This is a genomic window from Pseudomonas sp. TE36184 (assembly GCF_054060055.1).
The window spans coordinates 855,087-912,757 of the sequence record NZ_JBSSCU010000001.1 but is presented as its reverse complement, the minus strand read 5'-3'; the positions used below and the strand labels follow the sequence as shown (position 1 = coordinate 912,757).

Annotated in this window: 46 protein-coding genes; 23 read left to right on the top strand and 23 right to left on the bottom strand. The window is 62.5% G+C overall.

From position 1 onward, the window contains the following. The first annotated feature begins 409 nt into the window (after positions 1 to 409). Positions 410 to 4,465, top strand: a complete 4,056-nt coding sequence (locus ACVWZP_RS04135) for a molybdopterin-dependent oxidoreductase (RefSeq protein ID WP_457369407.1) — start codon at positions 410 to 412, stop codon at positions 4,463 to 4,465. A 118-nt stretch (positions 4,466 to 4,583) separates the two neighbouring features. On the opposite strand, the gene ACVWZP_RS04130 is transcribed toward ACVWZP_RS04135, so the two are convergent. Then, on the bottom strand, positions 4,584 to 5,492 hold the full coding sequence (locus ACVWZP_RS04130; RefSeq protein WP_457369406.1) for a LysR substrate-binding domain-containing protein: 909 nt from the start codon (positions 5,490 to 5,492) through the stop codon (positions 4,584 to 4,586). Positions 5,493 to 5,669: 177 nt separating this feature from the next. Between ACVWZP_RS04130 and ACVWZP_RS04125 the strand changes: the two genes are divergently transcribed. After that, positions 5,670 to 6,506, top strand: a complete 837-nt coding sequence (locus ACVWZP_RS04125; protein ID WP_046383621.1) for an alpha/beta fold hydrolase — start codon at positions 5,670 to 5,672, stop codon at positions 6,504 to 6,506. 70 nt (positions 6,507 to 6,576) lie between these two features. Further along, on the top strand, positions 6,577 to 7,497 hold the full coding sequence (locus ACVWZP_RS04120; protein ID WP_017846427.1) for a bifunctional helix-turn-helix transcriptional regulator/GNAT family N-acetyltransferase: 921 nt from the start codon (positions 6,577 to 6,579) through the stop codon (positions 7,495 to 7,497). Positions 7,498 to 7,530: 33 nt separating this feature from the next. Here the strand turns inward: ACVWZP_RS04120 and ACVWZP_RS04115 are convergent, their stop codons facing one another. Further along, positions 7,531 to 8,934: an MFS transporter gene (locus tag ACVWZP_RS04115; RefSeq protein WP_017846428.1), complete on the bottom strand. Its 1,404-nt coding sequence runs from the start codon at positions 8,932 to 8,934 to the stop codon at positions 7,531 to 7,533. Positions 8,935 to 9,286: 352 nt separating this feature from the next. On the opposite strand from ACVWZP_RS04115, the gene ACVWZP_RS04110 reads away from it, so the two are divergent. The 6 genes from ACVWZP_RS04110 (at position 9,287) to ACVWZP_RS04085 (ending at position 20,454) form a co-directional block, all read left to right on the top strand. After that, positions 9,287 to 11,995, top strand: coding sequence for a type VI secretion system Vgr family protein (locus ACVWZP_RS04110; protein ID WP_457369405.1), 2,709 nt, complete (start codon positions 9,287 to 9,289; stop codon positions 11,993 to 11,995). After that, positions 11,992 to 13,899, top strand: coding sequence for a phospholipase (locus tag ACVWZP_RS04105; RefSeq protein ID WP_457369404.1), 1,908 nt, complete (start codon positions 11,992 to 11,994; stop codon positions 13,897 to 13,899). Before ACVWZP_RS04110 ends, ACVWZP_RS04105 begins: the two co-directional genes overlap by 4 nt. A gap of 86 nt (positions 13,900 to 13,985) precedes the next feature. Then, positions 13,986 to 15,182, top strand: a complete 1,197-nt coding sequence (locus ACVWZP_RS04100; protein WP_457369403.1) for an SEL1-like repeat protein — start codon at positions 13,986 to 13,988, stop codon at positions 15,180 to 15,182. A 3-nt stretch (positions 15,183 to 15,185) separates the two neighbouring features. After that, entirely contained in the window at positions 15,186 to 16,574 is a 1,389-nt protein-coding gene (locus tag ACVWZP_RS04095) for an SEL1-like repeat protein (RefSeq protein ID WP_457369402.1), read from the top strand. A gap of 99 nt (positions 16,575 to 16,673) precedes the next feature. After that, the gene (locus ACVWZP_RS04090; RefSeq protein WP_457369401.1) at positions 16,674 to 17,768 is read left to right on the top strand and encodes an SEL1-like repeat protein; all 1,095 of its coding nucleotides are present in this window, start codon (positions 16,674 to 16,676) and stop codon (positions 17,766 to 17,768) included. 109 nt (positions 17,769 to 17,877) lie between these two features. Further along, entirely contained in the window at positions 17,878 to 20,454 is a 2,577-nt protein-coding gene (locus ACVWZP_RS04085; RefSeq protein WP_457369400.1) for a bifunctional diguanylate cyclase/phosphodiesterase, read from the top strand. A gap of 19 nt (positions 20,455 to 20,473) precedes the next feature. Here ACVWZP_RS04085 and ACVWZP_RS04080 read toward each other — a convergent pair whose 3' ends face one another. Next, positions 20,474 to 21,313 (bottom strand): AraC family transcriptional regulator, encoded by an 840-nt coding sequence (locus tag ACVWZP_RS04080; RefSeq protein WP_457369399.1) that lies wholly within the window; start codon positions 21,311 to 21,313, stop codon positions 20,474 to 20,476. A gap of 83 nt (positions 21,314 to 21,396) precedes the next feature. On the opposite strand from ACVWZP_RS04080, the gene ACVWZP_RS04075 reads away from it, so the two are divergent. Next, a complete protein-coding gene (locus ACVWZP_RS04075; protein ID WP_017846439.1) occupies positions 21,397 to 22,608 on the top strand; it encodes an MFS transporter in 1,212 nt (403 codons plus the stop codon). A gap of 83 nt (positions 22,609 to 22,691) precedes the next feature. Here ACVWZP_RS04075 and ACVWZP_RS04070 read toward each other — a convergent pair whose 3' ends face one another. After that, positions 22,692 to 23,114: an MAPEG family protein gene (locus ACVWZP_RS04070; RefSeq protein ID WP_232565697.1), complete on the bottom strand. Its 423-nt coding sequence runs from the start codon at positions 23,112 to 23,114 to the stop codon at positions 22,692 to 22,694. Next, positions 23,107 to 23,412: a DUF2834 domain-containing protein gene (locus ACVWZP_RS04065; RefSeq protein ID WP_017846441.1), complete on the bottom strand. Its 306-nt coding sequence runs from the start codon at positions 23,410 to 23,412 to the stop codon at positions 23,107 to 23,109. The genes ACVWZP_RS04070 and ACVWZP_RS04065 overlap by 8 nt, the downstream gene beginning before the upstream one ends. Positions 23,413 to 23,495: 83 nt before the next feature. On the opposite strand from ACVWZP_RS04065, the gene ACVWZP_RS04060 reads away from it, so the two are divergent. Together ACVWZP_RS04060 and ACVWZP_RS04055 are read left to right on the top strand one after the other, a co-directional pair. Beyond that, complete coding sequence (locus ACVWZP_RS04060) at positions 23,496 to 24,284, top strand: MmyB family transcriptional regulator (protein ID WP_457369398.1); 789 nt, start codon at positions 23,496 to 23,498, stop codon at positions 24,282 to 24,284. Positions 24,285 to 24,338: 54 nt separating this feature from the next. Then, on the top strand, positions 24,339 to 26,048 hold the full coding sequence (locus ACVWZP_RS04055) for an amidase (protein ID WP_185833395.1): 1,710 nt from the start codon (positions 24,339 to 24,341) through the stop codon (positions 26,046 to 26,048). Positions 26,049 to 26,099: 51 nt separating this feature from the next. Here ACVWZP_RS04055 and ACVWZP_RS04050 read toward each other — a convergent pair whose 3' ends face one another. From ACVWZP_RS04050 to ACVWZP_RS04040, 3 genes are all read right to left on the bottom strand, one after another. Next, complete coding sequence (locus tag ACVWZP_RS04050) at positions 26,100 to 26,837, bottom strand: CPBP family intramembrane glutamic endopeptidase (RefSeq protein WP_046383634.1); 738 nt, start codon at positions 26,835 to 26,837, stop codon at positions 26,100 to 26,102. Next, positions 26,834 to 27,046 carry a DUF6434 domain-containing protein gene (locus tag ACVWZP_RS04045; RefSeq protein WP_046383635.1) on the bottom strand — a complete coding sequence of 71 codons (213 nt, stop codon included), beginning with the start codon at positions 27,044 to 27,046 and terminating at the stop codon, positions 26,834 to 26,836. The genes ACVWZP_RS04050 and ACVWZP_RS04045 overlap by 4 nt, the downstream gene beginning before the upstream one ends. 76 nt (positions 27,047 to 27,122) lie before the next feature. Then, entirely contained in the window at positions 27,123 to 28,448 is a 1,326-nt protein-coding gene (locus ACVWZP_RS04040; RefSeq protein ID WP_046383636.1) for an aminotransferase-like domain-containing protein, read from the bottom strand. A gap of 91 nt (positions 28,449 to 28,539) precedes the next feature. Between ACVWZP_RS04040 and ACVWZP_RS04035 the strand changes: the two genes are divergently transcribed. From ACVWZP_RS04035 to yghX, 3 genes are all read left to right on the top strand, one after another. Next, the gene (locus tag ACVWZP_RS04035) at positions 28,540 to 29,430 is read left to right on the top strand and encodes a DMT family transporter (protein WP_079443998.1); all 891 of its coding nucleotides are present in this window, start codon (positions 28,540 to 28,542) and stop codon (positions 29,428 to 29,430) included. 83 nt (positions 29,431 to 29,513) lie between these two features. Then, positions 29,514 to 30,008 carry a PaaI family thioesterase gene (locus ACVWZP_RS04030; protein ID WP_046383638.1) on the top strand — a complete coding sequence of 165 codons (495 nt, stop codon included), beginning with the start codon at positions 29,514 to 29,516 and terminating at the stop codon, positions 30,006 to 30,008. A 44-nt stretch (positions 30,009 to 30,052) separates the two neighbouring features. Continuing rightward, complete coding sequence (yghX, locus tag ACVWZP_RS04025; RefSeq protein WP_104903304.1) at positions 30,053 to 30,940, top strand: YghX family hydrolase; 888 nt, start codon at positions 30,053 to 30,055, stop codon at positions 30,938 to 30,940. Between the two features lie 64 nt (positions 30,941 to 31,004). Here yghX and ACVWZP_RS04020 read toward each other — a convergent pair whose 3' ends face one another. Further along, complete coding sequence (locus tag ACVWZP_RS04020; RefSeq protein WP_057004634.1) at positions 31,005 to 31,883, bottom strand: LysR family transcriptional regulator; 879 nt, start codon at positions 31,881 to 31,883, stop codon at positions 31,005 to 31,007. A 128-nt stretch (positions 31,884 to 32,011) separates the two neighbouring features. Here ACVWZP_RS04020 and ampC point away from each other — a divergent pair, with 128 nt between their 5' ends. After that, positions 32,012 to 33,166, top strand: coding sequence for a class C beta-lactamase (gene ampC / locus ACVWZP_RS04015; protein ID WP_057004635.1), 1,155 nt, complete (start codon positions 32,012 to 32,014; stop codon positions 33,164 to 33,166). 34 nt (positions 33,167 to 33,200) lie between these two features. On the opposite strand, the gene dctM is transcribed toward ampC, so the two are convergent. The 8 genes from dctM to ACVWZP_RS03975 form a co-directional block, all read right to left on the bottom strand. Further along, positions 33,201 to 34,481: a C4-dicarboxylate TRAP transporter large permease protein DctM gene (gene dctM, locus ACVWZP_RS04010; protein WP_017846452.1), complete on the bottom strand. Its 1,281-nt coding sequence runs from the start codon at positions 34,479 to 34,481 to the stop codon at positions 33,201 to 33,203. After that, positions 34,481 to 35,113, bottom strand: a complete 633-nt coding sequence (locus ACVWZP_RS04005) for a TRAP transporter small permease (RefSeq protein ID WP_057004636.1) — start codon at positions 35,111 to 35,113, stop codon at positions 34,481 to 34,483. Before ACVWZP_RS04005 ends, dctM begins: the two co-directional genes overlap by 1 nt. 81 nt (positions 35,114 to 35,194) lie before the next feature. Continuing rightward, positions 35,195 to 36,178, bottom strand: coding sequence for a TRAP transporter substrate-binding protein (locus ACVWZP_RS04000; RefSeq protein ID WP_079444003.1), 984 nt, complete (start codon positions 36,176 to 36,178; stop codon positions 35,195 to 35,197). Positions 36,179 to 36,331: 153 nt separating this feature from the next. Continuing rightward, the gene (locus ACVWZP_RS03995; RefSeq protein ID WP_457369397.1) at positions 36,332 to 37,147 is read right to left on the bottom strand and encodes an HpcH/HpaI aldolase/citrate lyase family protein; all 816 of its coding nucleotides are present in this window, start codon (positions 37,145 to 37,147) and stop codon (positions 36,332 to 36,334) included. A gap of 14 nt (positions 37,148 to 37,161) precedes the next feature. Next, on the bottom strand, positions 37,162 to 38,358 hold the full coding sequence (locus ACVWZP_RS03990; protein ID WP_079444005.1) for a CaiB/BaiF CoA transferase family protein: 1,197 nt from the start codon (positions 38,356 to 38,358) through the stop codon (positions 37,162 to 37,164). 9 nt (positions 38,359 to 38,367) lie between these two features. Further along, positions 38,368 to 39,717: an MmgE/PrpD family protein gene (locus tag ACVWZP_RS03985; protein ID WP_457369396.1), complete on the bottom strand. Its 1,350-nt coding sequence runs from the start codon at positions 39,715 to 39,717 to the stop codon at positions 38,368 to 38,370. A 10-nt stretch (positions 39,718 to 39,727) separates the two neighbouring features. Beyond that, a complete protein-coding gene (locus ACVWZP_RS03980; RefSeq protein ID WP_057004641.1) occupies positions 39,728 to 40,891 on the bottom strand; it encodes an acyl-CoA dehydrogenase family protein in 1,164 nt (387 codons plus the stop codon). A 28-nt stretch (positions 40,892 to 40,919) separates the two neighbouring features. Beyond that, entirely contained in the window at positions 40,920 to 41,738 is an 819-nt protein-coding gene (locus ACVWZP_RS03975; protein ID WP_457369395.1) for an FAS1-like dehydratase domain-containing protein, read from the bottom strand. Between the two features lie 229 nt (positions 41,739 to 41,967). On the opposite strand from ACVWZP_RS03975, the gene ACVWZP_RS03970 reads away from it, so the two are divergent. The 4 genes from ACVWZP_RS03970 (at position 41,968) to ACVWZP_RS03955 (ending at position 46,108) form a co-directional block, all read left to right on the top strand. Then, complete coding sequence (locus tag ACVWZP_RS03970; protein ID WP_079444008.1) at positions 41,968 to 42,858, top strand: LysR family transcriptional regulator; 891 nt, start codon at positions 41,968 to 41,970, stop codon at positions 42,856 to 42,858. 33 nt (positions 42,859 to 42,891) lie between these two features. Beyond that, the gene (locus ACVWZP_RS03965) at positions 42,892 to 43,380 is read left to right on the top strand and encodes a GFA family protein (protein ID WP_079444009.1); all 489 of its coding nucleotides are present in this window, start codon (positions 42,892 to 42,894) and stop codon (positions 43,378 to 43,380) included. 94 nt (positions 43,381 to 43,474) lie between these two features. Then, positions 43,475 to 45,298, top strand: coding sequence for a serine hydrolase domain-containing protein (locus ACVWZP_RS03960; protein WP_457369394.1), 1,824 nt, complete (start codon positions 43,475 to 43,477; stop codon positions 45,296 to 45,298). Between the two features lie 18 nt (positions 45,299 to 45,316). After that, positions 45,317 to 46,108 (top strand): MipA/OmpV family protein, encoded by a 792-nt coding sequence (locus ACVWZP_RS03955; protein ID WP_046383644.1) that lies wholly within the window; start codon positions 45,317 to 45,319, stop codon positions 46,106 to 46,108. A 109-nt stretch (positions 46,109 to 46,217) separates the two neighbouring features. Here ACVWZP_RS03955 and ACVWZP_RS03950 read toward each other — a convergent pair whose 3' ends face one another. The 3 genes from ACVWZP_RS03950 to miaE form a co-directional block, all read right to left on the bottom strand. Next, a complete protein-coding gene (locus ACVWZP_RS03950; RefSeq protein WP_457369393.1) occupies positions 46,218 to 47,495 on the bottom strand; it encodes an ATP-binding protein in 1,278 nt (425 codons plus the stop codon). Continuing rightward, positions 47,496 to 48,203, bottom strand: a complete 708-nt coding sequence (locus ACVWZP_RS03945) for a winged helix-turn-helix domain-containing protein (RefSeq protein ID WP_017846464.1) — start codon at positions 48,201 to 48,203, stop codon at positions 47,496 to 47,498. Positions 48,204 to 48,374: 171 nt separating this feature from the next. Then, positions 48,375 to 48,977, bottom strand: coding sequence for a tRNA-(ms[2]io[6]A)-hydroxylase (gene miaE / locus ACVWZP_RS03940; RefSeq protein ID WP_017846465.1), 603 nt, complete (start codon positions 48,975 to 48,977; stop codon positions 48,375 to 48,377). Positions 48,978 to 49,126: 149 nt separating this feature from the next. On the opposite strand from miaE, the gene ACVWZP_RS03935 reads away from it, so the two are divergent. Beyond that, on the top strand, positions 49,127 to 49,990 hold the full coding sequence (locus ACVWZP_RS03935) for a universal stress protein (RefSeq protein ID WP_017846466.1): 864 nt from the start codon (positions 49,127 to 49,129) through the stop codon (positions 49,988 to 49,990). 3 nt (positions 49,991 to 49,993) lie between these two features. Here ACVWZP_RS03935 and ACVWZP_RS03930 read toward each other — a convergent pair whose 3' ends face one another. Next, on the bottom strand, positions 49,994 to 50,464 hold the full coding sequence (locus ACVWZP_RS03930) for a DUF1289 domain-containing protein (RefSeq protein ID WP_017846467.1): 471 nt from the start codon (positions 50,462 to 50,464) through the stop codon (positions 49,994 to 49,996). Positions 50,465 to 50,860: 396 nt separating this feature from the next. Here ACVWZP_RS03930 and acnB point away from each other — a divergent pair, with 396 nt between their 5' ends. Continuing rightward, on the top strand, positions 50,861 to 53,461 hold the full coding sequence (gene acnB / locus ACVWZP_RS03925) for a bifunctional aconitate hydratase 2/2-methylisocitrate dehydratase (RefSeq protein WP_017846468.1): 2,601 nt from the start codon (positions 50,861 to 50,863) through the stop codon (positions 53,459 to 53,461). Between the two features lie 51 nt (positions 53,462 to 53,512). On the opposite strand, the gene ACVWZP_RS03920 is transcribed toward acnB, so the two are convergent. Together ACVWZP_RS03920 and ACVWZP_RS03915 are read right to left on the bottom strand one after the other, a co-directional pair. Next, complete coding sequence (locus tag ACVWZP_RS03920) at positions 53,513 to 55,165, bottom strand: SulP family inorganic anion transporter (protein ID WP_046383647.1); 1,653 nt, start codon at positions 55,163 to 55,165, stop codon at positions 53,513 to 53,515. A 143-nt stretch (positions 55,166 to 55,308) separates the two neighbouring features. Continuing rightward, a complete protein-coding gene (locus ACVWZP_RS03915; RefSeq protein WP_057004649.1) occupies positions 55,309 to 56,586 on the bottom strand; it encodes a serine/threonine transporter in 1,278 nt (425 codons plus the stop codon). A gap of 487 nt (positions 56,587 to 57,073) precedes the next feature. Here ACVWZP_RS03915 and ACVWZP_RS03910 point away from each other — a divergent pair, with 487 nt between their 5' ends. Next, positions 57,074 to 57,598 carry a cysteine hydrolase family protein gene (locus ACVWZP_RS03910; RefSeq protein ID WP_017846471.1) on the top strand — a complete coding sequence of 175 codons (525 nt, stop codon included), beginning with the start codon at positions 57,074 to 57,076 and terminating at the stop codon, positions 57,596 to 57,598. Positions 57,599 to 57,671: the final 73 nt, after the last annotated feature.

Here is a 57,671-nt window from a genome sequence, read left to right as displayed (position 1 = left end):
TCTTCGCCGGTTCTACCGCTGGTGCCCATGACCTGTATGGCCTGTCGATCGTCGTTGACCGAGGTGGGTTGTACAGTGTGCTTGCAGGCTCTGTGCCAACCAGCCGCCATGCCCGTCGCAAAGGCTGCAAACGGTGCTCAACCCTGCCAGACACCGCTGGTTGTGCCTCCAACTGGTGCGCTCCGGCGTCATAAAAGTGCACTTCTGCGCGTGACGGGCCCGCGCTGGGGGCAACCAGGCCCGTCACAGCGGCGTGTGAAAAACCTGGCGCGTGACTTGCTAGGAATACGCATACCAAGCAGTCAACGCAGACTGCCACTCACGACAAAGGCGCCGTGTAATCCCCGTTTCCAACGGAGGGTTGCAGGGCGTTTTTTTATGGGCGGCAGAAATGATCCGAGGGTTACCGATGGCAAACCAAAGTGTACGCAGCGTGTGTCCTTATTGTGGCGTGGGCTGCGGCATCGTCATGCAGGTCGAGCACAACCGCGTGGTCAAGGTGATCGGCGACAAGGCCCACCCCACCAACGCCGGCCGGCTCTGCACCAAAGGCACCACCTGCGGGCAAGCCATCGCCGAGTCCGGCCGCATGGAAAACGCCTACCTGCGCCAGGCGCGGGAGCATGACCCGGTGCGGATCGGCATGGACAAGGCCATCAGCGAAACCGCCGGCCGCTTGCGCGCCATCCTCGACCGCGATGGCCCGGACGCCCTGGCGTTCTACGTGTCCGGGCAGATGTCGCTGGAAGCCCAGTACCTGATCAACAAATTGGCCAAGGGCTTTGTGCGGACCGCGCATATCGAATCCAACTCACGCCTGTGCATGGCCAGCGCCGGCAGCGGCTACAAACTCTCCCTCGGTGCCGACGGGCCGCCCGGCTCGTATGAAGACTTCGACCGCGCCGACCTGTTCTTCGTGATCGGCGCCAACATGGCCGACTGTCACCCGATCCTGTTCCTGCGCATGATGGACCGGGTCAAGGCCGGCGCCAGACTGATCGTGGTCGACCCGCGGCGCAGCGCCACGGCCGACAAGGCCAACCTGTTCCTGCCGATCAAACCGGGCACCGACCTCGCGCTGCTCAACGGTTTGCTGCACCTGCTGGTGAAAAACGGGCACACCGACCCGGCCTTTATCGCCGCGTTCACCGAAGGCTGGGAGGCCATGCCCGGCTTTCTGGAAGACTACCCGCCGCAGCGGGTCGCCGAACTGACCGGCCTGGCCGAAGCCGACATCCGCCAAGCCGCCGACTGGATCGGCCAGGCCGCCGAGTGGATGAGCTGCTGGACCATGGGCCTCAACCAAAGCACCCACGGCACCTGGAACACCAACGCGCTGTGCAACCTGCACCTGGCCACCGGCGCGATCTGCCGCCCCGGCAGCGGGCCGTTCTCCCTGACCGGGCAACCCAACGCCATGGGCGGTCGTGAAATGGGCTACATGGGCCCCGGCCTGCCTGGGCAGCGCTCGGTGCTGGTCGACGCCGACCGCGCATTTATCGAAGCACTGTGGGACCTGCCCGCCGACAGCCTGCCGCGCCAGGCCGGCAGTGGCACCGTGGGCATGTTCGAACAAATGGCGGCCGGGCAGATCAAAGCCTGCTGGATCATCTGCACCAATCCGGTGGCCAGCGCGCCCAATCGCCAGACCGTGATCGAAGCGCTGCAAAGCGCCGAACTGGTGATCACCCAGGATGCGTTCCTCGATACCGAGACCAATCGCTACGCCGACATCCTCTTGCCCGGCGCGCTGTGGGCCGAAGCCGAAGGGGTGATGATCAACTCTGAGCGCAACCTGACCCTGATGCAAAAAGCCGTGGAGCCACCCGGCGAGTCGCTGGCCGACTGGCAGATCATCGCCAGGGTCGCGTGCGAAATGGGCTTCGCCGACGCCTTCACGTATGCGTCCGCCGCCGAGGTGTTCGACGAGATCAAGCGCGCCTGGAACCCCGCCACCGGCTACGACATTCGCGGCGCCAGCCATGCGCGCCTGCGCGAACGACCGCTGCAATGGCCGTGCGCGTCGATTGAGGCCGCAGAGCGCAACCCGATCCGCTACTTGAATAACGGCATCAGCCAGCCCCTCAAGACCGACGCCGATGGCCGCCAGCCGACGATCGTTTTCGCCACCGAACACGGCAAAGCCCGGTTTTTCCCACGCCCGCACCTGTCCCCGGCGGAAATGCCCGATGAAGCGTTCCCGTTCGTGCTCAACACCGGCCGCCTGCAACACCAGTGGCACACCCTGACCAAGACCGGCAAGGTCGCCACGCTGAACAAACTCAACCCCGGCCCTTTCGTGGAAATCCACCCCGACGACGCCGCCAGCCTGGGCATCAAGCACAAAGACCCGGTCGAGGTGCGCTCACGACGCGGCCGCGCCGTGCTGCCCGCGGTGATCAGTGACCGTGTGCGGGCGGGCAACTGTTTTGCGCCGTTTCACTGGAACGATGTGTTCGGCGACAACCTGGCGATCAACGCCGTGACCCATGACGCGGTCGACCCGATTTCGTTGCAGCCCGAGTTCAAGTTCTGTGCGGTCGCCCTGCAACGGGTCGAACTGATCGAGCACCAGTTCCTCGATGTATCGGCACCGGCCGCCCACCCCGTTTCCCCCTTAACAGAGGAACTCGCCATGTCGCGCCTCGACGCCTTCGCCGACCTGGTCGGCATCCGCAACCTGCCGTCGCCGTCATTGAGCGACAATGAGCGCACCTACCTCGCCGGTTTTCTCAGTGGCCTGCAATCCAGTGCTGCGCGCCAGGCCAGCGGTGTTCCGACGCTGCCGGCGAATGCGCCCGTGGCCAGGGACGCGCGGCTGTGGCTGGACGGCCTGTTAGGCGGTTTGTTCAGCCGCACCGAGGCCAGCGCCGTGGCACCGGCGCCCGCTGCCGACATCCCGGCCGTCACCTTGCTGTGGGCCTCGCAAACCGGCAACGCCGAAGCCTTGGCCGAGCGCTTTGCCCAACGCCTGCGCGCCGGCGGCATCGCGGTGGAGCTGAGCGCAATGGCGGACTTCCCCGCGAGCAAACTGGCGCACACGCAGAACCTCGCGCTGATCAGCAGCACCTTCGGCGACGGCGACCCGCCGGACAACGGCGAAGGTTTCTGGCACAGCCTGACCCTGGCCGAAACCCGCCTGGAGTCGCTGCGCTTCGCGGTACTGGCGTTGGGCGATCCCAACTACGACCAGTTCTGCCAGCACGGCAAACAACTCGACCGGCGCCTGCTCGAATTGGGCGCCACGCGCTTGCTGGAGCGCGTCGACTGCGATACCGAGTTCGAAGAGCGCGCCGATGCCTGGTTCACGCAGTTCCTACACACCCTCAACCCGGCAACGCCCGTCGCGCTCGCCACGCCGAGCGGCAAACCCAAGCCTCATGCGTCACGGTTGCTGCTCAACCTGCACCTGAACCAGCAAAGCCCGCACAAGGAAACCCGCCAGTTCTCCCTGGACCTGGCGGACTCCGCGCTGACCTACGAAGCCGGCGACGCCCTGGGAGTGATGCCACGCAACTGCCCGGAACTGGTCAGCGAGTTGCTCGAGCTGACGCGCCTGGGTTCCAGCACCTGCGTAAACATCGACAGACTCGGCGACGTGCCGCTGCACCAGGCCCTGACCGAGCACTTTGAAATTGCCCGGCCCAACAGCGAGACCCTGGCCTTCATTGCCGCACGCAGCGCCAAGCCAGGCCTGAAACACCTGCTCGAACCTGAGCGCAAAGCCGAACTGAAAGATTGGCTGTGGGGCCGGCAACTGGCGGACGTGCTGCACGAATACCCCGTCGACTGCTCGGCGGACGAACTGCTCGGCACGCTCAAGCGCCTGCAACCGCGCTTGTATTCGATCGCGTCCAGCGCCAAGGCGTACCCGCGTGAAGTCCACCTCACCGTGGCGGCCGTGCGCTACGGCAAGCGCAAGGGGGTGTCGTCCACCTTCCTCGCCGACCGTGCCGGCGACGGCGAAGTGCCGGTGTTCGTGCAGCCCTCCAAGCACTTCCGGCTTCCCGCCGACGGTGATGTGCCGATCATCATGATCGGCCCCGGCACCGGCGTGGCGCCCTTCCGCGCGTTTTTGCAGGAACGTCGGGCCCTGGGGCATCAGGGCCGCAACTGGCTGTTTTTCGGTGAGCAACATGCGGCGAGCGATTTTTACTACCAGGATGAACTGCAGGGCATGCAGCGCGACGGTTTGCTCAGCCACCTGAGCCTGGCGTTTTCCCGCGACCAGGCGCAGAAGATCTACGTGCAGGATCGCATCCGCGAACACGGCGCCGAGCTGTGGCGCTGGCTGCAGGAAGGCGCGCAGTTGTATATCTGCGGGGATGCCAGCCACATGGCCAAGGATGTCGACCAGGCCCTGCGCCAGGTTGCCCATCGCCACGGCGGGCTGGGCGTCGAGAGCGCCGTCGATTACTGGCGGCGGATGAGTGAGCAGAAGCGTTACTTGCGCGATGTCTACTGAGCCGTGACAGTACGGTCACGCCGCGTCAGTGTCGGCGTGACCGATGACATCAGCGCTGAAATCCCGCGTGTAGAACGCCAATATTGCCACCTGGGTGGCGGGAGCGGCTTCGCTCCAGTCAGCCCTCATCCTGCAGTTGCGCCTCAAGCCAGGCCAACAGCGCCATCACCTCGGGGCGGTTGCCGCCGCCCCGCTGTCGGTAGACCGAGAGCGCCTGCGGTAAATGCACGCTCTCGACACACGGCCTTACCAGCGCCCCGCTTTCAATCAGCCGGCTCGCGGTGCGCCGCCAGCCCATGGCGATCCCATGCCCTTCGACAGCGGCCTGGAGCATCAGCGGGTAGCTGTCGAACGTGGCGCTGCGCGCGTCGCTGGCCAGCGTCTGACCGAACACCTGCAACCAGCTGTCCCACTCCATCAAATGGGGCGGCTCGGAGCTGTGGTGCAAAAACGTACAGGGCTGCAGCTCGCTGAGGTGCAGCGGTCGTTCCGCACTCAGGTAGGCCGGGCTGCACACCGGGAACACCTCGTCGGCGGCAGAGAACATCAACGCATGCGGCCCGCTGGCGCGCCGCGTGCTTTGCAGGGCCACATCGAAGTGGTCATTGAATTCGGCGAGAGGCCGGGTGGACGTCACCACTTGGATTTCGATGGCCGGGTATTGCTGGTGGAAGGTCGACAGGCGCGGCATCAGCCAATAAAACGCTTCGCACAACTGACAGAGCAGGACCACACGGTTGCGCTGGGGCGTCGCACGCAGAGCAGTGGCCTTCTCGCTGATGCTGAGCAGTGCCTGGCTGACCACCTGCGCCAGTTCACGCCCCTCTTGCGTGAGAAACACCGCGCGATTGCGCCGGCAGAACAGTTTCACCCCGACGTTGTCCTCAAGCCCGCGGATCTGCCGACTGACGGCGGCCTGGGTGATGTGCAGCTCATCGGCGGCCCTGGAGAAACTCTCCAGGCGCGCCGCCGCCTCGAAGGGCAACAAGCTGGCGAGCGGCGGTAAGGTCTTGCCGAACATATTCATAATCTGAAGTTATGCATTCAGGGCCGAGAACTCGTTTGTAGCACAGCATCGGGGTTATGCACCATGCAGGCACGGCCTCATGGATAAGCCTGATGACCGCCGCGCACTCCTCAATATTTGCCGGTGTCGGGCGGCGTGTTCATAACCGTTCGCATCATCCTCACAGGAGACTCATCGATGACCATCGCGCGTGACGCCATTGCATTACCCGACACCTTTGATTTCCACGGCCAGGCCGTGCGCTGGGGGCACATCGGCACGGCGGGACCGGCGCTGGTGATGGTTCACGGCACGCCCTTCTCGTCCCAGGTCTGGCGGCGTATTGCGCCGTTGTTCGCGCAACGGTGTCGCGTGTTCTATTACGACCTGCTCGGCTACGGCCAGTCGGAAAAAGCCTCCGGCCAGGACGTCTCCCTCGGCATGCAAAACACCCTGCTCACGGCGCTGCTCAAGCATTGGCAACTGGACCGCCCGCACGTGCTCGCCCACGACTTCGGCGGTGCCACGGCGCTGCGCGCCCATCTGCTGGATGGCTGCAACTACGCCAGCCTGACCTTGGTCGATCCCGTCGCGATGGCGCCCTGGGGCTCCCCGTTGATCCAGCACGTGCGTCTGCACGAATCGGCGTTCAGCGAAGCACCGGCATATATCCACGAGGCAATTGTGCGCGCCTACATCCAAGGTGCCGCCTTCAAGCCACTGCCGGCCGACGTACTGCAAACCTATGTCGCACCGTGGACCGGCGAAACAGGCCAGATGGCCTTTTATCGACAGATCGCACAGATGGATCAACGCTACACCGACGCGATCGAACAGCGACTCGCCGAGATCCGCTGCCCGGTGACGCTGCTGTGGGGCGAGGAAGATCAGTGGCTCGCCGTGGCGCAAGGCGATGCACTCGCGAGCCGGCTGGCGGAGCCGACCTGCATTCGCGTCCCGCACGCGGGGCATCTGGTGCAGGAAGACGCACCGGAAGCCATCGTTGCCGCGCTGATGAAGGTGCTGTTCGGCTGAATTAAACACATTGACATGATTGCCTAAGGCAACAATATAATTGCCCAAGGCAACTATTAGAGCGCACATCATGTCCACTCCCCTGCTTGTGCAGCGCGCCGGTATCGTGCGCGGCTTCAACCGTTTCTATACGCACCAGATCGGCGTGCTGCAGGAACACCTGCTGCAAAGCGACTTCTCCCTCACCGAAATCCGGGTGATGTACGAACTGTCCTCGCGTGGCGACCTGACCAGCGCCGACTTGTGTCAGATGCTCAGTCTCGACGCGGGTTATTTGAGCCGGTTGATCAGCGGGCTAGAGAAGAAGGGCTTGATCCAGAAAGTCCGCTCGATCACCGATGCGCGCGCGGTGCAACTGCACCTCAGCGACCTCGGCCGGTCAGTCCTGGCTCCGCTGGAAGAGAAAACCCAGCAAGAAGTCATGGCCTTATTGAGTGCCTTGCCCGAGCCGCAACAACAGCAATTGACCGCAGCCATGCAGCGCATTCAGACGTTGCTGCAAGGCAGCACGCCGAACTACGTGTTGCGCGACCCCCAACCTGGCGATATGGGCCTGGTGGTGCAGCAGCAATCGGCACTGTATGCGCGAGAATACCAATGGAATTGGGAGTTCGAAGCGTTGGTGGCGGAGATTGTCGCCAAGTACCTGCGCGAGTTCGACCCGACCCGTGAGCGCTGCTGGATCGCGGAGAAAGACGGCGCGGTGGTGGGCTCAGTGTTCGTCGTGCGCCATGACGACAGCACCGCTAAGTTGCGCATGCTCTACGTCGACGCGAGTGCGCGGGGCCTGGGCATCGGCCAGCGTCTGGTGGACGAATGCCTGCGCTTTGCCCGACATGCCGGGTACACGCGCATGATGCTGTGGACCATGAGCGCCCTCACCGACGCACGCAGGCTCTACCAGAAAGCCGGTTTTGAGCTGGTTGAAGAAGAGCCCACCCTCAGTTTCGGCAAACCATTGGTCAGCCAGACCTGGGCGCGTGCGTTGTGATGCGGGGCTGGCACGACTCAAGCCCCGCCCGGTTTACAGATCGGTGATTTCCTTGTGGCGCGGCACGAGCGTCTTCATCACGCTCCAGGCCACCAGGTACGCCAGCGCACAGATCGCGAACATGATCATGTAGCCGGTGTGGATATCGCCGATGGACTTGTAATAATCGAACACCCAGCCGCCGACCTTGGTCATTACCACCCCGCCCAGGCCACCGGCCATGCCGCCGATACCGACCACCGAGGCCACGGTTTTCTGCGGGAACATGTCGGACACGGTAGTGAAGATATTGCACGACCACGCCTGGTGCGCCGACGCTCCCACGCCGATCAGCAACACCGGCACCCAGAAGCTGATGTAGCCCAACGGTTGCGCCAGCAGCACCACCAGCGGGAACAGCGCGATGACCAACATGGCTTTCATGCGGCCGTCGTAGGGCGCATCACCACGCGCCATGAAGTAGCTGGGGAACCAGCCGCCGCCGATGCTGCCGACCATGGTCATGCTGTACAGCACCGCCAGCGGCATGACGATATCGGCGCCTTTCATGCCGTACTGCGCCGACAGATAAGTCGGCAGCCAGAACAGGAAAAACCACCACACGCCGTCAGTCATGAACTTGCCGAAGGCAAAGGCCCAGGTCTGGCGATAGGTCAGCAGCTTGAACCATGAGACTTTTTGCGACGCCGCGCCTGCAGCCTGCGCGGTGAACGGCTGGACCGTCTGATCGCTGCGGATGTAGGCCAGTTCCTCGGCCGACAGGCGTTTTTGCTGATCGGGCTTTTCATACAGCGCGGCCCACACCGCGACCCAGATGAAGCCGAGCATGCCGATGATCATGAACGCCGCTTCCCAACCCCACACCCCGGCGATCAGCGGCACACAGATCGGCGCCAGGATCGCGCCGACGTTGGCGCCCGAGTTGAAAATGCCGGTGGCCAGCGAGCGTTCTTTCTTGGGGAAGTACTCGGCGGTGGCCTTGATCGCAATCGGGAAGTTGCCCGCCTCGCCGATCGCCAGTACCGCACGGGACAGCATAAAGCCCGCGATCGACACCGGAATCACCGCCAGGCCAATCGCGCCGCTCACGGCCGCGATCCCCTCACCCATCGGCACCGCGAACGCATGCATGATGGCGCCGGTGGACCAGATGCCGATTGCCACGACATAGGCCGCCTTGGTGCCGATCTTGTCGACGAACCGCCCGGCGAACAGCATGGAAATCGCATAAACAAACTGGAACACCGCCGCAATGTTCGCGTAATCGGTGTTGCTCCAGCCAAATTGCGTGGACAACTGTGGCGCCAACAGGCTGAGCACCTGGCGGTCGAGGTAGTTGACGGTGGTGGCGAAGAACAGCATCGCGCAGATGGTCCAGCGATAGTTGCCTACCGCTTGGCCCACGCGATGGGCGTTGATGGGCTCGTTCAAGTTCATGGCATCACTTTTTATTTTTGTTAGATAAGACATATGTAACGTCATATGTCGTCGTACAACTGTGACTTTTATAGCGGGCGCCCTCTGCGCTGTCAATCTGAAAGATTGCCGTTTATCTGGGTATTCTGCGGATACAGCGCTGACCATGAAAACCATGGTTGTAGGATGACACGCCAAATCGCCAAGTTCGGCGCCTCACTGAGGACATCGTCGAGCACGCCGCATTCCCTGTGTGAGAGGGAGCGCAAAAACACGTTCAGGAAGTGGCTGTCTCGTAAAGGCGAATCTTCCGACATTAATCACCGAGACCAAATCTTTACTCTTCGGGCTTTCGCGCCTAGGAGTAAAAGGAATGGCTTCCAGCGTATTACCGAGCGTTTTCTTCGACCATCGTCGGCACACGCTCACTGTCCGCGATGTTGACGAGCCGCTCGACGTCCTGGCCTTCGAGGGCACAGAAGGCCTGAGCCAACCATTCAACTATGCTGTGGAATTCACCAGCACCGACGGCGACATTGCCGCTGAAAAGGTGCTCGGCCAAAACGCCTGCTTCAGTCTGTACGGGGCGCCGCAGCCTCCGCCCTTTCGCGGCCTGAGCGTGCCCTCGAGCGAACCGCTGCGTGTCTTGCACGGCGTGGTTACCGGCTTCAAACGCCTGTCCGGCTCCGTTGATGAAGCCCGCTACGAAATCACTCTGCAACCGCGCCTGGCCCTGCTTGGGCGAGGCCGCCAGTTCCGCATTTATCAACACCAATCTGTCCCGCAGATCGTCGAAAGCATCCTGCGCAGCCGCCACGACTTTGAAGGCCAGGACTTCCTCTTCAAGCTGGTGCGCGAATACCCCAGGCGCGAGCAGGTCATGCAATATGGCGAAAGCGACCTGGCCTTTATCTCGCGCTTATTGGCCGATGTGGGCATCTGGTATCGCTTCACCCACGATGAGCGGTTGAACATCGACGTGGTGGAATTTCACGACGACCAGCGTCATTACACGTTCGATGTCGAGCTGGCCTACCGCCCGCAATCCGGGCTCAGCAGCGGCGGAAAAGACAGCACGTGGGGCCTGCAATCGAGCCACCACGTAGTGGAAAAACGCGTCAACATCCGCACCTACCATCACCGCGTGGCCAACGCTCACCTGAATGGCGAGATCGACCAAACGCGTGGCGCCAGCGGTACCTACGGCGAGGCTTATCACTACGCCGAAGCGTACACGGGGATGGGCGACCGATACGCCCATGACGAAGACCTGCAAAGCGAAAGTGGCTACTTCTATGCTCGCCTGCGTCACGAGCGTTACCTCAACGGCCAGACCCGACTCAGCGGCGTCAGCAGTAGCGCCGCCCTGGCGCCCGGCCAGGTCCTGAACATCTCCGGCGGCGCGCCGCAGGCCTTTGCTCCCGGCGCGGTGATCACGCAACTGACCACCCACGCCGCCCGCGATCGCAGTTTTGAAATCAACTTTGAAGCCATTCCCTACTCGGAAACCGTTTGCTTTCGCCCAGCACTGCCGCCAAAACCTCGGATCGCCGGCACCGTCCCGGCCCGCGTCACCAGCCCGCAGGAGCACGACCCCTACGGCCACATCGACATCGAAGGCCGCTACAAGGTCAATTTCCTGTTCGACCGCGACACCTGGAAACCCGGCGAAGAAAGCCTCTGGCTCCGCCTGGCCAGGCCCTACGCCGGCGACACCCACGGCTTGCACCTGCCGTTGATCCCCGGCACCGAAGTGGCGATCGCCTTTGAACAAGGCGACCCCGACCGGCCCTACATCGCCCATGCCCTGCACGACAGCCAGCATCCTGACCATGTGACCTTGCGCAACTACAAACGCAACGTCTTGCGCACCCCCGCCAATAACAAATTGCGCATGGACGACACGCGAGGGCAAGAACACGTGAAGCTCAGTACTGAGCACAGTGGTAAGAGCCAGCTCAACCTGGGGCATTTGGTTGATGCCAAGCGCCAACCGCGAGGCCAGGGCGCGGAGTTGCGGACCGATGGGCATGCCGCCATTCGTGCCGGCAGTGGGATCTTGATCAGTGCCGACGCACAACCCAAGGCTCAGGGACACATGCTGGAAATGAGCGCCGCGCTGGGCCGGTTGCAACAGGCGAGTGACCAGTTGGAAGGATTATCGACCGATGCCCAGGCCGCCAACGCAGATCCAGCGGATGTGCAAGCGCAACTGAAATTGATGCGAGACCAGCTCGATCAACTCAAGGCCTCGGTCGTATTGCTCAGCGCCCCCCAAGGCGTTGCCGTCACCAGCGGCCAGCACCTGCAATTGGCCGCTCAGGACAACCTGATGATCAACGCCGGAGCCGAGGCGGATATCAGTGTGGTCAAGCGCCTGTTCATCGGCGTGGGACAAGGGGTAAGCCTGTTCGTGCGCAAGCTGGGCATCCAATTGATCGCCAACCAGGGCCCGGTAAAGATCCAGGCACAAAACGACGCGCTGCAACTGATGGCCCGCCATGGTTTGGAGATCATCAGCAGCGAAGATGAAATCCGTATCGTCGCGAAGCAGAAAATCACCCTGAATGCCGGTGGCAGCTACATCACCCTTGATAAGAACTGCATCGAGTCAGGGACCCTGGGCGACTACCTGATCAAATCGGCGTACTTCGAAGCCCTCGGTCCAGCCAGCCAGAAAGCCGCAGATCCGGAGTACCCACAAAGCCTGTTCAAACAAGCGCTGCGGTTCAACGTGCCGCAAACCCCCAATGCCCCTGATCAAGGCTGGGCAGGCATGCCCTACACGCTCTACGCCGATGGTGCAGTGCTCAATCACGGCGTATTGGACAAGTCCGGGCAAGTGTCGATCGACCACGCGGTCGTGACGCAGCAGTACCGAATGGTGTTGGCCAACGGGGTGAGCTACCAGATCCCGGTGCCTACTGACTATCGCAATGCCGAACAAGCACACCTGGCCAATGGCGGCATGCACAACCACCTCTCACGAGCCGACACCGAGGTGAGCCAACCCACATCGCACACGGATCACCGTGCCCTGTATGCCGCCGTGATCAATGACCAGGAAGGGAAAACTTCATGACTGAACCCGATATCGTCGCCCCCGTTGCCCTGCAACACACACAGCAGGTGACCTGCTCCGCGCCCTGGTACGTGCCGAACACCGAGTACCCTCCTGCGAAAGCCACCTATAAGCCGCTGATCAACGGTGAAGAAGCCTTCGAGGCCGTGCATCTGGCTATCGCCCAAGCCACTAAAACCATCGACATCATCTGCTGGGGGTTTCAACCGTCGATGTACTTTATCCGCGATGGCAGTGCCCCAAGCATTGGCGAACTGCTGATGACCAAAGCCGGGAAAGGGATCGAGGTTCGGGTGCTCGGTTGGGAGATGCCGTTCAATGCTGCGGGCGCAGGGGGCGAGGCCAACCTTCCCGGTAAAGGACCGCTTCGTATCGAGGATCGGGCGATGCAGAGCTCCACCGCTGACCAATATACCGAAGATCGGAAATGGTTTTCCCGATGTGCATTCGCCGATCACTTAGCGCCCGCGATCCGAGTGGCTCGTAATGTGCCGGTGTTTGTCGGCCGCGGTTTCAGCATGTATGAACGGGCTGAAATTGCCTATCAGGCCAAATACAAAAGCCTCGACCCACAGCTCAGCCTCAGCACGTTGGGCGTGCTGGCCAGCACTGCGACCCACCATCAGAAGACCGTCCTGATCGACTATGAACAGACAGACCGCGCCGTTGGTTTTGTCATGGGCCACAACATGCTCGACGAGTACTGGGACACCGACAAGCACTCAGCACTGAACCGCACCGAGGGCAGCAAGCCTGCACCCAATCGCGGGCCGCGTGGCAACACACCACGCCAGGATATTTCCAGCCAGATCAGCGGGCCGATTCTGGAGCACCTGCACCATAACTTCGCCACCGCCTGGCGCAAGGAAACCGGCGAAGACCTGCTCGCATCGCGCAAAGCGATGGCGGTGGCACCCCAACTGCAATGCGCCCCCGGCGTCACCCGCCAGTTGGCCCAAATCGTGCGTACCCAGGCACAAGACGGCAAGCGCGATATCGAAAAGATCTACCTGAAGGCGGTCAACAACGCGACCCAATTCATCTACATCGAGAACCAGTACTTTCGCTGGCCGCCATTGGCCGAGGCCATCAAAGCGGCGGCCGAAGTCCAAACCGGCGCTGGGCGTGATCCGGGCCTGCATGGAAATTTACACCTGTTTGTAATCACCAATGCCAGCCCAGACGGCGTGGGGCCGGGGAGCTTGAACACCCAGCGCATGCTCGAAAGCCTCGGACGCGGCGATACCATTCCTGAAATCACCAAGTTGCAGCGCATTGAACAGGCCAAAGCCCAAGCCAACGCGCAGACGCCGACCTTGGCTGAACTGCTTGAGCGACAAGCCTTGCTCACGTTGACCAGCCTGACCGACGCACTGGGGGGTGGCGAGATAAGCGATAAGGCCCGTGACGCCCAACGGGACGCCGCCAGAAACAATGCGTCTCGACAGATAGCTCTCAAAGCCCAGATCGCGGCGATTGAGCAAAGCACGCTTGAACCAGAGTCGCGCCCAGGCCTGAAAATCCACGTGTGCTCGCTGGTCGCGCCTGATTCGCCGGCGGGGCAGCAGTGGATGCCGGTGTACATCCATTCCAAGCTGATGATCGTCAATGACGTGTTCACCACCCACGGCTCGGCGAATATCAACACGCGCAGCATGCAGGTGGATAGCGAGCTGAACATTGCGCATGAGTGGATGAGTGTGACGCGGGCGTTGCGGCGCAGGTTGTGGGATCTGCATACGAATGGGAGGGGGGCGCAGGATGATCCGAAGGAGGCGTTCGATGCTTGGACGGGCATCATCAAAAAAAACAAAGATCTCCAGGCAGATAAGAAAACAGGAGTGCCCTGGGCCCCACTTGTCAAATTTCACTACGGCGAAAAGATCGTGAAGGACCTTGACTGATGTGCAGACTCCTATTGCTGACAAGCCTGCTGCTGGCTGCCTGCGATAACGGCAGCGCCCCTACTCACCCTACTCAGGACCCTGCCGTGAACCCACTGACCGAGATCAAAACCAAGCTGGCCTTTACCTGTGTACACGAGCAAATTCCTTCGCCGTCCGCCGAGGCCGATGAGCTATTCCAATACGCTCGCTGGCTCCAGAAAAACAACCTGCTCAAGCAGGATAAGGCGGTCGATCTGGAGATCGAACGGCTGTACCGTATTGCGTCCGAGAATGGCCATTACAAAGCCAACATCAACCTGCAAAACGGCACCATGCGCGGCCACTTCACGCTCAGCGGTGCCGAACACCTGCGCCTGAGTCAGCAACTGATCGACGTGAACGTGGCAACGGGATATTACTTTATCGGCGTTTTCCTGAAGAACGGTTCTGCCGGACTGAAGCAGGATACGGCTATGTCATTGCGCTATTTTCGCAAGGCGGCCGATCAGGGCAGTGCCCACGCTCAGTACTCTGTGGGTGACAAGCTGGCACCGAGCGACATGGCCCCAGAGGTCGCCCGCCAGATGCGCCGTTGCGCCGCCGAGCAGGGACATGGTGATGCGGCTTCCGACCTGGGTGTCAATCTTCAAGGACTGGGCCAATACCAGAGCGCACTTGAGGCATTCCAATTGGGAGTGGCTGCGGGAGATGACACCTCGGCATCTTTTTTGAGTAAAGGCTTCCTTGGTCCTCCTTCTACCGATGGACTGTACTACCTCGGCCAACAGAAAGACCTCGAACGTGCTGACCGCTATAAAAAAATCTGGAGCCTGCTAGCGGACTACTCCTACGCCAACCCCAAAGTCCCCGAAATCAACGACATCCTCCCCCTACCCCCAGCCAAACTCCCCGCCTGGGACGGCAAACTGCAATGGCTGGAAGCACGCCTGGCCAACGTCCCACCAGAAAAGCCCAGCGAAGCGCTGATCCAGCAGTTGGCCAAAGCCAAACTCCTTGAACCTACAACCGGCAGACCCACGCCCGACTCCCCCGCGTTCATCAAGGCCAGCTACCCCGAACCGACCTGCACCAGCGGCCAGGCCTGCCCCCAGACTGGCTATTGGCGGGCATTCAGCCTGAGTCGCGATGTTTACGCGCGGTTCAACGATGGCGTGATCCGCCGTTTCGAGAAGAACGAGATCATGCCCACCCTGCAGATTGAGAGTCACAAGCCGCGTTTTTTGCTGCCCGACATCATCACAGTCAATGAGGAAAGCATCGAATGGCGGCTGTTGGGGTGAGGCATGCAAGGCATCTTTCGCGTCGGCGACAAGACAACGGGCGGCGGTACGGCTCTATCGGTCGCGTCGACATTATTAGGATGGAAAGACCGTGAAGGAACTCGATTGATGCGCCGATTGCTTCTGCTATCAAGCCTGCTGTTGGCCGCCTGTAATAACGGCGATGCCCTTACTTACCTGAACCAGGACCTTCCCATGAACCCGATCGCCGAGGCTAAGGAAAAACTGACCTTTACCTGCGTACACGAGACTATTCCCCAACCGTCGGCCGGAGCCGACGTTCTATTCCAGTACGCCCGCTGGTTGCAGAAAAATAACCAGCTCAAGCAGGACGAGACCGTCGACGCCGAGATCGAGCGCCTGTACCGGATTGCTGCCGAGAATGGCCATTACAAAGCCAACATCAACCTGCAAAACGGCACCATGCGCGGCCACTTCACGCTCAGTGGCGACGAACACCTGCGCCTGAGTCAGCAACTGATCGACGCGAATGTGGCGACGGGGTACTACTTTATCGGCCTCTTTCTGAAAAGCGGCTCGGCTGGGCTGAAGCAGGATACGGCCATGTCATTGCGTTACTTTCGTAAGGCCGCCGATCAGGGCAGCGCGCAAGCCCAATACGAAGTGGGGGACATACTGGCGCCGATTGACATCGCGCCGGACGTTGCTCGGCAAATGCGCCGCTGTGCAGCAGAACAGGGCAATGGTAAGGCCGCTGGCGCTCTGGGCGTAAACCTTCAAAGCAATGATCAGTACCAGGAGGCACTTGAGGCATTTCAATTGGGCGTGATGGCGGGTGATGAAACCTCTGCGGGTTGGTTGGAAGATGGCTTCCGTGGTCCTCCTCCCTCCGATAAATTGGACTACCTCGGCCAGCAGGAGGACCTTGAGCGCGCCGAACGCTATGAAAAAATCTGGCGAATTCTCGCAAACTACTCCTATGCTGCCCCCAAAGTCCCCGAAATCAACGACATCCTCCCCTTACCTCCCGCCAAACTCCCCACCTGGGACGGCAAACTGCAATGGCTAGAAGCACGCCTGGCCAATGTCCCGCCAGAAAAGCCCAGCGAAGCGCTGATCCAGCAGTTGGCCAAAGCCAAACTCCTTGAACCTGCAACCGGCATACCCACACCCGACTCCCCCGCGTTCATCAAGGCCAGCTACCCCGAACCGACCTGTTCCAGCGGCCAGGCCTGCCCCCAGACTGGCTATTGGCGGGCATTCAGCCTGAGTCGCGATGTTTATGCGCGGCTCAGCGATGGCGTGATCCGCCGTTTCGAGAAGAACGAGATCATGCCCACCCTGCAGATTGAGAGTCACAAGCCGCGTTTTTTGCTGCCCGACATCATAACGGTCAATGAGGAAAGCATCGAATGGCGGCTGTTGGGGTGAGGCATCTTTCGCGTCGGCGACAAGACAACCGGCGGCGGTACGGCTCTATCGGTCGCGTCGACATTATTAGGGTGGAAAGATCGTGAAGGACCTTGACTGATGCGCAGACTCCTATTGCTGACAAGCCTGCTGCTGGCTGCCTGCGATAACGGCAGCGCCCCTACTCACCCTACTCAGGACCCTGCCGTGAACCCACTGACCGAGATCAAAACCAAGCTGGCCTTTACCTGTGTACACGAGCAAATTCCTTCGCCGTCCGCCGAGGCCGATGAGCTGTTCCAATACGCTCGCTGGCTCCAGAAAAACAACCTGCTCAAGCAGGATAAGGCGGTCGATCTGGAGATCGAACGGCTGTACCGTATTGCGTCCGAGAATGGCCATTACAAAGCCAACATTAACCTGCAAAACGGCGCCATACGCGGCCACTTCGTGCTCAGTGGCGCCGAACACTTGCGCCTGAGCCAGCAACTGATCGACGCGAATGTGGCGACGGGGTACTACTTTATCGGCCTCTTTCTGAAAAGCGGTTCGGCTGGGCTAAAACAGGACCCGGAAATGGCTCTGCGCTACTTCCGCAAGGCTTCTGATCAGGGGAGTGCCCTGGCCCAAGCCTTTGTAGGCGACAAGCTGGCACCCATTAATATCGCCCCTGACATTGCTCGACAAATGCGGCGCTGTGCCGCTGAGCAGGGGCACGGTGATGCAGCTGGCGCCCTCGGCATCAACCTAAAAAATATGAGGCTCTTCCAGCAGGCACTCGAAGTGTTACAGATGGGGGTGGCTGCCGGCGACGAAAGTTCGGCCTCTCGTTTGGGCAAAGGCTTTCGTGGCCCTCAGCCTGATGACCAGTTGTACTACATTGGTCAACAGGAAGACCTTGAGCGCGCCGAGCGCTATGAAAAAATCTGGCGAATTCTCGCAAACTACTCCTATGCTGCCCCCAAAGTCCCCGAAATCAACGACATCCTCCCCCTACCCCCCGCCAAACTCCCCGCCTGGGACGGCAAACTGCAATGGCTGGAAGCACGCCTGGCCAACGTCCCACCAGAAAAGCCCAGCGAAGCACTGATCCAGCAGTTGGCCAAAGCCAAACTTCTTGAACCTGCAACCGGCAGACCCACGCCCTCCTCTCCCGCGGCTGTTGGGATGAGGTTCCATGCCTCGAATCAACTAACGGCACCCGCCCACACTTGAGCCAGGTACCGGGAGAATGGGCGCGCCGCGCCTCAAACGCTCATTTTCTGCGTAAGGCTGCCGATAGCCTGTCATCACCCTGACAAGCGGCGACGCCCTGCGGGAATCAATGCCAAATACCTTCGCCCCGATCATTCGTAACCTTTCCCAACGCACCAGCCTGTCGATGGCGCGCACGTCGTTGTTCCAGTGCGTGGTGCTGCTCGCCTGTGTGTTTGCGGCGGCCAGCTATTCGCTGGTGTACCTCGCCCAGGAACTGAACCGATTCGAAGACAGCGAAAGCGCCTTCTACACGCGCAAGGCGGTGCAGTCCCTGGAAAAATCCCAGCGCCTGACCGTCAAGGATTACGCATTCTGGGGCGATGCCTACAAACACCTGCACGTTTCCGTGGACACGGATTGGGCCTATACCCGCGAAAACGTCGGGCCCACGCTGTTTCATGATTTCGGTTTCCAAGGCGTGTTTGTCGTCAACGACCTGGACCGCACGGTATACGCGTTGGTCGAGGGCAAGCTGCAACCGATTGAGCTGACCGAATGGCTCGACCAGCCCGTCGCGGCGCTACTCGAACAAGCGCGCGCAGGCGCCGCGACGGACACACCGGTCACGACGTTCATTAACGTGCGCGGCAACCCCACGCTGGTGGCGGCAGCGGCGATAACGCCCGGCACTGACCCCAGCGTGATCGCCGATGACCGAAAAGCCTCGGTATTGCTCTTCATCAACATCCTCGACAGCGCCAAGCTGACCGAAATCGGCAACGATTTTGGCGTCGATCACCTGCACATCGCCACACCCGATGAAATCGGCAAGACCTTGTTGTTCGCCCTTGGTGAGAACGGTGCCGCCGGCAGCCTGCACTGGCACCCCGAGCGGCCCGGTATGCGTTTGATGGCTGTCGGTTTGCCGCTGCTGGGCCTGGCGGCGTTGCTGGTGTGCCTGATGACCTGGCTGATTGTGCGCCGCACCACGGCGGACGCCCAGGCCCTCGACAGCAGCCACACCTCGCTGCAAGACAGTCAAAACGCGCTGGCCACCAGCGAAGCACGCTTTCGCGATGTGGTGGAAGCCAGTTCGGACTGGGTCTGGGAAATCGACGGCGAGTGGCGTTTCACCTACCTGTCGGAGCGCTTCGAAAGCGTCACCGGCCTGGACCGCCAGGCCTGGATCGGCGCCACGCTGTACGACCTGCTGGACACCGACGCCGGCGCCCTTTCTCAGTGGCTGACCACGCCCGGGCGGCTCGCGGATATCAGCCTGCAGTGTCGCTACGTCGACGCCCGGGGACGGGAGCGCACCACCCGGCTGTCGGCGCGCGAGATGCCCTGCGGCGGGTTTCGCGGCACGGCCACCGACGTCACCGAAGAAGTCGAGGCGCGTCGCCGCATCGAGTTCCTGTCCCAGCACGACGCCCTCACCGGGCTGCCCAATCGCACGCGCCTGCAAGCGTTTCTGGACGGTAAACTCAAAGCCTTGCCCACCCTCACCCACCCTTTGGTCATGCTCAGCCTGGACCTGGATCGGTTCAAACCGGTCAATGACTTGCTCGGGCATGCCGCCGGCGACCGGGTGCTCAATGAGGTATCGAGCCGCCTCTCTGATTGCGTGCGTCACGGTGACCTGGTCGCTCGGGTCGGCGGCGATGAATTTGTACTGATCCTGATCGATGCCGGCGCCCAGGATGAAGTCGAAGCCCTGTGCCGGCGCTTGATCGAGTCCGTCGAGCGGGTGATCAGGGTCGACGAGCAGGACGTGTTCATCAGCGCGAGTATCGGCATCGCCCTCGCGCCCAATGATGCCAACGGCGTCACCGAGTTGTTGCGCTACGCCGATATTGCCTTGTACGAAGCCAAGGCCGCCGGGCGCAATACCTGGCGTTTTTACTCCGGCGAAATGAACGCGCGGATCATCGAACGGCGCCGCCTGGAAAGCGACCTGCGGTTTGCGATCAAGCACGCAGAGTTGCGTCTGCACTTTCAACCGCGCTATCGCATCAGCGACGGGCAAATGGTCGGCGCCGAAGCGCTGGTGCGCTGGCAACACCCGGAGCGTGGCCTGATCGCACCGGACACGTTCATCCCGATTGCCGAGGAGTCGGGGTTGATCCTCTCGCTGAGCGACTGGGTGCTGGAAACCGCCTGCGCGTGCGCCGCGCAGTGGCCGGATGAGCTGTTTGTGTCGGTAAACCTGTCACCCACCGAATTCAAGCGCGGCAACCTGGTGGAGCGCGTGCGGTACGCCCTGAATAAGTCCGGCATCGAGCCAACGCGCGTGGAGCTGGAAATCACCGAAAGCGTGATGCTTGAAGATGCCGTCGGCGCGCTTGAAGTCATGCACACCCTCAAGCACCTGGGTATCCGCATCGCCATGGACGACTTCGGCACCGGCTACTCGTCACTGAGCTATTTGCGCGCGTTCCCGTTCGACGGGTTGAAAATCGACCGCAGTTTCTTGAACCGGCTGGAGGACAGCGCCGATGACAAGGCCATTGTGCAGGCGATTGTCGGCCTGGGACGCGCCCTGTCGCTGACAGTCACCGCGGAAGGAATCGAAACTGCCGAACACCTGGCACTGCTCAAGGCGGTGGCCTGTGACGAAGGCCAAGGCTACTTCCTCAGCCGACCGCTGGACATCGACGCCTTCAACGGTCTGCTGGACGTGCGCGCGAGCACCCCGCCGTGTTAGCGCTCGACAGCGCCTTGCGCTAGCGGAAGAAATGACTCGGCGTCTTGCCGAACTGTTTCTTGAACATACTGGTAAAGGCGCTCGGGCTTTCATAGCCCAGCTCAAATGCCACATCGATGATCTTCTCGCCCACGGCTATGCGCTCCAGCGCCAGCAGCAACCGCGCTTGCTGGCGCCACTGGCCGAAGGTCAGGCCGGTTTCCCGGCGGAACAGGCGCTGGATGGTGGTCTGGTCCAGGCCCAGGCGCTCGCTCCAATCCGCCACGGTCGAGGCATCGCCCGGGTCGTCCTGCAACGCCAGGCAAATCCGGCGGATGCGCGGGTCTGCAGGCTGGGGCAAGGACAACGGCAAGGCCGGCAATAGCGCCAGTTCGTCGAGGATCAGGTGCATGATCCGCGCGTCGCGCGAATCCTCGGCATACGGCGGCTTCAAGCTGACCGACGCCTTGATCAGTTCGCTGAGCAGCGGTGAAATGCTGACGGCCTTGGTTTCGCTCGGCAGGTTCGGAAAACTCGCGGGGCGCACAAACACACTGCGCATTTTCAACGCCCCGACGCAGCGCAGCGAATGCACATGCCCACTGGGCATCCAGAAGCCGCGATTGGGTGGCACCGTCCACTGATTCTGCGCCGAATGCACCACCATCACGCCTTCGGTGGCATACAGCAGTTGATGCTTCTCGTGGCTATGGCCGGGGATCACCCAGCTCTCCGGATAGTCGGTGGCCGAGCTGATGACGGCCCACTCGCCCTCATCGATATCCCGCAGAAATTTATCCAGTGTTTTGATGGCTTCGCCTCTTTTGCGATGTTTGCTGCCCGAATTTCGCGAGACAGGCGTTTTCGACAAATCTAGCATAAACGCCGAGTTCATCCATGGAGCGGCGGTTTAAATCATCGCTGCCCGTCCCCGTCGTTCACTGCCTTGTATGGAATGCCTGCATGTCGACCTTGACCGCGTCTCCCGCTGCCACCTCCAGCCCGCCCCAAGTCAGCCCCTTGGTCATGCGCGTCCTCGGCGCCTGCGCCCTGGCGCATTTGATCAATGACCTGATCCAGGCCGTGCTGCCCTCGATCTACCCAATGCTCAAGGCCAACTACGGGCTGAGCTTCACCCAGGTCGGCCTGATCACCCTGACCTTCCAACTGACCGCCTCCCTGCTGCAACCGTGGATCGGCTACCACACCGACCGCCACCCCAAACCCTGGCTGCTGCCGGCGGGCATGGTGTGTACCTTGATTGGCATCCTGATGCTCGCGTTTGTCGGCACGTTCCCGGCGATCCTGCTGGCGTCGGCGCTGATCGGCGTCGGCTCGTCGACCTTCCACCCGGAAACGTCGCGGGTGGCCCGCCTGGCTTCCGGCGGGCGCTACGGCCTGGCGCAATCGACCTTCCAGGTCGGCGGCAACGCTGGCAGCGCGTTCGGCCCACTGCTGGCGGCGGCGATCGTCATTCCCTACGGCCAGGGGCATATCGCCTGGTTCGGCCTGTTTGCGGTGTTCGCGATCCTGGTGCTGTATGGCTTGAGCCGCTGGTACCGCAACCACCTCAATTTGTTCAAGCTCAAGCAAGGCAGCAAAGCCACCCACGGCCTGTCGAAAGGTCGCGTGACCTTTGCCTTGGTGGTGCTGGCCTTGCTGGTGTTTTCCAAGTACTTCTACATGTCCAGCCTGACCAGCTATTTCACCTTCTATCTGATCGAGAAATTCAACCTGTCGGTCGCCAGTTCCCAGCTTTACCTGTTCCTGTTCCTCGGCGCGGTGGCTGCAGGCACCTTCTTTGGCGGGCCGATCGGCGACCGGATCGGACGCAGGACCGTCATCTGGTTCTCCATCCTCGGCGCGGCGCCGTTCACCCTGGCCCTGCCGTATGTCGACCTGTTCTGGACCGCGATGCTCAGCGTGGTGATCGGTTTCATCCTGGCGTCGGCGTTCTCCGCCATCGTCGTATTCGCCCAGGAGTTGGTGCCGGGCAATGTCGGGATGATCGCCGGCGTGTTCTTTGGCCTGATGTTCGGCTTCAGCGGTATCGGCGCGGCATTGCTGGGGTTGCTCGCGGACAGCCATGGCATCGAGTACGTCTACACGCTGTGCTCGTTCCTGCCGTTGCTGGGGGTTCTGACGATTCTGTTGCCGTCGACCAAAGGCGTTTGATCGGTTGAGCCTGCCGGGGCATCCGGCGGCTCGATCGCACGGGGCCGGCGCCTACAGCTAGCGCTTGAGGACGCCGGTGCCCTTCATATCATTTTCAACACGAGCATCGCGCCCAACCCGATCAGACACGCCACGCCCACCCCATAGGCCAGCGTACGCCAGGGCTGACACTCCATCAGGTACATGAGCGTGTGTGCCACCCGCGCCAGGGTAAAAACCCCGAACAGCACCCCCGTGGCTACCGAAGCGGTGCCCGCCACGACACACAGCCCGCCGAGGACAAAAAACAGCGGAATGTTCTCCTGGTCATTGGCCCACGCCCTGGCGGCACGGCCGACTTGCGGCAGTTCGTCTGGCTGCGGCGCACGGTTGAAGAAAGCCGCATCTTCGGGGTTGGTGAACGCCCGCGCGCGCAGGCGGAAAAAACCCTGATAGCAGGAAATCGCCAGCATCTTCAGGCACAGCATCAACACGCACAGTGCATAGACACGCAATAGCTCATTCATCCCGCAACCCCGTGATGACGATATAGAGCAGCGGCCCCACCGAAACGAACAGCGCCGTCAGCACCCAGTAAGGCAGCACCGACGCCACCGACCGCCCTCGCCGCCGGGCGTCGCGGTACATCCACACACAAGCCAGCAGCGCCATCAGGTACAGGTCGATCACCACTTGCGCGGTGTCCGGGCGCGACAGCAATTGCCGGCCAAACGCCAGCAGCGACTGCTCCGCGGTCAGCATCGTTATCAGCGTATACAGCGAAAACCCGAGCAAACCGGCCAGGGCGATAAAGGGTCTGTGCATGGTCTCTTCCTTGAAGTGATCGAGGCCCACGATAGTGATAAGGTTCAGCCCCTCGCAATGACCTCGGAGGTCATGGTCACGCCATGGACAATCCTGCTACCGCCGGCGAACACTTGCGCCGGCTACGCCGCCAGGCACAGTTGAGCCAGCTCGACCTGGCCCTGATCACCGGAGTCTCGCAGCGTCATCTCAGTTGCCTGGAAACCGGCCGCGCCAAGCCGAGCCCCGGCACCCTGCACAATCTGCTGAGCGCGCTGCAGGTGCCCCTCGACCAGTGCAACCGCGTATTCCTCGCCGCCGGCTTTGCCCCGCGTTATGCCGCCACCCCCCTCGCCTCGCCGGCCATGGCGGCCATTCGCGAAGCGGTCAGCCATGTGCTGCACGCCAACAACCCCGCCCCGGCGATTCTGCTCGGCAGTGAGTGGCAGGTGCTGGCGGCCAACACCAGCACTACCGTGCTCTTTGGCTTGGTCGGGATCGACCCGGGCGCCGCCGATGGCGTGAACCTGCTGAGCACCCTGCTGCAATCGGGCGGCCTGGGCGATCACCTGATCAACGCCGAAGAGATCCGCACCCTCGCCTGGCAACGGGCAACACGCGAGGCCTTGACCAACCCATCGTTGGCGGCGCTGCTGGCCAGCCTGCCGGCGCCCGCCCACACCGAACTGCCCAGCGACATGCCGCCACTGGTGTTGACCCGCGTGCGCTCGACCCAGGGCGAGCTGAACTTTCTATCGACCTTCACCACCTTCGGCATGCCCCAGGACATTACCCTCACCTCGCTGCGGATCGAGCATCTGATTCCCGCCGACGACTTCACATGGCAGGTCATGCGCAGCGCTTTCGAAGGTTATGCGGCGCTGGTTTTGTGAAATATCTGTCCGTAGACTGCCGCCATACCCCCACTTGAAGGCGGCGAAAAAAACCTGATGCAAGTTACCGAAGTCTCCATTGCCCAATTGCGCGCGGCGCTTGAGTCCGGCCAGACCACGGCCGTCGAACTGGTCCAGGCTTATCTGGCGCGGATCGACGCCTACGACGGCGCGCAGACCGCGACCGCGCTGAATGCCGTGGTGGTGCGCAACCCCGCGGCCCTGGACGAAGCCGAGGCGTCCGATGCGCGCCGGGCCAAGGGCGCAACGCTGGGACCGCTCGACGGCATTCCCTATACCGCCAAGGACAGTTACCTGATCAAGGGCCTCACGGCGGCGTCCGGCAGTCCGGCGTTCGCCAAACTGGTTGCCCAGCGCGACGCCTTCAGCATCGAACGGCTGCGGGCCGGTGGTGCCATCTGCCTGGGCAAGACCAACATGCCGCCGATGGCCAATGGCGGCATGCAGCGTGGCGTGTACGGCCGCGCGGAAAGCCCGTATAACGCCGCCTACCTGACGGCACCGTTTGCCTCCGGCTCGTCCAACGGCGCCGGCACCGCGACTGCCGCGAGCTTCGCGGCATTCGGTCTGGCGGAAGAAACCTGGTCGAGCGGGCGTGGCCCGGCGTCCAACAACGGCCTGTGTGCCTATACCCCGTCCCGTGGGGTGATTTCGGTGCGCGGCAACTGGCCGCTGACCCCTACCATGGACGTGGTGGTGCCTTATGCGCGCACCATGGCCGACCTGCTGGAAGTACTCGACGTGGTGGTCGCCGAAGACCCCGACACCCGCGGCGACCTGTGGCGCCTGCAACCCTGGGTGCCCATCCCCAGCGTCGCTTCGGTGCGCCCGGCGGCTTACGCTGAACTGGCCGCGACCGCCGCATCCCTCGCCGGCAAACGCTTTGGCGTACCGCGCATGTACATCAACGCCGACCCCGACGCCGGCACCAGCGAGAAACCCGGCATCGGTGGCCCGACCGGGCAAAAGATCATCACCCGCGCCAGCGTCATCGCCCTGTGGCAAGCCGCGCGCCAGGCCCTCGAAGCGGCCGGCGCCGAAGTCATCGAAGTGGACTTCCCCCTGGTGTCCAACTGCGAAGGCGACCGCCCCGGCGCACCGACGGTGTTTACCCGTGGCCTGGTGTCCAAGGAGTTCCTCCACGATGAGTTGTGGGAACTGTCCGCGTGGGCCTTCGATGACTTCCTGCGCGCCAATAACGACCCGAACCTGAACCGCCTGGCGGATGTCGACGGGCCGAAGATTTTCCCCCATGACCCCGGCACCTTGCCCAACCGTGAAGACGAACTGGCCGCCGGCATGGACGAATACGTGCGGATGGCCCAACGCGGGATTACCCCGTGGAACCAGATCAGCACCCTGCCCGACGGCCTGCGCGGCCTCGAACAGACCCGGCGCATCGACCTCGAAGACTGGATGGATAAGCTCGGCCTCGATGCCGTGATCTTCCCCACCGTCGCCGACGTCGGCCCTGCCGATGCCGATGTGAACGAAGCGTCCGCCGACATCGCCTGGAGCAATGGCGTGTGGGTGGCCAACGGCAACCTTGCCATCCGCCACTTGGGCGTGCCGACCGTTACCGTGCCGATGGGCGTGATGGCGGATATCGGCATGCCGGTCGGGCTGACCTTTGCCGGGCGCGCCTACGATGACTCCAGGTTGCTGCAGCTGGCGTCAGCGTATGAAGCCACCGGCAGCAAACGCCTGGTTCCGCCGCGCACGCCGGCGCTCACGCCACGCTGACGCGCGGTCCAACGGTGGGAGCCACCGCTCCCACCTGGTTGCGCTGCTCACTCAGGCAACCAGAGGCACGGCAATCAACAGGATCGCCGTGCCATGGGCGAGCGTCGCGGCCAACACACCATGACGCATGCGCAACAACGCGCAGGCCAGCCCTTCGATCAGGGTAAACAGCAACACCGGCCAGCCCAATTGAGTGACGCTCAGGGCCAGGAACGCATGGCAGGCCGCGAACGCCACGCCGCTGATCAAGGCCGCCCGCAGCGGCGTCAGTTGTTGTTCCAGATACCCCTGCAGATAACCGCGAAACAACACCTCTTCCAACGCATTGGCGCCATAGGCCAATACCACCATGCCTGGCAGCCACACCCAGTAATCGTGGATCGCTTGCGTATCCACGCCCTGGTAAAGCCGCAGCGGTACGCCGATCAGGCAGCCCACCGCCAGGCCCCTCGCCAGTCCGACGGCGCAATTGCCCTTGGACCACAAGACCAGCCGCGACAAGTCCGGCGCTACCCACGCGAGCCCGGCAACCAGCAACAGCGATAGTCCGCCCAGCGCCGCCAGCACAAAGGTGTTGGCGGTGAATGCTATCTGCACATCGTCACTGAGCGCCCACATGCGCAACGGCGTCATCGCATCGCGCATCAGCACAAACGCCGCCAACAGAATCAGGATGCGGATCGCCGTCATCGACCTGGGTGTGAGCGCGAACCACGCGCCGAACAGCAGCAGGCCTGGCGTCAAATGGATGCCGTAGTTAACCAGTGTCGCCATGCCTTGAGTAATCATAAGCCGGCGTTTCGACGCTGCCACTCATCCACCATATCGCCCAGGGTTTTGGCCGTATCGTTGCGAATCCAGGCCATGAATGCGCGGTCGAACTTAAACCCCGGGCCGCAGTGTTCAAGCATGAAACGGCGCACGTTCTGGGTGTTTTTGTAGCGCGGGGTGATCGGGGTGCTGCGGGTGATGGGGTCGCTGTGCCAATTAAAGTCCATGTTTTCTCACAAGGCGGTTTGTTGTTTTCGCCGTAGCATAGCGATGTGCCAGTTAAGCAGGAAGTGCCGGATAGCGTCACCACGCCACCACCTTGCGTACCGCCAGCAAGGCCTCGCGCAGCGCCGTCATGTCCACCGAGCCCAACGCCAGGCGCAGCGCATGCGGTACATGGGCGGATACGGCAAACGGTTCGGCGGTGGACACGGCGATATTTTCGCGCTGCAAGGTCATGGCGATCTGATCGGCGCGGGCCTCTTCCGCCAGGGGCAACCAGAGAAAATACGACGAAGGATGGCTGATGTACGTCAGCCCCTTCAGCACCTGTGCCGCCAATGCCTGGCGCGCCCGGGCATCCTGGCGTTTCTGTGCTTCCAGTTGAGCCACCGTGCCGTCGTCGAGCCAGGCCACGGCAATCGCGCTCATTACCCCCGGCACATTCCAGGTCGTGGCCATGATGCTGCGTTCCAGGGCCTTCACCCACGCTGCCGGGGCTGACACAAAGCCGACCCGCAGGCCGGTGGCGACGCTTTTGGAAAAGCCGCCGACATACACCGTGCGTTCCGGCGCGAGTGTCGCCAACGGCGGTGGCGCGTGTTCTGCCAGAAATGCGTAGGCCGCGTCCTCGATGATCATCAGGTTGTGCTGACGGGCGATGGCTACCAGTTGTTCGCGTTGCTCCAGGCTCATCACCCAACCCAGCGGGTTATGCACGGTCGGCATGCTATACACCGCGCGGACCGGATGCTTGCGACACAGGCTGTGCAGATGATCAAGGTCGGGGCCGCTGGCGGTGAGCGGGATCGCCAGCATTTCCAGGTGCAGGGTCTCGGCCAGCACCTTGAAGCCTGAATAGGTCAGCGCGTCGACGGCAATCACATCCCCCGGTTTGAGCAGCGCCATCAGCGTCACGGCCAACCCATGTTGCGCGCCGCTGACCAGCAGCACCTGATCGGCCTCGACCGTCAGCCCTCGACTCAGCAGATGGCGCGCCACCGCCGCGCGTTCATGCTGGCGCCCGGCGTGGGGCTGGTAACGCAGTAACGCTTGCAGATCGCCCGACAGCGCCAGTTGACGCAATGCCGTGCGCAGCAGCTCGGCCTGGCCCGGCAATGACGGGTAATTGAAATTCAGATCCAGCATGCCCGGCGCCACGCTCATCTGCCCACTGCCCTGCCCCGGCGGCAGCGAGATCTCGCGCACGAAGGTGCCGCGACCGGTTTCACCGCTGACCAGGCCCATCGCCGCCAGCTCGCTGTACACGCGGCTCGCGGTGACCAGCGCGAGGCCGTGGCGCGCGGCCAATTGCCGATGGGTGGGCAGACGCTCGCCGGGCGACAGCCTGCCGCTGCGGATGTCCTCGGCGAAGGTGTCGACCAGGTTTTTGTAACGGGCGCGGGGCATGGGCGATGTATCCATGACAATTTTTTGATTGTCTTAATCTTCCTGCCTAGCATGGCCCGCACGCAACCTCTCCTTTTTTCGGGCCCCCTTCATGGAACAGACCTCACCGCTCAATCCCCTGGCCAACAGCACCCAGGGTTGGATCAATGGCTTTATCGGCGTGGTGATTTTCAGCGGTTCGTTGCCGGCGACGCGTCTGGCGGTGATGGAATTCGAACCGGTGTTCCTCACCCTGCTGCGCGCCACCCTGGCCGGCGTGTTGGCGTTGTGCCTGTTGGTTTTTTTCAAGGAAAAACGCCCAACACGCGCGCAATGGCTGCCCCTGGTCATCGTCGCCCTCGGCGTGGTCATCGGCTTCCCCTTGCTGACGGCGCTGGCCCTGCAATACGTGACGTCCGCGCACTCCATCGTGTTTATCGGCCTGTTGCCGCTGGCCACGGCGCTCTTTGGCGTACTGCGCGGCGGTGAGCGGCCACGCCCGGTGTTCTGGTTGTTTTCGATCCTGGGCAGCGCGCTGGTGATGGGGTATGCCGTCGCCCAGGGCCTGAGCGCCGCCCCGGCCGGTGACCTGCTGATGCTGTTGGCGGTGCTGGTGTGCGGCCTGGGTTACGCCGAGGGCGCCAAGCTGTCGCGCAGCCTGGGCGGCTGGCAAGTGATCTGCTGGGCGCTGGTGGTGTCGTTGCCGGTGGCGCTGCCGTTGAGCCTGATGCTCGCGCCGCCGACCTTCACTGGCATCAGCCTGCCGGCGTGGCTGAGCCTGGGCTATGTGGCGCTGTTCAGCATGTTGATCGGGTTTGTGTTCTGGTACCGCGGGCTGGCCCAGGGCGGCATCGCCGCAGTCGGCCAGTTGCAGTTGCTGCAACCGTTCTTCGGCCTGGCGCTGGCGGCGGGCCTGCTGCATGAGCAGGTCAGCCTGGGCATGGTGCTGGTGACAGTCGCGGTGATCGGCTGTGTGGCCGGAGCCAAGCGGTTTGCGCGCTAGCGTCTGCGGCGATGGCATTATTCCCATCCGGCGCGCGTCCTGTTAAACAGGACAGTCCCCTCCCAGAACAATAAGGACTTGGCATGCACACCCCGTCACTGCAAGACACCACCGCCCCCGAAGGCATCTGCTACGGCTGCGGCGGCAACAACCCCCATGGCCTGCATATCAAGAGCCGCTGGGATGCCGATGGCATTCACGTGGTCGCCGAGCACCAACCGGAAGCGAAATACAGCGGCTGGCCGGATCTGGTCTACGGCGGCCTGATCGCCATGCTGGTGGACTGCCACTCGAACTGGACCGCCATGGCCTACCACTACCGCGCCGAACAACGCGAACCCGGCAGCCTGCCGCGTATCGACTGCGTGACCGGGCATCTCGGGATCAAATTCATCAAGCCCACGCCCCTGGGTGTCACGCTGACCTTGCGTGCCCGGGTCGAGGGCGATGTGGGGCGTAAAAGCCGCGTGGTCTGCGAGGTATACGCCGGCGATGTGCTCACGGCGATCGGCGATTCGGTGTTTGTGCGCGTCGATACCGGGCAACTGGCCGCCGCCGCCCACGCTCGCAACGCGTGATCCTGGTCTACATTGACTGGCACCGCTAATCGAGGACTGCACCGATGACTCGTCTCACCGCGAAAGACTTCGCCCCCGAACTGCTGGAGCTCTACGACGGCTACGCCCACGGCAAGATCAACCGCCGCGAGTTTCTCGACCGCGCTGCACTGTTCACCTTCGGCGGGCTCACCGCGTCGGCGCTGCTCGCCGCCCTGAGCCCCAACTATGCGCTGGCCGAGCAAGTGAAATTCACCGACCCGGACATCGTCGCGGACTACATCACCTACCCTTCGCCCAAGGGCAACGGCACGGTGCGCGGCTATCTGGTGCGCCCGGCCAAGGCCACCGGCAAAATCCCCGCCGTGGTCGTGGTGCATGAAAACCGCGGCCTCAACCCGTATATCGAAGACGTCGCCCGGCGCCTGGCCAAGGCCGGCTTTATCGCCCTCGCGCCGGATGGCCTGACATCCGTGGGTGGCTACCCCGGCAACGATGAAAAAGGCGTAGCGCTGCAACAAAAAGTCGACCCGACCAAGCTGATGAACGACTTCTTCGCCGCCATCGAGTGGCTGATGCACCACGACAACAGCACCGGCAAAGTCGGGATTACCGGCTTCTGCTATGGCGGCGGCGTGGTCAATGCAGCAGCCGTGGCCTACCCGGAGCTGGGCGCCGCCGTGTCATTTTACGGGCGGCAGCCAGAGGCCAAGGACGTGCCGCGCATCAAGGCACCGATCATGCTGCATTACGGCGAACTGGATACGCGGATCAACGAAGGCTGGCCGGCCTATGAAAAGGCCCTGAAGGCCGCGGGCACTACCTATGAAGCGTATATCTACAAGGGCGCCAACCACGGTTTTCACAACGACTCGACGCCGCGTTATGACGAGGCGGCGGCGAACCTGGCGTGGCAGCGCACGCTGGGGTGGTTCAACAAATACCTGGCCTGACCGCCTCTGAATGTGTAGAGGTTAGCCGCCGACAACTGTTTCATTTTGCTTCTTGATGAAAATCTCAGCCCTGCGCCGCCATCACCGTCAGCCAGGCCTTGAACGCCTGCATCGCCGAGGTTTCGGCGCGTGACTGCAGGCGCGTCAACCAATAGCTGCCGGTGCTGATGCCCACGTTGAAGGGCTGGCGGATCGCATCACTTTCCAGTTGTCGCGAGAACATCAGCGCAGGGGCCAACGCCACACCGACACCCTGCAGCGCTGCTTCCATCATCGCCAACGATGAGTCAAACACGATGCTGCGCGGCACCAGGGTGTCGGCAGGCAGCCCGGCGGCCTGGAACCACAGGTTCCACTCATCGGCGCGATAGGAGCGCAGCACCGTGTGCTTCAACAGCTCGACCGGCGTGTGTAACTGCTCGGCGATTGACGGCACGCAGAGCACCGTCAGCGGCGCTTCGAACAATGGGCAGGCGTCGGTGCCATGCCAGGCCCCGGCGCCGAAACGGATCGCGTAATCCAGGCCTTCGGCGGCGACATCGACACGGTTGTTGTGCGTCGACAGGCGCAGGTCGATAAACGGGTAGCGGTGCTGGAAGTCCGCCAGGCGCGGCAGCAGCCAGCCCACCGCAAAAGTGCCGACCGCGCCGACGCTGAGCACTTCGCGGTAGTGCCCGCCTTCGAACTGGCCCAGGGTGTGGGCAATGCGGTCGAAGGATTCGCGCAGCACCGGCAACAACGTCTCGCCTTCGCGGGTCAGCATCAGGCCACGCGGCAGGCGTTTGAACAGGGTGACGTTCAGTTGCGCCTCCAGGCTCTTGACCTGGTGGCTGACCGCCGCCTGGGTGACACATAACTCAATGGCGGCCCGCGTAAAACTCAGGTGCCGGGCGGAGGCCTCGAATGCGCGCAGGGCATTGAGAGGCAGATGGGAACGCAGCATGCTTGCCCCTAATTTTTCTAATGGCTGGTGCGAAATATCATCGTTTGCCCAGGCCCGGCGAACTGTCTACCTTTGGCACGCCCGCGCAGGCTGTTCATTCAATCGATCATACTCATGGAAGCGATATCATGCCCCAACAAGCGGTATTTGGAGTGCGTCATTTAACAGCGCTGGCAATGTTTCTCGGCGCCGGCCAGTGCCTGGCCGCCACCGACCTGCAGGCCGTGGTAGACGCCAGCGTCAAACCGCTGATGCAGCAACAGGCCATTCCCGGCCTGGCGGTGGCGGTGGTGCAGAACGGCAAGGTGCAATACTTTAACTACGGCATGGCATCGAAAGAAGCGCAGCAACCGGTCAACCAAAACACCTTGTTCGAAATCGGCTCAGTGAGCAAAACCTTCACCGCAACCCTGGGCGGTTACGCCCAGGCCATCGGCAAGCTCACGCTGTCGGACAAGGCCAGCCAATACTGGCCTGCGTTGGCCGGCAGCGCCTTTGACCGCATCAGCCTGCTGCAACTGGCGACGTACACCCCCGGCGGCCTGCCGCTGCAGTTTCCGGATGCCGCCGACAACGCCGACGCCATGCTCGGCTACTTCCAGCGCTGGAAACCCAGCTACGCCCCTGGCGCGCAACGTCTCTATTCCAACCCGAGCATCGGCCTGTTTGGCTACCTCGCGGCGCGAAGCCTGGGCCAGCCGTTCAATGTCGCCATGGAGCACACCCTGCTGCCCAAGCTGGGGTTGAGCAACACCCACCTCAGCGTGCCCACCGCGCAATCCGGCGAGTACGCCCAAGGCTACGACAAGCAGCAGAAACCCGTCCGTGTAAGCCCTGGCGCACTGGACAGCGAAGCCTACGGCATCAAGACCAGCACCCACGACCTGGCGCGCTATGTGATCGCCAACCTGCACCCGCAAACCCTGGAAAAGCCGCTGCAACAAGCCATCGCCAGTACCCACGCTGGTTATTACCGCGTGAACGGCATGACCCAGGGCCTGGGCTGGGAGTACTACCCCTACCCCATCGCCCTGCAAGCGCTGATTGACGGCAACTCGACACCGATGGCCATGGAACCTCACCGTCCCGATTGGCTGGCGACGCCGCAAGCGCAACCGGCCAACGTGCTGTACAACAAAACCGGCTCAACCGCAGGCTTTGGCGCGTATGTGGCGTATGTGCCAAGCAAGGACATGGGCGTGGTGATTCTGGCGAACAAGAACTATCCGAATGCCGAGCGGGTCAAGGTCGCCCATGCGATCCTGAGCGCGCTGGATCACTGAGCAAGGTGGGAGCCAGGCTCCCACATCGTGAGGTCTACATCCCCAGCCAGTGCGGCAGCGCCAGCGAGATGAACGGCAGGTAGGTGACCATGATCAGGAACACCAACAGGATCATCAGCCACGGCATCGCCGCACGAATGGTCTGCCCCAGCGTCAAGCCGGTCACCGCCGAGGTCACGAACAGGTTCAAGCCCACCGGCGGGTGAACCAGGCCGATTTCCATATTCACCACCATCACGATCCCCAAGTGAATCGGATCGATGCCCAGCTTCATCGCGATCGGGAAGAAGATCGGCGCCAGGATCAACACGATCGCCGACGGTTCCATGAAACTGCCGGCGATCAGCAAGACCACGTTGACCATGATCAGGAAGCCGATCGGCGTGAGGCCCTCGGACAGCACCCAGGCGGTGATTTCCTGGGGGATCTGTTCGGTGGTCAACACATGGGCGAAGAGCATCGCATTGGCGATGATAAACATCAGCATGATCGCCAGCCGCCCGGACTCCAGCAGCACCTTGGGACAGTCGCGCAGACTCATGTCCTTGTAGACGAACAGCGCGACAAACGCCGAGTACACCGCTGCCACCGCCGCGGCTTCGGTCGGGGTGAACATCCCGCTGTAGATGCCGCCGAGGATGATCACCAGCAGCAGCAAGCCCCAGAACGCACGGCGCGCGCAGGCCAGCCACTCGCGAAAGCTCGCCCGTGGCTGCGCCGGCAGCTTCTTGATGCGCGCCACGATATAGATCGCGACCATCAGCATCAGGCCCAGCAGCAGCCCCGGGATCACCCCGGCCATGAACAACTTGCCGACTGACGTTTCCGTGGCGGCCGAATACACCACCATCACGATCGACGGCGGAATCAGGATGCCCAGGGTGCCGGCGTTGCAGATGATGCCCGCGCCGAACGCCTTCGGGTAACCGGAGCGCACCATCCCGGCCACCGCAATCGAACCTACGGCCGCCACGGTGGCCGGTGACGAACCGGACAGCGCGGCAAACAACATGCACGCCAACACCGCCGCAATCGCCAGGCCGCCACGGATATGTCCGACACACGCATTGGCGAAGTCGATCAGACGCTGCGCCACGCCGCCGGTGGTCATGAACGCACCGGACAGCAGGAAGAACGGAATCGCCAGGAAGGTATAGGCATCCGAGGTTTCGAACAGCTTGATCGCCAGGGAACTCACCGAGTCCTGGCTGAACATCAGGATCGACACCGCGCCGGACAATCCGAGGGAAATCGCGACGGGCACGCCGAGGAACATGAACACAAACAACAGCAGAAACAGACAGAGCACGGCCATCAGTGACGCTCCTCATGGCCGCCGGCCAATTTGCTCGCCTCACCGGCCTCGTCGGCCAGCCCCAACCCGACCTGGCGGTGGGTGAACAGGCGATAGAAAATTTCCAGGTAGCGGATAAACACCAGAGCAAAACCGACCGGCACGATGAGCACGATGTCGCCGACATCGATGCCGAACTGGTCGAGGTCTTCGGCGCCGATGTGTGCTGTCATCACCGCACTCACCCACCTGTAACTGGCGACCATGAACAGCCCGGCGTAGGCCAGGCAGCACAGGCAGGCAAGCATCCCAAGCAAGCGCTGCACCCGGCGTCCGGTCAGCTTGACCAGCGCATCCACCCCAAGGTGGCCGGCGGTACGCACGCCGTAGGAAATGCCGAAGAAAATCAGCCAGCCGAACATGGCCTTGGTCAGCGCCACGCTCCAGGTCATGTCCTGGGCCCAGGTCATGGTGCCGTCGCCCAGGGCGTTGAAAAAATGGCTGCTCCAGGCCCACTGGTCGGCCAGGGCAAAGAACAGCGTGTAGATGTTGTTGAGCATGACGTAGACGAATGTCACCAGGGTCATGGCGGCCAGCAGGAAGGCAATGACGCCTTCCTCCAGGTGCTCCCAGACGCGCCTGAGCGTTTGCATGGCAAAACCTCGCGAAGCGGGAATAGGTTTCAGAGTGGAAACCGGATCAACCTGTGGGAGGGATCTCGGTATGCCCCGGCATTACAGGTTGGACGCATCCGCCGCCTTGATCAGGTCAGCCCCGATCTCGCCTTCGAACATCTGCCAGACCGGGCGCATGGCTTCGCGCCATTGCTGGCGTTGCGCGGGGGTCAGTTCGATGATTTCGCTGGTCTTGGCGTCGACGATCTTCTGTTTGGCCGACTGGTTCAGCGCCTCGGCCTGCTTGTTCACCTCAACGGTGACCTCGGCCATGATCTGCTCCAGGGTGCTGCGCACATCCGCTGGCAGGCCGTTCCAGAACTTCGCGTTGGTGATCACCATGTAGTCGATCAGGCCATGGTTGGACTCGGTGAAGTACTTCTGCACCTCGTTGACCTTCTGGCTTTCATAGTTCGACCAGGTGTTTTCGGTGCCGTTGACCGTACCGGTCTGCAAGCCCTGGTAGACCTCGGCAAAGCTCATCTTGCGCGGGTTGGCGCGGATCGCCTTGAACTGTTCTTCAAGCACGCTGGAGGCTTGCACGCGGAACTTCAGGCCACGGGCGTCCTTGGGTTCGTGCAGGGCTTTGTTGGCCGACAACTGCTTGAGACCGTTGTGCCAATAGGCCAGGCCGAGGATGTTCTTGTTCTGCATCGAGGTCAGTAACTGCTTGCCTTGGGCGGCCTGGAAGCGGTCGACGGCGGCCAGGTCGTTGAACAGGAACGGCAGGTCATAGATCTGCACCTGTCTGGTGTATTGCTCGAACTTGGCCAGGGACGGCGCGAGCATCTGCACATCGCCCAACAGCAGCGCTTCCATTTCCTTGCCGTCGCCGAACAGCGACGAGTTAGGGTACACCTCGACCTTGACCACGCCCGGCAGGCGTTCTTCGGCAAGTTTCTTGAACAGCAACGCGCCCTGGCCTTTGGGCGTGTTTTCGGCGACCACATGGGCGAACTTGATCACAATCGGGTCCGCCGCCTGGGCCAGGCCCACGACGAACAAGGTGGCGGCGCAGAACAGCGCCCGGGAGAGCTTGAGCATGGGAAATCACCTTCTTATTGTTGTGTTGTAGGGCAAGGTGCCTGATATGGCGCGTGTAGTGAATTTCGAATTTTTGATACCTGCGTTCGGCCTAGATGAACGCCAGCCCGAACGAAAATGCAGATCCTCTCTCGCCTCTGGCTTCGGCTGCGGTCAGCGCTGGGCGGCGAGCAGCCGTTGTGCGCGCAACAGAACCGGGGCATCCACCATCTGCCCATCGATCTGATACGCGCCTGCCCCGTGGGCTCCGCCCGCCACCACGCGCTTGGCCCAGGCCAGGTCTGCGGCGCTCGGTGCCAAGGCCGCATGGATCACCGCCACCTGCCGGGGATGGATGCACAGCGCGCCGGCAAAGCCCATTTCATAGGCATGCCGGATCGAGCGACGCAGGCCTTCGGGGTCGTCGATGGCCGGGTGGACGCCGTCCAGCGGGGCCACCAGGCCGGCGGCGCGGGAATGCACGATCAGCGCCAGGCGCGCCTGGTCCAGGGCAAAGTCAGCCGCTGGCGAAGGGCTGCTCAGATTCAAGTCGAGCGCCAGGTCCAGGCCGCCGAACGACAGGCGCTCCACCTGCCGCGCATGGGCAATCGCGGCCACCGCCAGCAGGCCCTTGGCGCTTTCGATAATCGGCCAGATCCGTTTGCCGGCGGCGGCCACCACCGCGACCTGGGCGGCACTTTCGACTTTCGGCAGCAGCACGCCCGCCACGTTTGCATGGGCGTTGCAGAACGCCACATCGTCAGCGTGTTCGGCGTGCTCCGGCGCGTTGATCCGCACCCACACCCGGGCGTCGGAGTGGGCGCGCAAAAACGCGCCAAGGTTCTCCCGCGCCTGCCGCTTGAGCAGCTCTTCTACCGCGTCTTCAAAATCCACAATCACCGCGTCGGCACCGCTGGCCAGCGCTTTGGAAAACCGCTCCGGGCGGCTGCCGGGAACGAACAGGGCTGAACGAACTACAGGCGTTGGCATCACCACACTCCTTGTCAGATAACGCCGCGCGCGCGCAGGTCGTCGATGGTTTCGCCCGAATAACCGAGCTGATCGAGAATGCCCTGGCTGTGCTCGCCTAACGCGGGCACCGCATCCATGCGCGGGCTGAATGCCGTATTGCGCGCTGGCGGCAACAGCGCTGGCAGCGGACCGGCCGGGCTCGCGACTTCGCGCCAGCTGTCACGTGCCTTGAGTTGCGGGTGGTCCCACACGCCGTGCATATCGTTGACGCGGGCACTGGCGATCTGCGCATGTTCCAGGCGCTGGATGACGGCCTCGGCGTCGAGTCGGGCGAAGCTGTCGACGATGATCCGGCGCAGCGCCTCGCGGTTGGCCGAGCGCTTGAAGTTGGCGCAGAAGCGCTCGTCCGTGGCCAGCGCCGGGGTGAGCAGCACCTTGTCGCAGAACGCCGCCCATTCGCGCTCGTTCTGCAAGCCGAGCATCACCGTACCGCCGTCGCCGGTGGGAAACGGTCCGTAGGGATAAATCGTCGAATGCGCCGCCCCGGCACGCGGCGGTGGCGGTGCTCCGTCGAAGGCGTAGTACATCGGGTAGCCCATCCACTCCACCAGGCTTTCCAGCATGCTCACGTCGATACGGCTGCCCTCGCCGGTCTTGCCGCGCAACAACAGCGCCGAGAGGATGCCGCTGTAGGCGTACATGCCGGCGGCGATGTCGGCGATGGAGCAACCGGCCTTGGCCATCTGGTCGTCAGCGGGCCCGCCGGTCACCGACAGAAAGCCGCCCTCGCTCTGGATCAACAGGTCATAAGCCTTCTTTTGCGCGTAGGGCCCGCCTTCGCCATAGCCGGAAATATCGCAGACGATCAAGCGCGGGAAGCGCGCATGCAGCGTCTCGAACGACAGACCCATGCGCGCCGCTGCACCGGGTGCGAGGTTCTGCACCAGTACATCGGCGTCGGCGAGCAAGCTGTCGAGAATGGCGCCCGCCGCGTCTTGCTTGAGGTCCAGGGTCAGGCTTTCCTTGGAGCGGTTGGTCCACACGAAATGCGACGCCAGGCCGCGCACGCGTTCGTCATAGCCACGGGCGAAGTCACCGCTGCCGGGGCGTTCGATCTTGATCACACGCGCGCCGAGATCGGCCAATTGGCGTGTGCAAAAGGGTGCGGCAATCGCATGTTCCAGGCTGACAACGGTGATACCGTCCAGCGGTCGTTGATTAGCAGTCATGACGATTCCTCAAAGCCAGTGGGCCATGGACGGGGTGTTGCGCAACTGCCAGACCTTGGCGATCAACGCGTCGGCCTCGGCCGGGGTGCGTGCGCCGCTGAACTGGCTGAGGCGCTGGAATTTATCCGCCAGCTCGGCGCGGCTGAGGCTGTTGCCGGGGTCGCCCTTGGGCTCGTCGATAGCGCCGTGCAGCGTGCGGCCATCCTCGGTGGTGACGGTGACGCGGCCCAGCCAACGCTGCGGATAGGCGTCGTCGACTTCGCGATCGAGGGTCATGCTGACCTTGTCGCGAAAGGCCGAGACGGCGGGATCGCTCAGTGCCAGCGTGTGGAACTCAACCAGCCCGGCCTTGCCATGCACGGCGATCAGGCCCAGCACGGTGCCCATGGAGAACTTGGCCTGGTGGACGGTGGCCGGCGTAGTGACGCGCCCCAGCACATCGATGGCGCCCTGATGCACGCGGGTCTGCACCTTGGCGATCGCGGCGGCATCGAGGCCTTCACGCTGCATCAACTGCAGCAGCGCATCGGCGGCAGGATGGGTGTGGCGACACGAGGCATGGAACTTGAACGAGGTTTCCAGCAGCGCCCAGCGCCGGCCGAGGTCGGCGGACAGCTTGTGCGGTTTGGCATCGCTGGACATTCCGGCTGCCAGGCCCTGGTCGCCTTCGAGGATATTGCGCGCGCCCGTCAGCCCGTCCGCCGTCAGGTACGCGGCGAGCAAGCCATCCGCCGCCGCCTTGGCCGTGTGCAATTGCTTGGAGTCGGCGGCATCGCGCAAAAACTCCCACAGCCCGGCAGCCTGGGTGCCGGCGCTGCCGAGCAGGTTGATGAATTGCTCCTGATCGAACCCCAGCAATTTGCCCACGGCCACCGCCGCCGCCAAGGTGCCGACGGTCGCGGTGGTGTGGAAGATGCGGTAGTGGGAACGGCCCATGAATTCGCCGATGCGAATCCCGGCTTCATAACCGGCCACCGCGGCCAGCAGCAGTTCACGGCCGGATTTGCCGAGGTCCTGGGCCGCCGCCAGGGCTGCGGGAAAGACCACCGTCGCCGGGTGCAGCACCGAGCTGTTGTGCAGGTCATCCTGCTCCACCAGGTGCGACGAGGCGCCGTTGACCAACGCGGCGAAATACGCGCTGCTGCTGCGGCCATTGACGATCACCTGCGCCGGGCCGCTGCTCGGCCCCATTTTCTGCGCGTAGCGTTCAAACAGTGGTATCGGGTGCGCGCCCTGGCTGGCCAGCGCCGACGCCAGCCAATCGAGAAAAAGGTCTTCGGTGCGCGCCAGCACCGGTTCGGGTAACTGCGCATAGGTCAATTCGGCGAGGAACCGACACAGGGCTTGGGTATGGCTCATGTTCAGGCCCTCAGAAACTGCGTGGCAGCTCGAGCAAGTGCTCGGCCACGTAGGACAGGATCAGGTTGGTGGAGATCGGCGCCACCTGGTACAGGCGGGTCTCGCGGAATTTGCGTTCCACGTCGTACTCGCAGGCAAAACCAAAGCCGCCGTGGGTTTGCAGGCACGCATTGGCCGCCTCCCAGGACGCCTTGGCCGCCAGGTACTTGGCCATGTTCGCGCTGGCCCCGGCAGGCGCGCCGCGGTCGTATTCCTCGCAGGCACGCCAGCGCATCAGGTCGGCCGCTTCGATTTCGATATGCGCTTCGGCAATCGGGAACTGCACGCCCTGGTTCTGCCCGATGGGCCGGCCGAACACCACGCGGTCGCGGGCATAGGCGCTGGCCTTTTCGATAAACCAGCGGCCATCGCCGATGCACTCGGCGGCGATCAGGGTGCGCTCAGCATTCAGGCCGTCGAGGATGTACTTGAAGCCCTTGCCCTCTTCGCCGATCAGGCTGTCCAGAGGCAGTTCGAGGTTGTCGAAGAACAGCTCGTTGGTTTCGTGGTTGACCATGTTGGCGATGGGTTGCACGGTCAGGCCGTTGCCGATCGCCTCGCGCAGGTCCACGAGGAAGATCGACATGCCTTCGGACTTTTTCTTCACGTCGGCCAGCGGCGTGGTGCGCGCCAGCAGGATCATCAGGTCGGAATGCTGCACCCGCGAGATCCAGACTTTCTGGCCGTTGATTACGTACTTGTCGCCGCGCTTGATCGCGGTGGTCTTGATCCTGGTGGTGTCGGTGCCGGTGCTGGGCTCGGTGACGCCCATCGATTGCAGTCGCAATTCGCCGCTGGCCAGCTTGGGCAGGTAGAAGCGTTTTTGCGCGGCGCTGCCGTGGCGCAGCAGGGTGAACATGTTGTACATCTGGCCGTGGACAGTGCCGGAGTTACCGCCGCAACGGTTGACCTCTTCAAGGATCACCGACGCTTCAGCCAGGCCGAGGCCGGAGCCGCCGTACTCTTCCGGGATCATCGCCGACAGCCAGCCGGCGGCGGTCAAGGCCTTGACGAAGGCATCGGGGAACGCTTTTTCTTCGTCGATCCGACGCCAGTACGCCGCATCGAATTCGGCGCACAAGGCGCGCACGCCCGCGCGGATGGCATTGAGTGCTTCATTGTCATTCGGGTTCATTAACGGCTCTCCGCCTGTTGTTCTGGTGTTATTCGAAATGCACACGGGCCTGCTGGGCCAAGCCATCGTGATTACCGGCCCACAGTTCTGCCACGCCGGCTTGGCTGATACGCCCGGCGACTTCAAACGGTTGCGCAGCGATCAGCGGGCGCACGCCGCGATAGTCGAAACGGCGCACCGTGGCGCTGGGATGGGCCCGACAAAAGGCGCGCAGGCTCAACGTGGCGATCAACGGCCCATGCACCACCAGGCCCGAATAGCCTTCCGTGCCGGTGACGTAGGGATAGTCGTAGTGAATGCGGTGGCCGTTGAAAGTCACGGCGCTGTAGCGGAACAGCAGGGTCGGCGTCGGCTCGATCGCTTCGCACCACTCACCCGCCGCCAGCGCCGCGCCGTTGCCCGGCTTGGGTGGGGTCGGTTCGCGGTAGACGATGTCTTGTTCTTCGCGGATCGCCAGGCGGCCGTCCTGGGCGTAGTCATGGCGCACGGTGACAAACAGCAACGCACCGGTGCGGCCGGTCTTTTCTTCGACCTGGGTGATGGTCGACACACGGCTGGCCGCCTCGCCGGCGCGCAGCGGATGCAAGAACTCGAGACGCCCACCGGCCCACATGCGATTGCGGTTATCCGCCGGCGGCAGGAAGCCGCCACGGGCCGGGTGGCCGTCGGTGCCCAGGGCCGATTCCGGCAGCGGGTCCTGGAAGAAACACCATTGCCACAACAGCGGCACCGCCGCGCCGTGTTCGGGCACGGGCTCGCCGAATGTCGCGGCGATGCGTGTGAGCAGGTTGTGGCTCAGGTGGTCGTGGGCCGTTTCGCTTCGGCCGACCCAATCAGTGGCGCTCATCGGGTGCAGGTCCTCGGGCTGTGAATGTGTGCCCCGGATCATGCAAGCGCCCGACCGTTCTGAGAATTTGCATTTCAATAAGCCAGCGTTCGGCTATGCTGAACGCCACGCATTGATGGGCAACGGGCTTGCTTCGGTTGGTTGGCATTTTCATCGCCGGCACACTGTCAGCGCAGGCAAGCCCCGCACCGCCGTTGCACCGAACAGCCCTGTCCACCCCGGAGCCGCCATGCACTTCGATCTCGCCGACCTGCGCCTGTTTATCCATATCGCCGAATCGCCCAGCCTGACCCAGGGCGCCAAGCGCGCCTTCCTCTCGCCGGCGGCTGCGAGTGCGCGCATCAAGGCCCTGGAAGGCCAGTTGGAAACACGTCTGTTGTACCGTGACAGCCGCGGCGTGGAGATCACCCCGGCAGGCGAGCGGCTGCTGCACCATGCGCGGCTGATCATGCGCCAGGTGGACTACCTGAAAAGTGAGTTCACCCAATACGGCGTCGACTCTGCCGGGCATATCCGCATCTTCGCCAACACCACGGCGGTCACTGAGTTTCTTCCCGAAGTGTTGGCCGGTTTCCTCTCCCAGCGGCCCGGTGTCACTGTCGACCTGCAGGAGCGCCTGTCCCGCGATATCGTGCGCGGCGTGCTCGATGGCACCAGCGACATGGGCATCATCGCCGGCCCTGTGGAGGCCGCAGGCCTGCAGGTGCTGCACTTCAGCACCGATAAACTGGTATTGATGGTGCCCGTGGGCCACCCCTTGGCGGACCAACCCTCGGTGACGCTGGAACAGACCCTCGCCTACCAGCATATCGGCCTGCACGAAGGCAGCACCTTGCTGAGCTTCCTGCGCGAGCACGTCGAGCGGGTCGGCAAGCAGTTGTCGCTGCGCATCCAAATGTCGAGTTTCGAGGCGATCTGCCGGATGGTCGAGGCGGGCGTGGGCATTGGCATCATCCCGGAATCCGCCGCCTTGCGGCACAGCCGGACCATGCAGTTGGTGGCGGTGAAACTGAATGAGCCATGGGCGATTCGCGAGCGCAGTATCCTGGTGCGCGAGCTGGAAGCGCTGCCGGGGACCATTCGTGCCCTGATCGCGACCTTGATGCCACAAAGCGCCTAGACTCCAGAGTCACCTTGCCAGAGGAGACTGCCCATGCAACTCGAAGGTTCCTGCCATTGCGGCGCTGTGACGTTCAGCCTGACCAGTGCCCACCCCTACCCTTACCAGCGCTGCTATTGCTCGATTTGCCGCAAGACCCAGGGCGGCGGCGGTTACGCGATCAACCTCGCGGGCGACAGCAACAGCCTGAAAGTGCGCGGGCGCAAGCTGATCTCGATCTACCACGCCAGGCTCAAGCCCGAAGGCGCCAGCCGCGCCCATGCCAGCAGCGCCGAGCGGCATTTCTGTTCACAATGCGGCAGCGCGCTATGGCTGTTCAGCCCGCAATGGCCGGAGTTGATCCATCCGTTTGCCTCGGCCATCGACACACCGTTGCCGGTGCCGCCGCAGCACACGCACCTGATGCTCGGTTCCAAGGCGCCCTGGGTCGAAGTCAGCGTGCGCAAGGGCGACCTGCAGTTCGATGAATACCCGGAGGAATCGATCGCGCAGTGGCATGAGCGGTTGGGGTTGGTGCGTTAACAGTCTTTGACAGTTTTCCGACAAAGCTTGCAAAGATTGTCGGACAGCCCTTCCCTAGCATTCGAGCATCCAAACAGCCATCTGGGTGCTCTTCATGTTTCGCACATTGCGCGGTATTCCGCTGCTGGGCTGCCTGCTCGGCAGTATCGGTTGCCATGGCCAACCGCCTGCCCCGCCGCCGATCCCCAAGGGCGACTACAACGCGATCATTCGCTATCTACAAACCCGCATTCCGTGGGAGATGGCCCGGGAGCAGGTGCCCGGGCTGTCCATCGCCCTGGTCAATGGCCAGGAGCTGATCTGGGCCAGTGGTTTCGGCGTGGCCGACAAGGCCCGGGGCGTACCGGTGACGCCGAATACGGCGTTTCGCGCCGGCGCGATCTCCAAGCTCCTCACCGCCGCCGCCGCGCTGCAGCTGGTGGAACAACAGCAACTGGCGCTTGACGCACCGATCCAGCAAACCTTGCGCGAGTTCTATGTGCGCTCGCGCTTCCATGACGAGCAGGCCTACGCCGACCGCGCCATCACCCTGCGCCGCTTGCTCAGTCATCAGTCGGGCTTGCCCAGCGAACACCTGCGCGGCCTGCGCAACACCTTCGCCATGGGCCAGATGCCAATGCGTATGTCGGGCGTGTGGCTGAGCACCCCGCCGGGTTCGCAGGTGGCCTACTCGAATCTCGGCTATGCGCTGGTGGGCGCGGCTATCGAACGCAGTAGCGGCAAGGCATTCGAGACCCAGTTGCAAAACAGCCTGTTCAAACCGTTGAAGATGAACCAATCGAGTTTTGTCGGCGTCGGCGCACACGTGGCCCACCGCGCGCTCGGCTATCAGGACGGCAGCGCCAGCACCGACGCCCAGGTGCGCGACCTCGCCGCCAGCGGCTTGTGGACCAGCCCCAAGGACCTCAGCCGCTACGTACAGATGCTGTTCGCCCAAGGCCTCTACAACGACACCCGCGTAATGGACCGCGCCTCCATCGAGCAGATGTTTACCCAACAAAATATCGGCAACGTGCTGGACTTCGACTGCCAGATGGGCCTGGGCTGGTTTCTCTCGCCCTGTGGCGACAAGCCGGTCAGCCCCGGCATACGCACGTTCCAGCACAGCGGCGGGGGCGACGATTTTGCCGCGCAGGTGACGGTGCTGCCGGACCAGCAGTTGGCAGTGATCATCATGGCCAACGACAGCAACGCCGAAGACATGGTGGTCGCGCTGAGCACCGACACCCTGCGCCTGATGCTCCAGGCGCAAACCGGCGCGCCGGTATGCGCCGACGACTGCCAGGCGCCCAAGCACGGGGGCAAGTTGCGCCAGGTGCCCGCCGCCATCGACCGTAAGCGCCTGGCCGGGTTCTACGCCACGGCCTGGGGCGTATTCCGGATCAGGGATACCCCTACGCGATTGTCCGGTGAGTTGGCCGGATACACCTTCGAACTGCTGCGCGATGAAGACGGCTGGTTGCGCGCGCAGCAAAAAGTCCTGGGGTTCTGGCTCAAGGATCTCGGCGGGCTGGGCCGCGTGCAACTGGACGTGGTGACGGTGCAAGGCCGGCAGATACTCACCGCGCGCAGTCACGGCCAGCGGGTGGCCGTGGGCGAACGCATCGACCCGCTGCCCCTGCCACTGGCCTGGGCCGACACCGTCGGCACCTATCAAGTGCTCAGCACCCACGAACCCGACGCGCCACTCAGCGGCATCAGCGTGCGCCTGGAAGAAGGCTTCCTGGTGATTCGCGGCCAACTGCACGACAAGCCGCTGACCGATTACATCCTGCTGCCCGTGGACAACGCTCATGCCGTGCTTGCCGGCAACGGCTATGGCCTGGGCGACACCGTCAGCCGCCAGGTCAACGGCCTCAGCGCCTCGGGCTACGCCTTCAAACGCACGCACGCGCCCCGTAAACCCTTGATTTTATAACCACGGATGAACCTCCTTATGCGCTCGAAACACCTTTGCCTGTCCATCACCTCAGTGTGCCTGTTGGCAGGTGCCGACACGGTGCTGGCACAGGACTGGGCATACAGCTTGAAAGCCGGCGTAGCCAGCATGCCCCGGTATAGCGGCAGCGATGAACGCAGGACCGAACCGCTGCTCGGCGGCGCCATCGTCAGCCCCTGGGGGATTTTCCTCGACTCCGACAAGGGCCTGGGCTGGCGTTATAAAGACGATGCCCTGAGCTTCAGCGCATACGTCGGCGCGAGCGCCTCACGCATGGACAAAAACGAACGCCTGCGCGCCGGCTCGAAACGGCTCAAGGGCATGGGCGAAATCAAATCACGCACGCAATTGGGCGTGAGTGCCAGCTATAACTTGGGCGGCGTGATTGTCGGCGCCACCTTGGAACATGCACTCAAGGAAGATGATCACAAAGACAGCGGCAAGGCATTTACCCATCTGGAACTGAGCGTTGGCACCAACCTGTATGACGGGCGCTATGGCGTGATCGACGCCAGCCTCAGCAGCCACTTCGGAGACCGTGACTACCTGCAGACCTGGTACGGCGTGACCACCGGCCAGGCGGCACAGAGCCGCTTCAAGGCCTACAACGCGGAGGGGGGCAATATCAGCAACGGCATGAGCCTGACATGGAGCGTGCCGATCAGTGAGCACACCCAGTTCTCGACCTTGCTGGATGTGCAGTACCTGGCGAATGAAGCGGGCAACAGCCCGATCGTGGAGCGGCGGTTGCAGACATCGGTGATGGGTTCGCTGAAGTACAGCTTCTGATCCGACAACCCGATTGAAACGACAGAAGGAGCCAACCGTGGCGAGGGCGCTTGCTGCGGTTGACTGCACAGCGGTCTCCGGTTTTTTAACCGTTGCCCCCCCAAAAGCCTTATTCGGTATACGCCCAACTCATCCGAAACGACGCCCCGCCCCACTCCGAATCGACTACCTGGACCTGCCCGCCATGCCATTGGCAAACCCGCTGCACCAGCGCCAGGCCGAGGCCGAAGCCGCCGGTGCGGCGGTCGCGGCTGGCGTCGAGGCGGATGAACGGCTGGAAGATCTTCGCCCGGCCTTCCTCGGGGATGCCGGGGCCGTCATCGCACACCCGCACTTCATAACCACTGCCGAACTTGACCAGCGACACTTCCACGCGGCGCTCGGCGTAACGAATGGCGTTGCGCAGCAGGTTGATCACCGCACGTGCCATGAAGCGCGGTTCGATCTGGATAAAATCGACTTCACAGGTACGCAAGGACAACTGCACGCCTTCCGCCTCGGCCTCCAGGGCCACGCTGCCGATCACACTGTCGAGCCAGCTGTGGGCCTCGATATTTTCCTGCGTGACCTGGGTGGCGCCGCGCTCCAGGCTGGCGTAGGTCAACAATTCAGAGACCATTTCCTCCAACTCGCCAAGGTCGGCATACATGTCGGTGATCAGTGCGAGGCTCTGCCGGGGATCGGCCTGTTGTTTGAGCTGGTCGAGCTCGAACGACAGGCGCGCGATGGGCGTGCGCAGTTCGTGGGAGACCGCGTTGGTCAACTCACGCTGGTTGGCGATCAGGCTCTCGATGCGTTCGGCCATCTGGTTGAAGTGCCCGGCCAGTTCGCGCACGGTGGAGCGACGCGGCAACAGGATGCGTGAGCCGAGGTCGTTATCGCCGAAGCGCTGGGCGGCCAGGCGGATATGCTCCAGGTCGCGCCAATGCGGGCGCACCCAAAAATACAGCACGATAGCCAGGCACAGCCCGAGAAAGCCGTAGACCCACATGTACATCCATTTGGGTTCTTCCGGCAGTTTGATTTCCAGCAACTGCATGCCACTGTCGATGCGGGAGAGGAACTCCTTGAAGTCCCCGCGCACCACCAGCAAGCCGTCGTCCAGCAGCTTTTTTTCACGCTCGGACAGCCCCAGGGCTTCGCTTTCAACCAGCTTCAGGTGCAGCCCGTAATGGGGTTGCAATTCGGCCAAGCGGGCTTGCCGCGCTTCGCCGACATGCGGCCGCAGTTGTTCGACCAGGCCATAGGCCGGGCCGCGCACGGCCTCGCGGCTATAGGTTTCGTCGGTTTCGGGCAGCAACTCGTCGAACGTGTAGTTGACCAGCCAGATCGCTCCCGCCAGGCCCAGGGCCAGAATCACATACAAGCGTAGAAACAGGCGCAGCATCTAGACCTCCCACGCAAACGGATTGAACAGATAGCCCTTGCCCCAGATGGTCTTGATGCACACCGGTTCACGGGGGTTATCGTTGAGCTTGCCGCGCAGTTTGCTGATGTACACGTCGACGCTGCGGTTCAGGCCATCAAAGGCGATGCCACGCATGCGGTTGAGGATGTCATCGCGCGAGAGGATCTTGCCGGCGCTGCTGGCCAGCAACCACAACAGTTCGAACTCCATGGTGGTGAGGTCGATCTTCTCGCCGCCCAGGCTGACCACCCGGCAACTGCGGTCAATGACCAGGCGCCCGAACTCGATGGCGCCGCGCACCGTCGGCTCTGGCGCCTGGCGCCGTTGCAACGCTCGCAGGCGGGCCAGCAGCACCGGCGGTTTGATCGGTTTGATCACATAGTCGTCGGCGCCGGACTCCAGGCCGAGAATGTGGTCCAGGTCGTCTTCCTTGGCGGTGAGGATCACGATCGGCGTGTCGGACACCGCGCGAATCGCGCGACACACATGCAAGCCGCTCTGGCCCGGCAGCATCAGGTCGAGCACGACAATCTTGGGCTTGAAGTCAAGAAAGGCCGCCAAGGCCGCATCGCCGCGATGCACCGCCCGTACCTCAAAACCGTGCTGTGCCAGAAAGTGCGCGATCAGCCCTGCCAGCTTCTCATCGTCCTCAACGAGCAATACCTTGCCCAGCCCCAGGTTTTCCATAAGTTCTCAGTGCACAACGCGGATTGAAGTGCGCGCATTATAGGTGGCAAGTTGCCCGCCGGCAGCGCTTGACCGGCTACACGCGATGAAGCTTCATGCTTTTAAGAGTTTTTAACAAATAGCCTGCAATTTTTAACGCCGTCACCGGGCGTTGTATGCGCAGCCGTCGCCTCAGGCTGGCACGCCACTGTGAAAGCGGAACTCGACGTCAGGGGACTCGATCAGTTCCTGCTCGGCCGCCCTCACCCGCTCGATCACCTGGGCAATATCCTTGGCCTCGCCATACTGATAAGCCAGTTTCAAGTAACCCTGGTAGTGCCGCGCCTCGCTTTTGAGCAGGCCGAAGTAGAACTTGCCGAGTTCTTCGTCCAGATGTGGCACCAGCGCCTCGAAACGCTCGCAACTGCGCGCCTCGATAAAGGCGCCGACCACCAGGGTGTCCACCAGTTTGACCGGCTCGTGGCTGCGCACCACCTTGCGCAAGCCCGAGGCATAACGCCCGGCGTGCAACTGACGCAGCGCGACCTTGCGCTTCTTCATCAGGCGCATGACCTGTTCGTGATGGACCAGCTCTTCCCGGGCCAGGCGCGACATCATATTGATCAAGTCAACATGGCTGTGATACTTAGCGATCAGGCTCAAGGCAGTGCTGGCGGCCTTGAATTCGCAGTTCTTGTGGTCGATCAGCAGGGTTTCCTGATCAGCCAACGCGGCCTGGACCCAGGCGTCAGGGGTGGGGCAACCGAGGAATTCGTGGATTTCGGGCAGGTTCATCGGGCTCACGGGCAAAGGATCACAAAAGGTCGCCGATTATACCGACCGCGCCGCAGACCACCAGCCACTGGCCTTGATGTGCATCAACATGACGTCTGGCGGGCAGCAACTATAGTTGTTCAACGCCCCCTTTCTGGAGAGTCCCGACCATGCAAGCCATCCGCAGCATCCTGGTGGTCCTTGAGCCCGAGCATTCGGAAAGCCTGGCCCTCAAACGCGCCAAACTGATCGCCGGGACCACCGGCGCGCGCCTGCACCTGCTGGTGTGCGACAAGAAACATGAGCATTCGGCGCTGTTGAGCCTGCTCAAGTCCGGCCTGACCGAAGACGGCTACAGCGTCACCACCGAACAGGCGTGGAATACCAGCCTGCATGAAACCATCATCGAGGTGCAGCAGGCCGAAGGCTGTGGCCTGGTGATCAAGCAGCACTACCCCGACAGCCCGCTGAAAAAGGCGCTGCTGACCCCGGCCGACTGGAAGCTGTTGCGCTACTGCCCGGTGCCGGTGCTGCTGGTCAAGACAGCAACCCCATGGAACGACGGCGTCATTCTCGCCGCCATCGATGTAGGCAATACCGACACCGAGCATCGCGCGCTGCACCACATGATCATCGACTACGGCTTCGACATCGCCAGCCTGGCCAAGGCGTCACTGCATGTCATCAGCGCCCATCCATCGCCAATGCTCTCGGCCGGCGACCCGGTGTTTCAGCTCAAGGAAACCATCGAGGCGCGTTATCGCGAGCAGTGCAAGGCATTCCAGGCCACGTTCGATATCGACGACGCCCACCTGCATATCGAAGAAGGCCCGGCGGATGTGCTGATTCCCCATGCCGCCTACACCTTGAAAGCCGCAGTGACGATCATCGGCACCGTGGCACGCACCGGGCTGACCGGCGCGCTGATCGGCAATACGGCGGAAGTGGTGCTCGATGCGCTGGAAAGCGATGTGCTGGTGCTCAAGCCCCAGGCACTGACGGATCAACTGGAAAAGCTGGCCAACAAAGCCTGATCATCAGGCGCCCAACACATCCTTGAGAAACCCCGGCGCGATATAGCGCTGGTAGTGCGCCTCGGACAGGATGAAAAACTCACGGTCGATGGCATCGCGCAGCTGCGGCAGGTTCCACTCGCGGAACTCCGGCAGCAGCACCATGCCATAGGCCTCCAGGTTGGAAATCACCCGTGCCCCGCGGGCGATCAACTGGTAGGCCCAGCAGTACTCGGACTGGTGCGGCACAAAGCGGATCTTGCGTTGCTCCAGCTGGCTGCGCAGGGTCTTGGGGTCGAAAACCTCCAGCTTGCCGGCCATGACCTGCACCAACAGTTGCTCGAGCCGCAGCCACACCGCACGTTTTTCTTCTTCGTTATAGCCGTTCCACTGGATCACTTCGTGGTGGAAACGCTTGCAGCCGCGACACACGAGGTCACCGTAAACCGTGGAGCACAGGCCTACGCAGGGGGTCTTGATGGCTTGGTTGGACATGGGCGGCAACACGCAAATCAGCGAAACAGGGCGCCATGTTAGCCCTTTGTCTAAGGTTGATCACCCAGCAAACTTGGCTTGGCAACTTACGTTTAGATTTTTTTTGCCGTAGAATCATCCGGCCTTATAAGGCGCCAATAATCCGCTGGAAGCTGTTTTCAAAGCGTCACGAGCACAGTCGTTCCTTCAGAACGGTGTTGGCGATGGTCAATGACCCGGCAGGTCAAGCCAGCGCCAACCCTCATCAGCTCCGTTCTGCAGGCGTAAAACTTTGAAAGCAGCTTCTGTGAGGAATGTCGGCAGCGCTGGCTTTGCGGCCCAAAAAGCCCCCGAGCGCATGCGTGCCGTTCATTTCTGGATGAGCGTCCCGTGGGACCACTGATGAGGGTAATAACTGTGCTTGAAGCCTACCGCAAACATATCGAAGAGCGTGCAGCCCTGGGTATTGTTCCCCAGCCGCTTAATGCCGAACAAACCGCAGGCCTGGTCGAGCTGCTGAAAAATCCCCCGGCTGGCGAAGAAGAATTCCTCGTTGACCTGATCACCAACCGCATTCCACCAGGCGTTGACGAAGCTGCCTACGTCAAAGCCGGTTTCCTGTCTGCCCTGGCCAAGGGCGAAGCCACTTCTCCCCTGATCGACAAGAAACGCGCCGTTGAACTGCTTGGCACCATGCAAGGCGGCTACAACATCGTGACCCTGGTCGAGCTGCTCGACAACGCCGAACTGGCGCCTGTTGCCGCCGCTCAACTCAAGCACACCCTGCTGATGTTCGATGCGTTCCACGACGTGGCTGAAAAAGCCAAGGCCGGCAACGCACACGCCAAGGCCGTGATCCAGTCCTGGGCCGACGGCGAGTGGTTCAAGAACCGTCCGACCCTGGCCGACAAGATCAGCCTGCGCGTGTTCAAGGTCTCCGGCGAAACCAACACCGACGACCTGTCGCCTGCGCCGGACGCCTGGTCCCGCCCTGACATCCCGCTGCACGCCCTGGCCATGCTGAAAATGGCTCGCGACGGCATCGTGCCGGACGAGCAAGGCAAGACCGGCCCGATGAAGCAGATCGAAGAAATGCGCGGCCAAGGCTTCCCGATCGCCTACGTCGGTGACGTGGTCGGTACCGGTTCGTCGCGTAAATCGGCCACCAACTCCGTACTGTGGTTCTTCGGCGACGACGTTCCTTACGTGCCGAACAAGCGTGCTGGCGGTTTCTGCTTCGGCAGCAAGATCGCTCCGATCTTCTACAACACCATGGAAGATGCTGGCGCACTGCCGATCGAATTCGACGTCACCAACATGAACATGGGCGACGTGATCGACCTGTACCCGCATGCTGGCAAAGTCTGCAAGCACGGTACCGATGAAGTCCTGACCACCTTCGAAATGAAGACCCCGGTGCTGTTGGACGAAGTCCGTGCCGGCGGCCGTATCCCGCTGATCATCGGCCGTGGCCTGACCGAGAAGGCGCGTGCCGAACTGGGTCTGCCACCGTCCGACCTGTTCAAGAAGCCGGAAGCTCCGGCCGAAAGCACCAAGGGTTTCACCCTGGCGCAGAAGATGGTCGGCAAGGCATGCGGCGTGACTGGCGTTCGTCCAGGCACCTACTGCGAGCCTAAGATGACCACCGTGGGTTCCCAGGACACCACCGGTCCTATGACCCGTGACGAACTGAAAGACCTGGCGTGCCTGGGCTTCTCGACCGATCTGGTGATGCAGTCGTTCTGCCACACCGCGGCGTATCCTAAGCCGATCGACGTGACCACCCACCACACCCTGCCTGACTTCATCATGACCCGTGGCGGCGTGTCGCTGCGCCCAGGCGACGGCATCATCCACAGCTGGCTGAACCGCATGCTGCTGCCGGACACCGTCGGTACCGGTGGTGACTCCCACACCCGTTTCCCGATGGGCATTTCGTTCCCGGCCGGTTCCGGCCTGGTAGCGTTCGCCGCAGCCACTGGCGTGATGCCACTGGACATGCCGGAATCGATCCTGGTGCGCTTCAAAGGCAAAATGCAACCTGGCATCACCCTGCGTGACCTGGTTCATGCCATTCCTTACTACGCGATCCAGGCTGGCCTGCTGACCGTAGAGAAGAAAGGCAAGAAGAACGCCTTCTCCGGCCGCATCCTGGAAATCGAAGGCCTGGACAACCTGAGCATCGAACAAGCTTTCGAGCTGTCCGACGCCTCGGCTGAACGTTCGGCTGCCGGTTGCACCATCAAGCTGTCGAAAGAGTCGATCACCGAGTACCTGAACTCCAACATCACCCTGCTGCGCTGGATGATCGGCGAAGGCTACGGCGATGCACGTACCCTGGAACGTCGCGCCCAAGCGATGGAAGCCTGGGTTGCCAACCCGGAGCTGATGGTGGCCGATGCCGACGCGGAATACGCCGAAATCATCGAGATCGACCTGGCCGACATCAAGGAGCCTGTGCTCTGCGCGCCAAACGACCCGGACGACGCCCGTCTGCTGTCCAGCGTTGCTGGCGAGAAGATCGACGAAGTGTTCATCGGTTCGTGCATGACCAACATCGGTCACTTCCGCGCTGCCGGTAAACTGCTGGATCAGGTCAAGGGTCAGCTGCCAACCCGTCTGTGGCTGTCGCCGCCGACCAAGATGGACGCTCACCAACTGACCGAAGAAGGCTACTACGGCATCTACGGCAAGGCTGGCGCGCGCATGGAAATGCCGGGCTGCTCGCTGTGCATGGGTAACCAGGCACGTGTAGAACCGAATTCGACCGTCGTGTCGACTTCGACCCGTAACTTCCCGAACCGTCTGGGCGATGGCGCCAACGTCTACCTGGCTTCGGCCGAGCTGGCGTCGGTGGCTTCGATCCTGGGTCGCCTGCCGACCGTCGAGGAGTACATGGAATACGCCGCGAAGATCAACACCATGGCCAGCGATGTGTATCGCTACCTGAGTTTCGATCAGATCGCCGAGTTCCGTGAAAGCGCTGCAAACGCCAACATCCCGGTGCTGCAAGCCTAAGGGTGTGTTGATGTAAAGGACGCCGCGTATCGCAAGATACGCGGCGTTTTTTTATGCCTGGGGATGGCTGTGCAACGCCAGTTGCACCGCACCATCGACGCTCAAGCCGCTGAGCAACACCTCGGGCGCCTGGGCCTCGGGCAGCGCCTGCAAGACTTCATGGGCGTCATGGCGCACCCGCGCCAGCACCAGTTGCTTGCCCTCCCCGCGCACCTGGGCAAAAAAAGCGGCCAGCGCTTCGACGCTGGTGCCGTCGAGGTCGGGGGATTCTTCCAGGCTCAACACCACCGTCTGCGCGGATGACTGACGCATCAGGCGCAGAGCGGCGCCGAGGATGCGCTCGGCATTCGCAAAAAACAGCGCCTCGCTTGGCCGTATGATCAACACGCCGGGAACGGTCAGCGCATCGGCATGGTGTTGACGGTCCACGAAGTCATGAGTGTCGCCCAGGCGCCCAAGCACCTGGATATCCGCCGCCGACATCTGGCGCAACATCAACACCACGCTGATCCCGACCGACAACAACAAGCCATCCAGCACGCCGAGCACCAGCACCGCCGCCACCGCACACACCACCAGCAAACGGTCGCGTCGCCACAGGAAGTAACGCCCCAGGGGCTGCAGGCTCAAACCCCGGCCCAGGGCATAGATGACCACCGCCGCCAACACCGGCTCCGGCGTGAGCGCAACATACGGCAGCACCGTCAACACAATCACCAGGATCACCAGCGCCGCGACGATCCCCGCCAAACGCGAATAGGCGCCAGCCGCCTCATTCGCCGAGGTCGCCGAATACCCGGCGCCCGTCGGCATGCCGTGGAACAACCCAGACACCAGGTTGGCCGCGCCCAGCGCCAGCAAGTCGCGGTTGGACGACACCCGGTCGCCGTGCTTGAGAGCGAACGAACTGATGGACCCGTAGGACTCAGCGTACAAAATCATGACCAACGCAAACGCCAACTCGCCCAGGCGCAGCCAATCGGCAAACGGCAGTACCGGCAAATGCCCCAGCTCCAGGCGCAGGTCGATCAGGCCGATCAGCGCGACGCCGTGGGCCTGCAGGTTCAGGCCCTGGCCGGCAATAACACCGAGCACGATCACCACCAGCCCGCCGGGCAGGCGCGGAACGCGGGCGCATAACCACAACACCAGCAAGGCCACCGCAGCCACCAGCGCGGCGGGCCAGTTCCAGTGCGGCAGCTGCTCCAGCAACTGCGGCAGGAAGCGGATCAGGTTGTTATCGGTCAGGTGGACGCCCACCACACTGGCCAGTTGCTTGAGGATGATGGTCAGCGCCAGGCCGAAGGCAAACCCACGCAACACTGGCTTGGCAATAAACGAAGTGACGCCACCGAGCTTGAACAGCCCGGCCAGCAGAAAAAACACGCCAATGATCAGCACCAGCCCGAAGGCCAGGGACAGCCTCAGCGCCGGGTCATCCCCCGCCAGGCTGGCCGTTGCCGCCGCCAACACCGCTGCCGACGACGAAGTCGCCGAGACGATCGCGAAACGGCTGGTGCCGAACAGGCCGTAGCACACCAGCCCGGCAAACAAGGCAATCACACCGGCCTGGGGCGGGAGCGCGGCAATGCTGGAATAGGCCACCGCCTCCGGCAACAGCAAACCGGCAATCGATAAGCCGGCAATTATGTCCTGGGTTCGCTTCGACGCAACGACAACGGGCGTATCGGTTTCAGTTTTCAATCGGCCCCATCCATCCTGGCTAAAAATGTGTTCCAGCTTAGCGCCCATTGCCGCGCGACGGTTGCGCCGCGTCAGGTTTTCCGAGAGAAAAAAAGGCCGACTCGCCACGCGTGCGAATCGGCCCTGTTCGGTGCAGCGTGCGGTCAGGAGAGCAGCGAGTAAATCAGCGCAGTAATCGCCACCAGGCCGACCGCCGTGACAAACACGTTGGACGCCTGCCCGCGGTACTTGGCCATCGCCGGCACCTTGCGGATCGCGTACATCGGCATCAGGAACAGGATCGACGCAATGATCGGCCCGCCCAATGTCTCGATCATGCGAAGGATGCTCGGATTGAGCGTGGCGACGATCCAGCACACCACCAACATGAAGGCGGCGGTCATGCGGTCCAGGGTCTTCGGTGCCGGACGCCGGCCGGTTTTCGCGACCAGGCCCTTGAGGCCTTCACTGGCGCCGATGTAATGGCCCAGGAACGACTTGGCAATCGCCACGAACGCAATCAGCGGCGCGGCGAAGGCGATGGTCCGGTTGTCGAAGTGGTTGGCCAGGTACGACAGGATCGACAGGTTCTGTGCTTTCGCTTCAGCCAGTTGCGCCGGCGACAGGGTCAGCACGCAACTGAACACGAAGAACAGCACCATCGCCACCATCAACAGGTGCGCGCGCGACAGGATCTGCGAACTGCGCTCATCGGCATGCGCGCCGTACTGGCGCTTCTGGTCCACCGCAAAGGCCGAGATGATCGGCGAATGGTTGAACGAGAACACCATCACCGGAATCGCCAGCCACAAGGTGTTGAGCAACGCCGAAGGTGCCGGCACCACGTTGGCGGTGCTGAGGATGCCACCGTTCCAGTGCGGGATCAGGTACACCGCCAGGAACAGCAAGGCGACGATGAACGGGTACACCATCAGGCTCATGGCCTTGACGATCGCCTGCTCACCGCAACGCACCACGGCCAGCAGGCCGAGGATCAGCACAAACGCCAGGATCGCCCGTGGCGGCGGCATGATGTGCAACTGGTGCTCCATGAAGCTGCCGACGGTATTGGTCAGCGCCACGCTGTAGATCAGCAGGATCGGAAAAATCGCCAGGAAGTACAGCAAGGTGATCAGCGCGCCGGCCTTGACGCCGAAGTGCTCTTCGACCACGTCGGTGATGTCGGAACCTTCACGGCCGGACAGCACGAAACGCGTCAGGCCACGGTGGGCAAAGAACGTCATCGGGAAGGCCAGCAGCGCCAGGATCACCAGCGGCCAGAAGCCGCCGAGGCCAGCGTTGATAGGTAGAAACAAAGTGCCGGCACCAATCGCCGTGCCAAACAAGCCAAGCATCCAGGTGGTGTCCTGACGACTCCAGCTTGTAAGGATTACAGGTGTCGTGACATAGCGTTCGTCGACGCTATTGGCCTGATCATTCATCCGGTCGGATCTCCGCATTTCCACAGCCGGCACGAGTCAGAAAAACCTGACAGGCAGCGCCCCGGCTATAACAGGGGCGCGATTGTCCGGGATTCTTTTAAATAAGCAAAGGCTTAGCTGAGGAATGGTTAAGCGGTGCAGAGGCTCAAGGACGAGGTTGTCGGCTATTTTTTGCGCGTTTGGCGTGAAGAGCCCCCTGGGTAGTCGCGTGTCAGACGAGTCCCTTGTGGATGCCCGAAACATCGTCACGCCTCATAAGAAGTTGCCTGCGACGCTTGACAGCCAAACTTATGCCCCAGCATGATCGGCCATGAACCTTTTTCAGCAGCACCTCACCCGCACCACCACCACGACCGCTTCTGGCGGGTCGTGCGGTTGCTGTGGGTGCTTGAACTAGACACCTCACGGATTCAACCCAAGGCCCCGCCAGCAATGGACGGGGCCTTTTTTATTGCGCCGCCATCCGGCACGCGAAAGGAGCAACACCATGGCTGACGCCCTGCTGATCATCGATATGCAAACCGGCCTGTACGCTGGCCCGGAGCACCCCTTCGAACGCGAACGGGTGCTGCAGACCATCAACCAACTGATCGGGCGCGCGCGCCACGCCGGCGCACCGATCTTCGTCGCCCGCCACACGGGCCCGGCGGGCTCCGCGATTGCCGCGGGCAGCCCGTATTGGCAGGTGTGGCATGAGCTGGATGTCGATGAGGCGCGTGACCAGTTCTTCAACAAAACCCGGCCCAGTTGTTTCCTCGGCACCGATCTGGCGCAGCGCCTGCGCGCGATGCAGCTCAATGAGCTGGTGATTGTCGGGATGAAAACCCAGTTCTGCATCGATACCACTTGCCGCGTCGCAGTCGAACTGGGGTTCTCGGTGATACTGCCCGAAGACGGCCACACCTGCATGGACACTGCGACGCTGTCGGCGGCGGCGATCATCGAACATCACAATGCCACGTTGGCCGGGGCGTTTGTGCAACGCGTGAGCGCCGCCGCGATCAGTTTCTGACAACGCAAATACCGTAGGGGGCACGCGTCGCCCCCAACACCTGCAAGCTCGGCCCTACGACGATTTTTCTGCC

Bases quoted from the DNA above. Each gene is read 5' to 3' on its own strand.
- dctM (WP_017846452.1), bottom strand. From the start codon at position 34,481: ATGGCCGTGCTCTGTCTGTTTCTGCTGTTGTTTGTGTTCATGTTCCTC.
- ACVWZP_RS04045 (WP_046383635.1), bottom strand. From the start codon at position 27,046: ATGGACTTTAATTGGCACAGCGACCCCATCACCCGCAGCACCCCGATC.
- ACVWZP_RS03930 (WP_017846467.1), bottom strand. From the start codon at position 50,464: ATGTCCAACCAAGCCATCAAGACCCCCTGCGTAGGCCTGTGCTCCACG.
- ACVWZP_RS03935 (WP_017846466.1), top strand. From the start codon at position 49,127: ATGCAAGCCATCCGCAGCATCCTGGTGGTCCTTGAGCCCGAGCATTCG.
- ACVWZP_RS04000 (WP_079444003.1), bottom strand. From the start codon at position 36,178: ATGCTCAAGCTCTCCCGGGCGCTGTTCTGCGCCGCCACCTTGTTCGTC.
- ACVWZP_RS03910 (WP_017846471.1), top strand. From the start codon at position 57,074: ATGGCTGACGCCCTGCTGATCATCGATATGCAAACCGGCCTGTACGCT.
- miaE (WP_017846465.1), bottom strand. From the start codon at position 48,977: ATGAACCTGCCCGAAATCCACGAATTCCTCGGTTGCCCCACCCCTGAC.
- ACVWZP_RS04095 (WP_457369402.1), top strand. From the start codon at position 15,186: ATGCAAGGCATCTTTCGCGTCGGCGACAAGACAACGGGCGGCGGTACG.
- ACVWZP_RS04075 (WP_017846439.1), top strand. From the start codon at position 21,397: ATGTCGACCTTGACCGCGTCTCCCGCTGCCACCTCCAGCCCGCCCCAA.
- ACVWZP_RS03960 (WP_457369394.1), top strand. From the start codon at position 43,475: ATGTTTCGCACATTGCGCGGTATTCCGCTGCTGGGCTGCCTGCTCGGC.
- ACVWZP_RS04110 (WP_457369405.1), top strand. From the start codon at position 9,287: ATGGCTTCCAGCGTATTACCGAGCGTTTTCTTCGACCATCGTCGGCAC.
- ACVWZP_RS04005 (WP_057004636.1), bottom strand. From the start codon at position 35,113: ATGCAAACGCTCAGGCGCGTCTGGGAGCACCTGGAGGAAGGCGTCATT.
- ACVWZP_RS03955 (WP_046383644.1), top strand. From the start codon at position 45,317: ATGCGCTCGAAACACCTTTGCCTGTCCATCACCTCAGTGTGCCTGTTG.
- ACVWZP_RS04030 (WP_046383638.1), top strand. From the start codon at position 29,514: ATGCACACCCCGTCACTGCAAGACACCACCGCCCCCGAAGGCATCTGC.
- ampC (WP_057004635.1), top strand. From the start codon at position 32,012: ATGCCCCAACAAGCGGTATTTGGAGTGCGTCATTTAACAGCGCTGGCA.
- ACVWZP_RS04085 (WP_457369400.1), top strand. From the start codon at position 17,878: ATGCCAAATACCTTCGCCCCGATCATTCGTAACCTTTCCCAACGCACC.
- ACVWZP_RS04090 (WP_457369401.1), top strand. From the start codon at position 16,674: ATGCGCAGACTCCTATTGCTGACAAGCCTGCTGCTGGCTGCCTGCGAT.
- ACVWZP_RS04080 (WP_457369399.1), bottom strand. From the start codon at position 21,313: ATGCTAGATTTGTCGAAAACGCCTGTCTCGCGAAATTCGGGCAGCAAA.
- ACVWZP_RS03975 (WP_457369395.1), bottom strand. From the start codon at position 41,738: ATGAGCGCCACTGATTGGGTCGGCCGAAGCGAAACGGCCCACGACCAC.
- ACVWZP_RS04035 (WP_079443998.1), top strand. From the start codon at position 28,540: ATGGAACAGACCTCACCGCTCAATCCCCTGGCCAACAGCACCCAGGGT.
- ACVWZP_RS04040 (WP_046383636.1), bottom strand. From the start codon at position 28,448: ATGCCCCGCGCCCGTTACAAAAACCTGGTCGACACCTTCGCCGAGGAC.
- ACVWZP_RS04130 (WP_457369406.1), bottom strand. From the start codon at position 5,492: ATGAATATGTTCGGCAAGACCTTACCGCCGCTCGCCAGCTTGTTGCCC.
- ACVWZP_RS03915 (WP_057004649.1), bottom strand. From the start codon at position 56,586: ATGAATGATCAGGCCAATAGCGTCGACGAACGCTATGTCACGACACCT.
- ACVWZP_RS04070 (WP_232565697.1), bottom strand. From the start codon at position 23,114: ATGAATGAGCTATTGCGTGTCTATGCACTGTGCGTGTTGATGCTGTGC.
- ACVWZP_RS04135 (WP_457369407.1), top strand. From the start codon at position 410: ATGGCAAACCAAAGTGTACGCAGCGTGTGTCCTTATTGTGGCGTGGGC.
- ACVWZP_RS03980 (WP_057004641.1), bottom strand. From the start codon at position 40,891: ATGAACCCGAATGACAATGAAGCACTCAATGCCATCCGCGCGGGCGTG.
- ACVWZP_RS04050 (WP_046383634.1), bottom strand. From the start codon at position 26,837: ATGATTACTCAAGGCATGGCGACACTGGTTAACTACGGCATCCATTTG.
- ACVWZP_RS04105 (WP_457369404.1), top strand. From the start codon at position 11,992: ATGACTGAACCCGATATCGTCGCCCCCGTTGCCCTGCAACACACACAG.
- ACVWZP_RS04125 (WP_046383621.1), top strand. From the start codon at position 5,670: ATGACCATCGCGCGTGACGCCATTGCATTACCCGACACCTTTGATTTC.
- ACVWZP_RS03995 (WP_457369397.1), bottom strand. From the start codon at position 37,147: ATGCCAACGCCTGTAGTTCGTTCAGCCCTGTTCGTTCCCGGCAGCCGC.
- ACVWZP_RS04060 (WP_457369398.1), top strand. From the start codon at position 23,496: ATGGACAATCCTGCTACCGCCGGCGAACACTTGCGCCGGCTACGCCGC.
- ACVWZP_RS03990 (WP_079444005.1), bottom strand. From the start codon at position 38,358: ATGACTGCTAATCAACGACCGCTGGACGGTATCACCGTTGTCAGCCTG.
- ACVWZP_RS04120 (WP_017846427.1), top strand. From the start codon at position 6,577: ATGTCCACTCCCCTGCTTGTGCAGCGCGCCGGTATCGTGCGCGGCTTC.
- ACVWZP_RS04020 (WP_057004634.1), bottom strand. From the start codon at position 31,883: ATGCTGCGTTCCCATCTGCCTCTCAATGCCCTGCGCGCATTCGAGGCC.
- ACVWZP_RS04115 (WP_017846428.1), bottom strand. From the start codon at position 8,934: ATGAACTTGAACGAGCCCATCAACGCCCATCGCGTGGGCCAAGCGGTA.
- yghX (WP_104903304.1), top strand. From the start codon at position 30,053: ATGACTCGTCTCACCGCGAAAGACTTCGCCCCCGAACTGCTGGAGCTC.
- ACVWZP_RS03945 (WP_017846464.1), bottom strand. From the start codon at position 48,203: ATGGAAAACCTGGGGCTGGGCAAGGTATTGCTCGTTGAGGACGATGAG.
- ACVWZP_RS03965 (WP_079444009.1), top strand. From the start codon at position 42,892: ATGCAACTCGAAGGTTCCTGCCATTGCGGCGCTGTGACGTTCAGCCTG.
- ACVWZP_RS03970 (WP_079444008.1), top strand. From the start codon at position 41,968: ATGCACTTCGATCTCGCCGACCTGCGCCTGTTTATCCATATCGCCGAA.
- ACVWZP_RS04065 (WP_017846441.1), bottom strand. From the start codon at position 23,412: ATGCACAGACCCTTTATCGCCCTGGCCGGTTTGCTCGGGTTTTCGCTG.
- ACVWZP_RS03985 (WP_457369396.1), bottom strand. From the start codon at position 39,717: ATGAGCCATACCCAAGCCCTGTGTCGGTTCCTCGCCGAATTGACCTAT.
- ACVWZP_RS03950 (WP_457369393.1), bottom strand. From the start codon at position 47,495: ATGCTGCGCCTGTTTCTACGCTTGTATGTGATTCTGGCCCTGGGCCTG.